Source organism: Secundilactobacillus yichangensis, assembly GCF_016861565.1.
Lineage (GTDB): Bacteria > Bacillota > Bacilli > Lactobacillales > Lactobacillaceae > Secundilactobacillus > Secundilactobacillus yichangensis.
The window spans coordinates 1-57,671 of sequence record NZ_BOLK01000001.1 but is presented as its reverse complement, the minus strand read 5'-3'; the positions used below and the strand labels follow the sequence as shown (position 1 = coordinate 57,671).

The window sequence follows — 57,671 nt, the reverse complement described above, 5'->3', positions numbered from 1 at the left end:
TCCGCCCTAACCTGTACATTGCGGGTGACGGCACGACTACCGGTGCTGAAGGTCTTATGGCACCGCGAGTTATGATTGCGGCGGGTCACGAAGCAAATATGATTACCCGTTTAATTTTAGGAGAAACCAATATTTAGGAGGAAATAACATGTCAGAAGAAACCGATCTGCTCACCATTGGTGGTCACACATTTACGTCACGTTTTATTCTCGGATCCGGTAAATATTCCTATGACTTAATTGATTCGGCCATTAACCAAGCTAAGGCCCAAATTATCACCATGGCTTTACGCCGAACCGATTCAGCGGAAGAAAATATTCTCAACTACATTCCTGAAGGCATTACCATTCTGCCAAACACTTCAGGTTCAACCAACGCACAAGAGGCCATTCGGACCGCCCGTTTAGCCCGGGAGCTTAGTGGCAGTAACTTTATTAAATTGGAAGTTGTCCCGGATAAAAAGTACTTAATGCCGGATAACAATGAAACCGTCAAAGCCACCGAAGTATTGGCAAACGAGGGGTTCATCGTCATGCCCTACATTCTGCCTGACTTAAACGTTGCCCGTCAGCTGGTAGATGCTGGCGCCGCAACCGTGATGCCTTTAGCAGCCCCAATAGGCACAAACAAAGGACTGGCAACCAAAGATCTGATTCAAATTTTGATTGATGAAATTGATGTACCTGTAATCATTGATGCCGGTATTGGCCGTCCTAGTGAAGCAGCCGAAGCTATGGAAATGGGCGCCGACGCCATTATGGCCAATACGTCCATGGCGACCGCAGAGAATATTCCGCTCATGGCAGAAGCCTTCCGCCTGGGCGTGGAAGCTGGCCGAAAAGCTTATCTTGCAGGTCCTGGCCGCATTATTGAACGCGGTGCCGTTGCTTCATCACCACTCACCGGCCTAAGCAAATGATTCGCGATACCAATAAGTGGCTGATATTTCAACACCGGTTTCAGCAAATTATTCAGCTTTCTGACGATACAATCGGCCAGAATCGTTTAGTCTATTCGCCAAATTGGGTAGCAGCTCAAACAGCTCTAATTCAATTTGGTCAGCAAATCGGCCTCACCGCAATGGTCGACAACTACGGCAACGTTTATTTAGATCTGCCGGGTAAAGATGATCGAGTAATTGCGACTGGCTCGCACATAGATACCGTAATCAACGGCGGTAAATACGACGGGTTATACGGTGTCCTCGGCGGATTGCAAGCCGTTGATGAACTCAAAGAACGCTTTGGGACGCCCCAGCATACTCTGCGCCTGATCTCTTTCAGTGAGGAAGAGGGCAGCCGCTTTAAGGCCACGTTCAGCGGGTCTAAATACTATGCGCTTCATCAATCCGTAAAAGATCTGACTGATTCTGAAGGTGTCAGTTTTGAACATGCCCGGAGCACTGCCGTTTCGCATCTGCAGTCACTGAATGATGTCATCGTTAAGCGACCAGTGATTCCAGATAGTTTTACCGAACTGCATATTGAGCAAGGTCCTAGACTGGTCACCAGTCATGATCAAATTGGCTTAGTTTCCGGTATCGTTGGTCAGCGACGATATACCATAACGGTTCAGGGTCAATCAAATCACGCTGGCACGACACCCATGAATAACCGGCACGACGCCCTCCAAACTGCGGTCATCCTGATTGCAGCACTTGAACGGCGTGCTCACGAACTAAGTGATAGTCTAACCTTTACCGTTGGTCAGTTAACGGTTACTCCGAATGTTTCTAACGTAATTCCGGGAACCGTTCACTTTACCGTTGATATTCGCCACGCTGATGATAGTGTTCTAAACCACTTTGAACAAATAATCAACGAACGTTTAACTCAAGTAGCGGACCCACTCACTAAAGTGACTGCCAAGCGGTACGTCAAAGACTTACCCGCAACGTTTGATTCAACCCTGCTTTCACAAAATCAGCAACTTGCAGAGCAATTAGGACTCAGCGCACGGGTCATGGTTTCGGGTGCTGGTCACGACAGTTACGTGATGAGTCAAGTATCACCCACTACGATGATCTTTGTCCCCAGTGAAGGTGGCATCAGTCACGCGCCTAACGAACTGACTCATCCGGCCGATTTAAAAGCCGGTATTAACTTATTAATGGCTAGTTTGCATGCCCAGGCATACTAGTGATTAAACACTTTCCCACTAACCAAAAAGAACTGAGTGATTGCTATACGCAATCACTCAGTTCTTTATTTGGTTAAACTTATTTACTTAATAATGACTTAACGGTCTTATTAACTAAACTACCGTCTGCCTTACCTTTAAGTTTAGGCATCACTGCACCCATGACTTTACCGAAGTCGGCCATTGAGCTGGCACCAACCCCGCTAACCGTTTTGGTAACGATGTCTTTAACTTCATCGTCGCTCAGTTGCTTAGGTGCGTATTTCTCTACCAATTTGATTTCGGCATCCAAACCGTCAACTAAATCTTGACGGCCAGCATCTGCGAATTCTTCACGAGATTCTTTACGCTGCTTAAGTTCACGAGAAAGCACCGTTAATTCTTCATCATCGCTTAAATCGTGCCCAACCTTGATTTTTTCGTTGGTCAAAGCTGCCTTAATCATCCGAATAACACTTAAAGCTACCTTATCGCGAGCCTTCATGGCCGTTTTTAAATCCTCTGTAAGCGTGTCTGATAATGACATGTCAAAAACCTCCTAATAGTAATTAATTGGTTTGCCATCTTGGTGTCGCCAATCCTCAAAAAAAGACTCCTGCTAAACAGGAGCCTCGGTGCAACTAGAAGCGCTTCTTATTCTTGCGTTTTCTTGCTGCTTCTGATTTTAATTTCTTTTTAACGCTTGGCTTTTCATAAAACTCACGTTTACGGTATTCTTGTAAAGTACCGCTTTTTGAAACGGTTCGTTTGAAGCGCCGAAGAGCATCGTCAAGAGACTCGTTTTTGCGAACGACTGTCTTTGTCATGTAAATCCCTCCCTCCGAGCTCTAGTAGTAACCGATTGAAAATGAACAACAAAAGAAGCCCTTTCCAATAGTTCCTTTTAATTATACCTACCTAATGCCAGAACGTCAATCATTTCAATTAAGTTTTAATGCAGAAATTCAAATATCGCCTGCCAGTTTCGACCTGTGCTAAAATTAGACTAACTATAAGAATAACGGAGGCTTCATTATGGCTGAAAATTCAGGTATCGATATCTTCATTATTTCAGACTCATCCGGTGAAACAGCACTAACCGTTGCGCAAACTGCAGTGGCTCAATTTCCGGATATCGAAGTTAAGTATCAGCGGTTTCCCTTTATTCAAACCGAGTCCATTCTCAGCGGCATCTTAAAAATGGCTGCTCGAAAAAAAGCTGTCTTGTATTATACACTAGTCACTCACTCTCTGAGTGAACAAGTAAAAAGTTTCACTGAGGAAAATCACTTGCAGGCTTTTGACTGCATTCAGCCAGCAATGAAAGCACTAGCTGACCGAACAGGTGTCAAACCCGCTTCTATCCCAAGTATTAACCACAGTCTCACGGATACTTATTTTGACCGAATCGGTGCCATGGAATTTGCTGTGGCTTACGACGATGGAAAGGATCCCACTGGTTTACTGAAAGCTGACATTGTCATTTTGGGTGTTTCACGGACATCTAAAACGCCACTCTCACTATTTCTGGCCAACCGAGGTATCAAAGTGGCCAACTTACCATTATCGCCAACCTCACAACTACCCGATGAATTATGGCAGGTCGACCCAAACAAAATTATTGGGCTCACTAACAGTCCTAAGGTCCTGAGAAGAATTCGGCAGCAACGAATGCTTTCTTATGGTTTACCAGCAGAAAGCGCTTATTCAGACACTGAAAAAATCAAGGCGGAGCTGAAATATGCCGACGAAATTTATAAGAAGATCGGTTGTCTAGTAATCAACGTCTCCAACAAATCAATCGAAGAAACTGCGACTTTAATTCTTGAAAGTCTCAACCTGGAACCAGCTGAAATAGACACCATTAAGGATTAGTCTCGCTTACCAATCTCACTAAATATTGCGATATACCAATCATCGGTTTAACAAGGGAGTGTTTAATTTGACTCAAATTGGAATTATTGCTGGCAGCCTGCGAAAGAACGCCTATTCCAAGAAAGTGGCCAATGAATTAGCCAACCTATTACCCTTCCAACTGAACCCCATCTTCATTGACATTGGTCAGTTACCGCTGTATAACGCCGATTTGGACGCAGACAATTTGGTCCCCGCCTGGGAAACCTTCCGGCATCAATTAGACGACGTAGCTGGCTTAATAATCGTTACCCCAGAATACAATCGAGGGACAACCGCGGCACTGAAAAACGCCTTTGATGTTGGTTCTAAACGCCATAATCATTGGAAGTATAAAACTGCTCTGGTGGTTTCCAGCTCACCGGAAGCAACTGGTGGTTTTGGAGCCAACCAGCAAGTCCGTCAAGCACTGGTAACCTTAAACGTAACACCCGTGCAACGACCCGAAGTCTACCTAGGCAATATTAGTCATTTATTTAACGGCCAAGATTTAATCACTGATCCGGCCGCGATTACCTTGCTGCAGACTGCAATCAACGCGTTCGTCAAACTCCAAGCTAGATTTGAAATCGAATCAGTAGAAAGTTCACCACTAATACGATACGAACCCGGTCATTTTTACATCGATGGCCAGGACGGTAACTTACTAGCCGAAATTATTTTCCATAACCAGCAAAATAAGCGCATCGTAATTACTAATACGCGCGTCAATGAACGAATACGAAGTCAAGGGATTGCTAACCAACTCACGTTACGCGTCATTCGCTTTGCTCAGATTCATGAACTAACCATCATTCCTGATTGCACTTACGCACAGTATTTTGTGAAAAAACATCCTGAATATCAGCAGCTATTTACTGAATAATTTAAAATTAAAATCAGCGCTACCAAGAACTAATTTCTTGATGACGCTGATTTTTTATGCCTACTATTCATCGAAACCAAGACTGGCATCAAACGATTTTTGAGCTAATACGTCTGCTTCAATATTAGGATTGAAAGTTTGTTTTTTCAGCATTTCAACTTCATAACCGTATGGTGCAAACTTATGTTTCTTATCCACTGCTACCCACGGTGTTTCCATAATTTTAGGCACATTGACCAGACTTGGATGGTGAGCAACTGCGTTTAAAGCGTCAAAACCAATCGTCCCGTTGCCCAGCAGCTCATGCCGGTCTTTATGACTGCCTCGAGGATTCTTAGAATCGTTCAAGTGAATGACCTGCAGCCGATCCAGACCAATGACATCATCAAATTGCTTCAGCACGCCATCAAAGTCATCTTTAATCGCATAGCCGGCATCACTAGTATGACAGGTATCAAAACAAACTGACAGCTTATCATTGTCTGAAACTTGATCAATGATTGAGGCCAGCTGTTCAAAGGTGATTCCCACTTCGGTTCCCTTACCAGCCATCGTTTCCAAGGCAATTTTGACTTTTTGATCGGGTTCGATAATTTCGTTTAAGCCCTTAGCAATTTGAGCAATGGCTGCTTCAGGACCGGCGCCAACGTGAGCGCCGGGATGCAGCACGATTTGAGTGGCACCAATGGCGTCCGCCCGTTTGACTTCTTCTCGCAGAAACTGAACGGCAAAGGGATAGTTTTCAGGCTTCACCGTGTTCCCCAAATTAACTACGTATGGTGCGTGCACTACGATTTGCTGTAGCCCGTGATCCTTCATAAAGGCGTGACCGGCTTCAATATTAAGTTCATCGATTGGTTTGCGGCGGGTATTTTGCGGTGCACCTGTATAAACCATAAACACATTTTCACCGTAGCTGGCCGCTTCCTTAGCCGACCCCAAAAGCATGTCCTTACCCTTCATACTAACGTGTGACCCAATTAAAAACGTCATTTTTCCATTCCCCCCATGATAACTTCAGCAACCTTCTGTGAGGCTGAACCGTCTTCCCACTCACAGTACTTCTGGTTAAAGCGAGCTAGCCGAGATTGATAATCAGTAAACGCCCCTTGTTCGCTAAACTGTTTCAAATAAGTATCAAAGGCTGACTCGGTAGTCGCCAATGGCCCCGGAATTTCAGCTTGATAATCAAAATAAAACCCCCGTAACTGATCACGGTAATGCGCCAAATCATAGGCGTAGAACAGCATTGGCCGCTTTAAGTTAGCAAAATCAAACATCACTGATGAATAGTCGGTAATCAGCAAATCAGTGACCAGGTAGAGATTAGCAATGTCTTCATCGGCAATAATTTTTACCCGGTCTTCAAACCCGCTGATATCAATATGGTCTTTCACTAAATAGTGCGGCCGTAAAACCAATATCGTCTGGTCGCTAACCTGTTCGAAAAAGTGCTGCAGGTCAAACGGTAATTCAAAGTGATACTGTCCCGTCTTAATGGCATCATCGTCTCGCCAAGTTGGCGCATAAGTGATTACCGTGGCATGCTCATTACCAACTAGCCGCTGTTTCAACTGACGGATTACTGCCGACTGATCTTGATGATACAAAACATCATTGCGCGGATAGCCAATATCTAAAAACTGATTGTGAAACTGAAACGCAGACTGGAAAATCTGCTTGGAATAGTCATTAGGCGCGATCAGATAGTCCCAACGGGCAGCTTCACGGGTAAATTGATGATAATAATCCTTGGTCTTAGTGCCTGGAATGGCAACGTGCTCAATATCCACGCCTAAATGTTTCAACGGTGTGCCATGCCAAGTCTGAATATAGACCGTCCCCTTATTCTTATGCCACCAATTTGGCAGCCTAGAATTAAGCACCCAAAAACCCGCATGTGCCATGAGCCAAACCCATTTAAATGAGAACCGCTTCACCAGCTGGACGTTGGGGTACTTTTCGTGGAGTTCGTGATAACGCCGTGGCTTCACACCAAAGTATGCCGTTTGCTTAAGCTCTGGTCGGTCAGCAACCAGCTGACGGTAAATTGCGGCTGGATTGTCATTAACGTCATTTCCGTTAAAACTCTCAAACATGATAAGATCTTTTTTTGCCGGGATACAAATAAACCCATCGTTTAACACGATGAGTCCATAGCGAATCACGATTTTCAGACCTTTGATGACTTGGTTTTTAAGTCCAGTCATTTTCATCGTAATTCCTCCTTGTTTATTTACTAAATTAAATCAACGAAACGTGAACGGAACTTGTAATGCAGGTGTGAACCGACTAATAAGAAGAACAGCACGATCAACCAGAATTCAATGGTTAACGTTGGCCGTTGCCAAAACCAGCCCTGCCCCATCATTGATTCCCGGAAACCAGAAACCACGTAGAAGAATGGGTTCAATTGCAGAAGCCGAATGGCCATCGGCGGGAAACCCCCGGTTTCAAAGTTAAACAGGACGCCGGAAATGTAGAATAACATCCGCATCATTGATTGCAATAAGATGTGATAATCACGAATCAAAATTGACACCGCGGAATTAAAAATCCCAAAGGCAATCAAAAACATGATCATGCAGAAAAAGTAGTAAATCGATTCAAGCCAGTAAATGCTTGGGTGTATACCATAGATTAAACCGACCATCACTGAAACAACCAGCATTGTCCAAAATGAACTTAGATTAGAAACGATCTTAATGGAAGGCAACGCAGATACTGGAAACTTCATCTTAGAAACCATGCTGACACGCTGGTAGATACTCTTAGACGCATCCAGTGTTGCCCGGTTCATGAAGAACCAAGGTGTGATCCCAATCACCATCCAAGGCAGGTAATCAATACCGCTGCTTGCACCGTGCTTAAGCCCAACACCGAACACTAACCAGTAAATACAGATTTGAATTAAGGGGTATAAATACTCCCAAATTAAGCCCAAATAATGACTTTGATAACTGGCACGGTCTTCGTACTTAGAAATTCTAAAAATCATGCCTAAACTCTCAAATTGTTCCTTAAATAAGGTTACGACCTCTTTCAAAGGTTAACACTCCTTTACGCTATTTACTTTTCTAAATAGCGGCAGTAATATTCCACAACCCGTTGGGTCGCATGCCCATCATTGTACGTATTCCAGTGATGGTTAAACTTAGTAAAGTCCGTTTTGCTGTCAGTGGAAATGGCAGCTTTCAGCTCTGACGGTGTCCGTAATGGTGCTGACGGTAACCACTTTAGAAAGTGGGGTTGAATACCAGGATTTTGCTGATATTCTTCTAAGTCAGACATGTAGAAAAGCAGACTATGTGCATGTGGCAGCAAACTATAATCAAACGCAATCGACGAATAATCGGTAATTAACGTTTCGGTGACCATCAGCAGATCTGTCGTTGACAGCTGCGGATAGAACCGGACTTGATGCGTGGTTGATTGACTAAACTGCTGCTCGTACTTTTGAAGCAGCGGATGCAGCTTAACGACAACAACTGCGTTTGGATCTGCTACCAGTGCCTTCTTCAACTCTGACGTCAACTCGAAAGTCATTGAATCACGGTAAGTTGGTGCATACAAAATCACTCGATGATTTGCTAAACCGGGCGCTAAACGGTTAATGCGATTCAAAGCCCCTTTTTGCCATTTGGCCGAAAAGAAGCGGTCAGATCGCGGATAACCCATAAGCTTCATTCTGGAACGCGGAACGTGATAACTATCTTGAAAAACGGTTCCCATAGCATCGGATGCCACCACGTAATCATCAAACTGATCATAAACTCGCTGGAAACGACGCTGGTCTGCTTTCGAACGCCGACTGGTGGTAGGATCACCCCAGCCGAAGCGCTTGATTGCGCCGTTAGCATGCCAAAGCTGAACAATTTTGGCATGTCGCGGATGTAATAACCCGCCAAGAAACGCATAGTAATTATCACAGAAAATCAACCGCGATGACATGATCACCGGAATTCCCGTGAAGACAAAGTGCAGATTATCGCGAAACGGTACGACTTTAACACCGTAAGCGGCGAGTTGTGTTGCTTCTACCTCAACGTCAGGTCGGTAAAACACGACCAGTTGCTGACCTTCAGGTAATTTATCAGCCAGAGCTAGTATAAACTTCAAATTATTGCCGAAACTCATCAGGTAAATAACTGAATGAACCTTGCTTCGCTTAAAGAAGTTCAGCGCAGATATTAACCGGACCAGCCAAATATAAATTACTTTCACAGCAAACCACCAATTCTATTTTTCTCCTGTGTTACGCCACCAAACTACAGGTGCCGCAACGCACAACATGGTATTATACCACATTCATATTTTAAGTAGCTGGCTTTTATAAGAATTTAAGAATTTGTCATAATGAAAACCGCTATGCCCTTGATATCAGGAACATAGCGGTTAGAATTTCATAATTTAGGTTCGTAAAAATGACCCAGAACTTTATAAATTTCTGAAACACTGACAAAGGCACTAGAATCTGCTTCATCCATTGCTTCTTCTAAATCGGGCATTTCATAACGCGAAATCACGGTAAACAAAATTGTTTTCGTATCATGATGATAAGCACCTTCTGCATCGTGAACAATGGTAATCCCCCGGCGAATGTGATTTTGAATCGAATCAATCACCGTTTTCGGCCGATCAGTGATGATCATAACCTGCATCAGTTGCTGCCTGGTATAAGTCATATCCATGACCCGGGCATTCACTACTAGCCCGATTGCGGAATAAAACGCGTGGGGCCAGCCGTACAGAAAACCAGCAGCCAAAATAATCAGGGAATTAAAAGCAATGTTGATGGTCCCTATGGAGCGGCCCGTCTTGCGCCGAATAACGATCCCCAAAATATCAAGACCACCAGTCGAAATCCCGTTTTTAAGGGCTAACCCGGTACCAAACCCGTTAACTGCCCCACCAAACAAAGCACAGATGATGGGATCAGTGGTCAAATGCACCGGATGCAGCAGCTTGATCATTAAACTGGCAAGGAAAACCGCAATCACTGTATAAACGGTGAAATTGTGACCAATCTGACGCCAAGCCAGTACGAATAACGGCACGTTCAGCAAGAACAGACCCAGAGCAGTTGAAACGACAAACGTCATGTGCCGTTCTGTCACAGTAGTTACAATTTGAGCTAATCCAGTGATTCCAGACGAATAAATGTGTCCCGGCGTCCAAAAAAAGTTCATGGCAATCGAGACTAAAATACCATATATAAATGCAGTAGAAATTTTTCCAATTGATTGATGGCGTTTCACTAAACGCTGTACATCATCCATAACAAACCCTCTCAATCCAATCGTTCGAATACCAACAGTACCCTAGCATAGCATACCTTTTCCTACTGCACACCAATCTTTTTACTTTCTAAAGAGAACTTCATTTATTCTGTGAATCTTGCCAGTGTTCGTTAACAAACTTCTCCCGGCCGCCAGCTTCTTGCATCGCGTAACGGGCCGGATTCTTCCGGTAAAATTCTTGGTGCTCCTCTTCCGCTTCATAAAACGGTTTAGCATCTTCGATTTTGGTCACGATTGGCTGATCAAATTTACCGCTGTCAATCAGCGCCTGACGGGATGCCGAAGCAATCTTTCGCTGATAATCATCCTTCACAAAAATCACCGGCCGGTAATTATCCCCACGGTCCTGAAACTGCCCCATAGCATCCGTTGGATCCGTCTGTTGCCAATAGATCTGAACCAGTTTTTTATATGGCATAATCTCTGGATCAAAGGTAATTTTAACGGCCTCTGTGTGCCCCGTCGTATGACTGCTAACCTGTTCGTAAGTTGGGTTAGCAACGTGCCCGCCGGTATACCCGGAAACAACTTTTTCAATGCCTGGCTGTGTATCAAACGGCTTGACCATGCACCAGAAACAGCCACCAGCAAAAATTGCAGTTTCACGTTTATCACTCATTTTAGTCACCCCTAAATTTAATAATAACAAGTATATGGCTTTTAAGCCAATGACACAAGCCGATAGCATTGTGGTGGTAAATCAATGCGGTATTGGATATCTTCTTTCAGAATAAAATTTAGCAACCACTATTTTGATACCAAACAAAAAAGGATAGCTAGTCAAAACTAGTTATCCCTTTTGGCTGATTTAACAGCTATTATTTATCTTCTTTATCGTCATCCTTAGTCACAAACAGGCTCAAGTCTTGCAATTGCTTGTCTGAAACCGTGGTTGGTGCGGAAGTTAATGGCTCAACTGCCTTCGAGTTCTTAGGGAAGGCAATGACATCTCGGATGTTGCCACGTTTAGCTAACAGCCGGGCAAAGCGATCCAGGCCGATAGCCAGACCACCATGAGGCGGAAAACCGTAATCCAAAGCCGTTAGGAGGTAACCAAATTGCTTTTCAGCTCTTTCTTTGGTGAATCCTAATGCTTTGAACATCTTCATTTGCAGGTCACGGGTGTGAATACGGATTGAACCGCCACCTAATTCCAGACCGTTTAAAATGATGTCGTAACTTTGAGCATAAGCCTTGTGAGGGTCTTCGCCTTCGTTCAAGTAATGCTCGTCGCCAGCCTTTGGCATGGTGAATGGGTGATGGGCTGGAACCCAACGCTTCAAATCAACATCGTAGTCAAACAATGGCCAGTTAACGATCCAGAGGAAGGCAAACTTCGATTCGTCGATTAAACCTAATTCTTCGGCAATGGTCCGACGTAAGTAATCCAAGGTTTGAGCCACGACCCGCTTAGAATCACAGGCAAACAGCAATAAGTCGCCAGGCTTGGCGCCGGTCCGTTCGGTAATGGCCTTGTAAAGTTCGGCGTTATCCTTGAAGAACTTAGCGATTGGACCAGTAAAGTTATCTTCGGTAACCTTCAACCAAGGTAAACCTTTGGCACCGAAGCGGTCGATATGGTCAACAAATTTATCGATATCTTTGCGTGAGTACTTATCAGCACCGCCAGGAACGGCAATGGCTTTAATCTGCCCGCCATCTTTCAACACGTTATTGAAGACGTTGAAGCCGAGGTCGTCCACCAGGTCGCCTAAGTCTTTCAATTCCATGCCGAACCGGACATCAGGTTGGTCAGTTCCGAACCGAGCCATAGATTCATCCCAGTCCATCCGCTTGAATGGTAATTTAACGTCAATATCCAAAGTTTCTTTCATGACTTTAGCGATTAAGCCTTCAGTCAGATCTTGAATTTCTTCAGCATCCAAGAAAGAAGTTTCCATATCGATTTGGGTAAATTCTGGCTGACGGTCGCCACGTAAATCTTCGTCACGGAAGCAACGGGCAATTTGGTAGTAACGGTCAAAACCGGCGCCCATCAGTAACTGCTTAAACAGTTGCGGTGATTGTGGTAAAGCGTAGAAATGGCCTGGGTAAACCCGTGAAGGAACCAAGTAGTCCCGGGCACCTTCTGGTGTTGACTTGGTCAAATCAGGTGTTTCAATATCAATGAATCCTTGTGAATCAAAGTAGCTGTGAACAGCTTGAGTAATGCGGTTACGAATCATCAGACCGCGTTGCATTTCTGGCCGGCGCAGATCCAAATAACGGTACTTCAAGCGCAGTTCATCCGAAACGTTGATATTATCTTGAATGTAAAATGGCGGGTTTTTCGCCTTGTTTAATAAGTTAATTTCGGATACCCGAACTTCAATCTTACCCGTCCGCATATTCTCGTTAACTTCGTGTTCGGCACGAGGAACCACGTGACCCTTAACTTCGATCACGTATTCGTTCCGTAATTGATCGGCAACGGCCAGTGCATCCTTATCAAATTCCTCACTGAAAACCAGTTGAACGATGCCTTCACGGTCGCGTAAATCAATGAAAATTAAGCCGCCTAAATCACGACGCTTTTGAACCCAGCCCTTGAGGACGACATCTTGATCAAGATATTTTTCGTCCACCAGACCGGCGTATGTTGTTCGCTTCATCTTTTTCTCCCCTTAATCAATATTCGTTAATCAATGTTTGAAATCACATCAGCAAAATTCGTCATCACATCTGCCAATGGTGCTGAAATTTCATTACCAGAGTCCATGTTCTTCACGTGGATCGTCTTGGCAGCCAGCTCGGCTTCACCAACGGTCAGCGTGTAAGCAGCACTCAAACGGTCAGCCGTCTTGAACTGCGCCTTTGGCTTGCGGGCCAGGTAATCCCGATCAGCTGAGTAATCTTGCGAACGCAGTGCTTGAACCACCTTCAGCGTTGTCGCATTAGCTTCATCACCAATACCCACTACGTAAGCGTCCAAATGGTGTTCTTCAGGGAATTGAACCCCTTCGGCTTCCATCAATAAGATCAAGCGCTCCATTCCCAGGCCGAAACCGACACCGGAAACTTCCGGACCGCCTAATTCTTGAACTAAACCGTTGTAACGGCCACCGGCACAAACCGTGGTGTAGCCGTGACCCAGCGCCTTAGAATCAACCATGAATTCAAAAATGGTGTGGTTGTAGTAATCCAATCCACGAACCATGGTTGGATCGACAACGTAATCGATACCCAAAGCGGTCAACAGGCTTTTGACTTGGTCAAAGTGAGCTTGAGCATCCGGTGTTAGATAATCCAGAATCGATGGCGCGTCAGCCACGAACTTTTTATCCTTTTCATCTTTGCTGTCCAATACCCGTAATGGATTCTTATGCAACCGCACTTGGGAATCCTCACTTAATTCATCGTAGTGCGGTTCCAGGTAATCAATCAGTGCTTGCCGATAGTTATCACGGGTCTCCTTATCGCCTAACGTATTGATTGCCAGACGCAATTTGGAGATGCCGAAATGTTCAAACAGATCCTTACCCATGGCAATCACTTCAACGTCTAAAGCTGGTTCGTCAGAGCCGAAAGCCTCGACCCCGATTTGATGGAACTCCCGTTGGCGACCAGATTGCGGCCGTTCATAACGGTACATCTGGCCCATGTAATAAGTCTTAAACGGCTTTTGGACTTCTGGTCCGTAGAGCTTGTTTTCTACGAACGCCCGAACAACCCCAGCGGTGCCTTCTGGCCGTAAACTAATGTGCCGGTCGCCCTTATCCTTAAAGTCGTACATTTCCTTGGTCACAATATCTGATGTATCCCCAGAGGTTCTGGAAAATACTTCAAAATTTTCAAACAACGGCGTCCGAATTTCTTCGAACCGATACTTACTGAATACTTGACGCGCAACTGCTTCAACATACTGCCAGTGCTGACTCTCACCAGGCAAAATGTCCGCAGTGCCTTTTGGTCGCTGATAACGCATAGTATCTTCCTTTCCGATTTTCGCGCGGTGCGTAAAAAAAATAAAAAGCACCCTTGTTTTCACAAGGGTGCTTCGCACGGTACCACCTTAATTTTACTCATCCATAACGTTGGACACGAATAATCGCTTATTCACCTCAAAAGTGTCTTCAACTTCCCGCCTGCTGTATCTTTCCATCAACCAGATACTTTCTGAAAGTCACGGGTCATTTACTCATCTTTTTCATCGGTGTTTCATTTATTTAACTACCAATAAGACTACTCAGTTACTCGCTAAAAGTCAAGACCGTTTTCAGCTGCGACTGTATCTTTGCCGGAAAATCATCTATAATTATTATAAAAACTAATCGAGGAAATTAATTTGAACTACGTTAAACAACACTGGCAGCAGATCACCATTTCGCTTGTGATCCTGTTGACACTTGGCATTGCCGTCTTTCAAACCGTTCGTCAAGACCGGTTGACTACACCGATCGCTAACATCAACGTGCGAACCGGCCCTAACATTAACTATCAAACCAAAGCTATTTTGAAAAAGGGCCAAGCCGTTTACATCGTTCAGAAAACGGATAACTGGTACAAGGTCCGTTACGACGATCACCACTTTGGCTGGGTTGCCAGTTGGCTGATCAATCAGTCGCCCAAAATCAAGACCGCCACTAATCTTTCTGAAGCAACGATTGTCTTAGACCCTGGTCACGGCGGCAGTGATTCCGGCGCCCTCTCCATTGATAAAAAACACGATGAAAAAACCTATACGCTGCAATTAGCTAAACGGGTTCGTAACCAGCTGGTTGCTCGCGGTGCCCACGTCATCATGACCAGAACGGGTAACCAAACCGTCTCACTGGGGGCTCGGCCAGAAATGGCAACCGACAATCACGCCGATGCCTTCATCAGCTTTCACTACGACTCCAGCCCAAGTGATAATTTAGGTTCTGGCTTTACCACCTACTACTACCATGCTAATACGTCGCTAAAACTAGCCCGGACGATCAATCAGCATTTAGTGGGACTGCCACTTGAAAATAAGGGCGTTGAAGTGGGTGATTTCGAAGTTATTCGCGACAATCTTCGACCAGCGTTATTGTTAGAAATGGGTTATATCAATACTGCAAGGGACTTCAAAGCAATTGAAAATCCTACTTATCAAAACAAGGTGGCCAAAGATATCACTAATGGTTTAGCTACCTACTTTGAGGATAAATAATTTTCAGAAAGGATTGGTTAAAATATGAATGATAAATGGCTTAAGCAGCTGCCAATTAAGGCAATCACAAACGTCACCCCAGTTTCCGGCGGCGATATCAATCAGGCTTACCGGCTGGAAACGGCGTCTAAAACCTATTTCTTACTGGTGCAACCTAACCGTGAGCAAACTTTTTATCAGCACGAAATTGAAGGACTTAAACTGCTGTCTCAAGCAGCGTTAGTTCCAGAAGTCATTGCTTCTGGTCAGATTAACGGTGACGCCTATCTGATTCTGTCATGGCTGGAAGCTGGCACTGGCAGCCAGTATGATCTTGGTAAACTTGTAGCTAACGTTCATCAAATTCATAACGACCGGTTCGGCTTTGAACACAACGTTGATGGTAAACTGCCAAAAATCAACACTTGGCAGGACAACTGGGGCAACTTTTACGTCCATCAACGCTTGGAAGTGCTTGCCAAAAGGGCTAGTGAACACGGCCTTTGGAACCAAAAAAGACAGGACCACCTTCAGCGGCTCTGCCAGATTATTTTAGATTATTATCAAACACATGAAACGGTTCCCAGTTTGCTGCACGGCGACTTGTGGTTTGGCAACGTCATGTTTACTGCTGACGGCAAACCAGCTCTGATCGATCCCGACGTCCTCTATGGTGACCGAGAATTCGATCTCGCCATGACCACCGTTTTCGGTGGCTTCGATGACCAGTTCTACCAGGGCTATAACGATACCTACCCGATTCAACCCGGATTTCAGGACCGTCTGCCGTGGTATCAGCTTTACTACCTGATGGCGCATCTGAATCTATTCGGTGAAAGCTATGGCGGCTCAGTCGACCGGATTCTCAGTAACTACTGAAGCAGCGCGTCTTTTAAACCCACCACGTTGGTGACATTAATCTCAGGATGGCTGGCACGGCTATCAATTAGCCGGCCGGGGTCAAACAAAGCACCGGCAATACCGGCGTTGTGCCCCGCGTCAATGTCTAATGTTCGATCACCAATCATGATGGCTGAAGCACGCTGGACTTTGTTCCTTTCAATTAAAGCATTTAGGGAAGCTGGATTCGGTTTCCTTGGGAATGGCTGTTCGCTGGTGACTTCATCGATGAACAGCTTTTTGATGCCCGCAGCCTGTAATAGCTGCATTGCACTTTGATTTCGGTGAGTCAGCAGATAATGGTGACCACCCGAGTCTGCCAGCTGCTGGATCAGTTCCAAAATGCCAGGAAACGGTTGGGCTTGGGCAATCCGCTGACGTTCGATCTGACGGTAATCCTTTTCTAGTCGATCCGCGTCAATACTGAATTCAGCGCTAAATTTTTGCAGTGCCGTCCCCATGGAATGCTGACGCATGGTTTCGTAAATTTCCTGTTCATCTAACTCGATTTCAGAAACCCGCTGCTGGGTCAGTGCCTGCATGAAAGCTTGTACCATAATGGGATAAGTATCAAAAATAGTCCCATCAAAGTCCCAGAAAAATGATTGGTATTTCATCATAATCTCCTTATAGATCCGCACTATCGAAAATAATCGTCACGGGCCCGTCGTTCACTAAACTAACTTGCATATCTGCGCCAAACTCACCGGTTTCAACGTGAATACCGGCATTACGCAGCTTTTGGTTGAACCGTTCGTAAATTTCTTTAGCGTGATCCGGTGCTCCTGCTTTAGTAAAGCTGGGGCGATTGCCCTTCTTGGTATCTGCGTACAGGGTAAACTGTGAAATCGACAGAATAGCCCCACCAATATCTTCAATCGACAGGTTCATCTTTCCCGCGTCATCAGAAAACACGCGTAATTTAGAAATTTTGTGGACGTAATAATCGATTTCGTCTTCACCGTCTGAATCTGAAGCACCGAATAGTAATAAGTACCCCTGTTTAATTTTACCCACTACCTGGTCGTCAATCGCGACCTGGGCTGAAGTTACCCGTTGCAATACAATACGCAAAATAAATCCTCCTTATGGATATCAAAACGACACGGCTCACCGTGTCGTTTTTAATTTATTATCTAAATGGCCGCTTTACAACGTAGACGTCCTGAACGTTTTTCAGGTTATCCATTAACCGTTCCAGTTGCTCAGCGTTTCTGATCCCAAGCGAAATGGAAATGGTGACCATCTTATTATGGTCTACCCGGCCGTTAACCACGTTAAGCTGCTTAGTGGTACCGTTAATGATCCGCAATACGTCGTTCAATAAACCATCCCTGTTATAGCCTTGAATCTCCAGATCAGCGTTATACATCGTTGTGGTTTCACTAGGATTATCCCAGTAAACCTCAACGATTCGTTCGCCATTGGCTTCAGCGTGCGCCACGTTAGGACAATCTGAACGGTGAACTGAAACACCGCGGCCCTTAGTGATATACCCGACGATTTTATCTCCAGGAACTGGTGCACAGCAATGACTCAAACGAACCAGCAGGTTATCGACACCTTCGATGATGACCCCTTCTGACGGTTTCAGTTTCCGCTTCCGCTGTGAATCAGATTCTGACTCGGTATTATCAATGGTCTGGTGCTCTTCCAGCAGTTCGCGTTCTTCTTGGCGCTGACGCTCTTCTTCACGTTCGTGACGGACATCTTCAGTCAGCCGGTTAGCAACACCCACCGGTTGAAGGTCACCAAAACCAACCGCCGCAAACAAATCATCAATGTGCTGATAATGCAGCTTATCAACGACTTTTTGCAGCTTATCCTTGGTCATCAGTTCCTTAGGATCGAACTTGAAGTCCCGCAGCTGCTGTTCAATAGTCGCCCGACCCGTTTCAATGTTCTTTTCGCGGTCTTTTTGCCGGAAGAACTGCTTGATTTTATTGCGTGCCCGTCGCGTTGAAACCAGCTTCAGCCAGTCACGGTTAGGTCCCGCTGAGTTAGAGGACGTCTTAATATCGACAATATCACCGTTTTTAACTTCATAATCCAGCGGCACAATTTTACCATTAACCGTCGCTCCCGTGGTGTGGTTGCCAACTTCAGTATGAATCTGGTAAGCCATATCCAGCGGTCCCGCACCCTTTGGTAATTCCAATACATCGCCCTTTGGGGTAAACGCATAGACGTGATCACCGAATAGTTCACCCTTAACGCTATCCATGAAATCAGCAGCGTCATCAGTGTCTTCCTGCAGTTCAATGATCTGCTTAAACCAGTTTAACTTGTTACCGGTATTGGTTGCCTGAACCTTATCCGTCTTACCTTCCTTGTATGCCCAGTGGGCCGCCACACCAAATTCAGCCACCCGGTGCATCTCTTCAGTCCGAATTTGAACTTCAAGCGGCCGGCCTTCAGGGCCAATAACCGTGGTATGTAAGGATTGATACATGTTGGCCTTAGGCATGGCAATGTAATCTTTAAACCGCCCAGGCATTGGCTTCCACTTAGTGTGAATAGCGCCCAAAACAGCGTAGCAGTCACGAATGTTATCCACGATCACCCGAATGGCCAGCAGATCATAGATCTGACTGAACTGCTTATGCTGGTCACGCATTTTCCGGTAAATCGAATAAATGTGTTTTGGCCGGCCATAGATTTCAGGATCAATGTGCAGGTCGCTGATAGCGTGCTTAATATCTTGAATAGCTTCAGCAATGTAACTCTCCCGCTGATCACGGCGAGAATTCATGAGGTGAACGATCCGGTAATACTGCTGCGGGTTCAAGTAACGCAGCGAAATATCTTCCAGTTCCCACTTAATGGCACTGATCCCTAACCGATCAGCCAGAGGCGCATAGATTTCCAGCGTTTCATTCGCAATCCGGCGCTGCTTATCGGGACGTAAATGCTGCAGGGTCCGCATATTGTGCAGCCGGTCGGCCAACTTGACGATCATGACCCGAATATCCTTAGACATGGCCAACAGCAGTTTCCGGTGGTTTTCAGCCAGCCGCTGCTTATTGGATTTATACTTGATTTTACCAAGCTTAGTGACACCGTCAACGATCATGGCAACATCATCGCCAAATAATTCGCGAACGTCATCTAACGTCACACCAGTATCCTCAACAATGTCGTGCAGAAAACCCGACGCGACAGTAGTCGGATCCATTTTCAGGTTGGCTAAAATCCCCGCAACCTGAATTGGGTGCATAATATAGGGCTCGCCTGACTGACGAACCTGATCTTTGTGGGCAATTGCAGCGAACTTATACGCCCGCTTAACGATTGCTACATGATCCTTGTTCATATATGCTGATACGGCATCAATCACACCCTGAGCTGTCCAAGTTTGATCTCTAGACATCCGATCACATCCCCTCCGTGGCACTGAGGCCATAGGCTAAATAACTAATACAGAGATACACTGGGGCGAAATATAGTCCGTACTTTGGCCCCGACAATAAAATTCCTAACGCAAACAATACGGGTAAGACAAATAACAGCCACCAGCTGTCGCCGCGGCGCTTAAGAACATGGCCGATTAAACCAGCGGTAACGGAATAAACCAAACCGTAAATCACGCCTGAGCGCCAGAGTCCTCCAATTGAAATACTGTTTAAAAGAACGGGGACAACCATTCCCAATACTATGCTGAGTACCCAATAAGGCCAGCCAATGCGTTTTAAAACTGTCATTTCTGCTCACTCTCTTATTTAATGAATGGTTTATATTTTAGCATTATTTTACACGAATGAATAGCATTCAATCATTGTAATTCCAGCATCGTAGAAGTTGCTGCTAAAAAGTACAGCGGCGCCGTTTCCGTTCGTAAGATCCGTGGTCCAAGCCCAGCAACTGTCGCCTGATTATCTTCCAGCAGCTGCATTTCTTTAGGTGAAATACCGCCTTCTGGACCAAATACGGCCGTAATGCGCTCACCTGACTTCGTACGGTTCAGTAATTTTACCAATTGCGCCTGTTCACCCTGTTTGGCAGCTTCCTCATATGCTACCAGCAGATGATCACTTTCCAGTTCAGCAACGGCCTGCTTGAGGGAGTTGAAATAGTGCACCGTCGGAATGTGTGTCCGGTGGGCCTGTTCGGCAGCCCCCTGAGCAATTTTTTGCAGCCGCGTAATTTTTTTATTCAGTTTATTGGGCTGCCATTTAGCAACGGACCAGTCCGCGCTGAAAAAGCAAATGGTATCAGCACCCATTTCAGTTGACTTTTGAACGATCCACTCGGCCTTATCCTGCTTTGGCAGGCCCGATAAAATAGTCACCTTCACCGGCAGCTCCACGTAAGTCTCCAAAGCTTTTACTACCGTTACTGAATGGTCTTCGTTGAGCTGGCCCAAATACAGATCTTCCTGACCATCAACGAATTCCGCTTGATCACCGGGAACCCCGCGCATGACCTGCAGCCAGTGCTTCGAAACGTTGCTATCCAGTTCAAAACGGTCACCGGATTTTAAAATTGGTTTGATAAAATACCGTTGCATCTATTCGTCATCCCCTGGTTTTTGAGCGATAACGCCGTACCAATCACCCATTTTTAGTGTTTGCCGAATTTTAAAGCCCTGCTTGCGCTGAGCATCAAGGATTTCGTCAACTTTATCGTCAATAATTCCCGATGTGACAAAGTAGCCGTGCACGGGTAATAACCCCCAAGCTTGCGGGATTAACGGAATAATCACTTCAGCTAAAATGTTTGCCACAATAATATCCGCTTCCCCGCTGATACCCGTCAGTAAATTATTGGCAGCAACTTTAACGTCCGCTGCCACGGGATTCAGCGCCAGGTTTTTCTTGGCAGAATCAACGGCTACCTGATCCAGGTCATAGGCCCGAACGTCACCGGCGCCTAAGTGCTTAGCTGCGATACTCAAAACACCCGAACCCGTCCCCACGTCGATCAGCCGTTCACCGCCATGAATAACCATTTCCAGTGCTTGCAGGGATAACTTGGTGGTTGGATGGGTACCAGTACCAAAAGCCATTCCCGGATCCAGTTTAATGATCCGCTCGTCCTGATTTTTCGGCTGGTAGTCTTCCCAGCTGGGAACTACCGTCAAAAATCGGGTCACCTGCACGGGATGATAATATTTCTGCCACTCGGTTGCCCAGTTAGCCTCGTCTACTTTATCAGTCGTCACTTCAGCGGGTTCAACATTAAGGTCAAAGTTTTTTAAATCATCCACCTGGTGCTTGATTTCCGGCACAATTTCCGGTACGTAAATCGTTGCTGGAAAATAAGCGGTCACTTTGGCACCGCTTTTAACGTGAGGGATCTCATCCACGTTAACGATTTCACCCTTTTTAGCCCAATCAATTTGATCAAGCTGTTCATAATCCTTTTCGTCATCAATTTGAACCCCAGAAGCACCGTGTTCCATTAAAATATTGCTAACCGCTTCCACTGCTTCATTGGTTGTTGCTACCGTCACTGCAGTCCAATCCATACTGTATTCCTCCATTTTTTGGGGTAAAGTTTTCAAAAAAAGAACGCCAAAGTTACTTAGCGTTCTCCTCATCAGTCTGATGTTCCTGTTCTTTTTGCGCTTCTTGTTCACGCTTTGGTAACCGCGATTCAAGATAGTCTAATAACTCTTTTTCAGTTCGGAAGATCCGGGGATGCTTTTGCTTATGCAGTCTCAAATCAATTTCATTGATCTTTCGACGACCAGTCCACGTGTGACTGTATCGGATGATTACCCGATTATTCAACGCCTCCCGGCCAAACTTGAATACGTATACACTTTCGGGAGTCATCAGTGGCCGGATGTACGATTTTTCATACCGATAATGGCGGCTCTTTAAGTACTGTTTAGTTAGATTTAACACGGTAATCACCTCCCAACGATTTTTTTATAACCCGCTTACTTACTATTAGATATATCATATCATATTTCCCCTGTAAGCAACAGACGACTGGGTTATTCCGCTCTTTAAAAAGAATATACTACCGGACATTTATAAAAAAGTCAACATCCTTATTAAATTATTCTCATTAAATATTTGGCCATTTTTTATCGTTGGCAGCCCTTATCCCTGACGCTTGCTTTTAACCATGGAAATAGTATTCTGGAACCATAAACGCTTTTAAATTAGAAACTAACGAGGAAATTTACTTATGATTGAGCCAACCAAACATTTAAACGGCTTTGATTGGGTTGAAACAACGGCCTTAACGGAAGCCGAACAGCAAGAACTCATGGCTGAATACGGCATTACCGACGATATTATTACTTATGTTACTGATAAAGATGAAACCGCCAATTACGTTTATGATCCGGCCAACAACCAGCAGCTGATGATCGTTCTGGTACCCTATCAGCTTAAAAATACCCAGGCACCACGCTATATTACACGGCCTGTTGGTTTCTTAATCCATCAGGGTGTCCTTTTTACCTTTAATGAAAGCCGCTTAAACTTTGTGAAAGCCGCCTTCCAAAAATCAGCGAATGACGCGGACATCACAACCACTTCCGCCTTTATTTTGGAATCAATGTTTGACCTGGTAGATAGCTATATTCCGATTGTTAAATTTGTGACTAAGCAACGTAATCAACTGGATAAAATGCTGAATAAGGACGCGAAGAACTCCAATTTAGTGGCCCTGTCTTACTTGGGGCAAACACTGACTTTCTTCAATAGCGGCGTTGAGTCTAATAACGACCTGTTCGCCCGGATTCCACGGACTTACTTTGGCGTGAATAATTCCAGTATTGAAAACGATTTGCTGGAGGACGTTTCCATTGAATCAGACCAGGTGCTGCACATGATTGAAAATGAAGAACAGGTGGTCAACCGCATTACCGATACCTTTGATAGTATCATCAATAACAATTTGAACGATACGATGAAGTTCTTGACTATCTGGTCGCTGACCATGGCGGTACCGACCATTGTAACTGGATTCTTCGGCATGAACGTGAAGCTGCCCTTTGAACGTTTCAGCAGTGCCTGGATCATGGTCATCGGCTTATCCATTGGCCTAATTATCTGGCTGCTGCTGGTTTTCAAAATGCACCACCGGTTATAATCTTTTAAAATTTTCTCTGATGCGATTGCGAACCGCACACGTCTTTGATATGCTCTTAAAGATTTAACTCTCTCAAACCATAAAGGAGCCTAAGTAATGAAAATTGCCGTTGTGACTGACTCAGCTAGTTATTTAACACCAAAACAGATAACGGATAACAACATTCACGTGGTTCCGATAACCGTCATTTTCGGCCATCAAACTTATCTAGATAACGTCGAAATCACAACCAGTGAATTTTACCAGCGTTTAAAAACTGACTCGCAGATGCCAACCACCACTCAGGTGACACTCGGTCAGATGCAGACCATGTATGATCAGCTGGCTGATGAGGGCTACGATGCTGTCATCAGTATTCACTTGTCATCTGGAATCACCACTTTTTATAGTAATTTAGTGAATTACTTACCTAACGTCACCAACATCAAGGTCTATCCCTTTGATTCACGGATTGCTTCAGCCGGTGAGGCCGATCTAGTCATGCTGGCAGCCAAACTGGTGCAGGCTGGCCGCACGCCGGAAGAAATCATTTCGGCATTAACTCGGTTACGTGACACTATCGATGCCTACTTCGTGGTGGATGACCTGTCCCACCTTGTCCGCACTGGCCGCTTATCCAACGCATCAAGCATGGTTGGCAGTCTGCTGCGAATCAAACCGATCCTGACGTTTAACGACCAGGCACAAATTGTGGCCATTGAAAAGGAACGCACTATGCGCCGTGCTTACCAGCGCATTAAACAGAAGTTCCAAGCAGCGTACGAGCAAGCCGATTACCCGCTGCGTTTAACCATCATCGACGCCAATAATGCCGAACTGCAGCAGGAATGGTCCGCGGATTTAGATCAGCAGTACCCCGATGTCAACATTGCACATAGTGAAATTGGCCCGGTAATTGGCGTTCACGTTGGTGCCGGCACCATGGCACTGCTTTGGGACTATGATTGGGAACGGTGGCCGGAAACCGCAACTCACGGAAAGAAGGCTTAACAATGAACTTTTTCTCCGTTGGGTCCAAGGGAGACACGAATTACCTTTCCCGACACGACTTTGTGGTGGCACTCAACCATGATTTAAATCATCCAGACTTCGACTTTTCACAATTACCAACACCGAAAAATGAGGCAGAGTACCAGCAATTATTAAAATTTATTCAAAAACAGATTCTGCCGCGTTTAAAACATTAACCTGTACGTTAAATAGAAGCTAGCTTGCCCGCTTTGGCAGTTAGCTTCTATTTGTTTGCCTTAAATTAAAGATGCTTGATAATCAGCGTCTCAAATTCAGTCAATGAGCGAGCACCAATGACGGCGTCCACAATCTGACCGTTTTTCTTCAGGATCACCGTTGGCGTACTTTGAACGCCTAACGCCCGTGCAATCAGTGGCTGTCGGTTCACCGTCAGCGAAGTAAATTTTACTTGCAGAGCAAATCTTGTATCAGATGCTAAATGCACTAAAACGCGGTCCACTGCCGTACAGGGCGGACACCAGTCGGAGCGAAAATCAATGAGTACCAACCCATTTTGGGTTTCCTGCTCATAGGTAATATCTTGAATTGGTTTGATTAGTTCCATCCGAGTCCGCCTCCTTTAAACCCATTATAATGCAAATTACTCCTACCGTTGCCATTAGCGTTTTTGAGATAAATCTGTCTAATTAACAAGGGATATCATTTAAACCTTTAAAACAGTACCCATCCTTTCCCTCGTAATACATGAAATGATATAAATTAATATTGGTAAAGGGCCGATAGACTTGCTATATTGGAATAGTAATCATTTATTGCTTATTCTGTTATTTCTATTTTAGGAGGGTACATACCATGTCTTCATTAGGTGGTTTCTTACTGCTTATCAGTATCATTTTATTTGCGTACTGGGCAATCCGCCGTTTTAAGCACCGGCCAATTAAACATTTGGGCTTAAGCGTACTAATCTTATTTATTATTAGTTTGGTGATGGTCGGTTCTTCTGGCAATCATTCAACTAGTAAATCGGCAAACGATCAATCCAATAGCCGAACTGAGCTCAAAGATACTGGTTCTGAATCTAGCCACCACACTAAGGCGGTTCATCACAATACTAAGCCGAAAGCACACCAATCAAAGCGCCAAAGCCACGCCAGCGTTTTAGACAAGCTGGTCAGCTACACGGATAAAAAATCAGCCGGTCCAACTGGTAATTACTACTGGCACGTGGGTAAAGCTCATCTCACCGGCTTCAGTACCATTTCTGCCGGTCACTACCGTTTTTCCACAGATTCACAGCAACGGCCAGCCATTGCCCGGGCTAAACTCACCTATCAGGAATATGCGTCCTCTAGGGGCGGTCGCCAAGGTGATCCGTTAGAACCATACGCCTGGCCAAGTTATAATCCAATTGTGGCGATTTCTTACGCTTCAACTGGTCGGACCTATCACGGTTATCTTTGGAACCGCAGCCACTCCATCGGTGATAGTTTACTAGGAACCAAGTCATACACCTCCGTCAACAACTTTACTACCGGTACCCGGCCGCAAAATGTCGGTGCCGACCAAGACGGCGGCATGCGTTACGGTGAAGAAACCGTTGAAAACTACTGGACCAGCCATCCTGGCACCCATCAAACCGTTGCGTATCAAACCACGCCCATTTACAAGGGCAACGAGAGTATTCCCCGCGGCTCACTGGTTGATATTAAGTCTTCTGATGGCACGATCAACACTGAGATTGCCGTTATTAACGATGCTGAAGGCATCAAGATCAACTACAATACTGGTGCTAATAATGCCAAACCATACCGCCGTAACACGACGACCACGTACAAGCGCCATTACAATACAGGTTCGACCGGCTCAACTAAACACTCAACTACAAGCCATCAGACCACCACTTCCAGTAAATGGCACGTGGCCAAATCAGGCTACGTCTTTGTCTCTGAAAGTCATAAGTACTACACCCGGGTAACCAACCCTGGTAATTATACTTATGAACCTAGAACCCAAGCACAGGCAAATGGTGCTACTGAAGCCATTCGCGGTAACGAATACGCCCAGCCTTAACAGTTAAAATAAGTTCAACTGAAACCGTCAGCATTTCGCTGGCGGCTTTTTTGTACCACGTAAAAAGCACCTAGATCCAACCGCGCCTAGCTGCTTTTTTACTTTGCTATCAAAATTACTTACTATTATTTTCTTCTTCGTCCGTTTGCAGTACCGCCATGAAGGCTTCTTGCGGAATATCAACCGTTCCCACGGACTTCATCCGCTCCTTACCACGCTTTTGCTTCTCCAGCAACTTCGCACGCCGGTCAGGATCCCCGGTATGAATCCGCGCAGTAACGTCTTTCCGGTAAGCTTTAATGGTCGTTCGAGCGATGATCTTAGCACCAATCGCCGCTTGAATCGGAATTTCAAAGTTTTGCCGCGGAATAATTTTCTTTAACTTAGTGGCAATGTCACGGCCACGCTTCTCGGCGAACTGGCGGTGAGAAATGAAACTCAGCGCATCAACTTTGTCGCCGTTCAGCAAAATATCAATTTTAACCAAATCACTTTCACGATAACCGTCTAGTTCGTAGTCCAACGAAGCATAACCCTTAGTAGAAGATTTCAGTTTATCGAAGAAATCAAAGATAATTTCGGAAAGCGGCATCTTATAGATCACATTGACCCGGTAATCGTCCAAATATTCCATTGTAACGAACTGGCCACGCTTCCGTTGGCAAAGTTCCATGACCGCGCCAACATAGTCGTTAGGCGTCATAATGGTCGCTTTAACAAAGGGCTCCTCAATCGTTTTAATGGCCGCAACATCCGGCATCTCAGACGGGTTTTCAACTTCTTTAACGGTCCCGTCAGTGAGGTTGGCCCGATAAGTAACGGATGGTGCTGTGGTGATCAGGTCAAGGTTAAATTCACGTTCCAGTCGCTCCTGAACGACATCCATATGCAGCATACCTAAGAAACCGCAACGAAAACCAAAACCCAAAGCCTGTGATGATTCTGGTTCAAATCGAAGCGCGGCGTCGTTTAGCTTTAACTTTTCCAAAGCTTCTCGCAGATCTTCATATTTGGCATTATCAGTGGGATAAAGTCCAGCATACACCATCGGTTCCATTTCCCGGTAACCTGGCAGCGGCTTGTCTGCTGGATCTGCTGCGTTAGTCACCGTGTCACCCACTCGGGTATCTTCAATATCCTTTATGCTGGCAGTGATATAACCGACTTCACCGGCAATCAATTGATCACGTTTAAGCGGTTTAGGTGAGTTAACCCCAACTTCAGTGACTTCATACTCAGCACCAGAGTTCATCAGCCGAATCTTATCGCCAGGCTTAACGGTGCCTTCAAATAAGCGGACACTTAAAACCACACCGCGATAATCATCGTAAATTGAGTCGAAGACTAATGCCCGCAATGGTGCTTCCAAATCACCATCTGGCGCCGGGACTTTATGGACGATCTGTTCCAGCAAATCTTCGATGCCAATCCCCTTTTTGGCACTGGCCATGACAGCATCCGAAGCATCGATACCGATCACGTCTTCAATTTCTTTACGGACCTTTTCAGGTTCTGCTGACGGCAAATCAATTTTGTTGATTACCGGCAGGATTTCCAGATTATCATCGATTGCCAAATAAACGTTGGCCAACGTCTGGGCTTCCACACCTTGGGCAGCGTCCACTACTAACACCGCGCCTTCACAGGCCGCTAAGCTCCGTGAAACCTCATACGAAAAGTCCACGTGTCCCGGAGTGTCAATCAGGTGAAACTCATAAGTATGGCCGTCTTTAGCATCATAAGTCAGTTCAACGGCGTTTAATTTGATCGTAATCCCACGTTCCCGTTCAAGGTCCATATTATCTAGGATTTGGTCTTGCATATCACGCTTGGCAACGGTATCCGTCATTTCCAAAATGCGATCAGCTAGCGTCGACTTACCGTGATCGATATGAGCGACAATTGAAAAATTCCGGATATCCCGTTGGTGTGCCTTCATTTGTTCAAGATCCATTTGCAATTCTCCTACCTTTTAATTTCAAACATATTAGCTATTATAACAGAAACAGGGCAATCCCACCTACGCTGGTAAAAATTTACGCCGAAACATCAAAAAGTCGCCTGGTTAATGATCAACCATGCGGCTTTTTACTGTCCGTTAGAGGATGTGGTCATCACTCTGCTGAACTAATTATCAAATGCATCTTTCATCTTGTCAAAGAAATGTCCTTTGCCATTGCCAACTTTTTCACCACTGGCCTCAGCATATGCCTTTAAGGCCATCTTTTGACCCTTGTTCAGGTTCTTCGGCGTCACGATGTTAACGGTCACTCGTTGGTCACCGTTACCGTTACCACGAAGACGCGGTGCACCTTTACCCTTCAAACGAAAGACAGAACCAGTTTGCGTTCCAGCTGGAATCTTTAGTTTGACGTTACCATGAACTGTCTGAACGTTAATCTCGTCACCAAGGGCAGCTTGAGTAAAGCTAATGTCTTTATCCAAGTAAATATCGGAACCATCACGCTTGAACACCTTGCTTGGCTTGACGTTAAACAGAATGAACAAATCGCCGTAAGGGCCACCGTTCTCGCCCGCTTCACCCTGATTTTGAAGCCGCATTTGCTGACCGTCATCCACCCCAGCTGGGATGTTGACTTCAACTTCATGCCGCTCTTCCTCGTGACCTGAACCGCCACAAGTTGGGCACTTTTCCTTAATTTCTTTACCGGTCCCATGACATACGGGGCAGACTTGCTGACTGCGCATCCGACCCAGTGGGGTATTGGTTTCAGTAGTCACATAGCCAGAACCGCCACAGTTATGGCAGGTCTCTGGGCTAGTACCTGGTTTAGCACCACTACCGTGACAGGTATGACATTGTGCTTGACGACTGTACTTGATCTTGGTCTTCTTACCAAAAATCGCTTCTTCAAATGTCAACGTCATTTCGTACTGCAAATCACGTCCTGGCTGTGGCGCGTTAGGGTTACGGCTGCGACCGCCGCCACCAAAGAAGGAATTGAAAATGTCTTCGAAACCGCCACCGCCGAAACCACCGGCGTCACCGAAACCGCCGAAACCACCGGCTCCGCCAGCACCAGCGCCGCCAAAGCCTTGCGGACCATCAGCCGAACCGTATTGATCGTAGTTTGAGCGCTTTTGTTCGTCACTTAAGACTTCATAAGCCTCAGTGATCTCCTTAAATTTCTCTTCAGCACCAGGCGCCTTGTTAATATCTGGATGGTACTTCTTTGATAATTGGCGGTAGGCCTTTTTAATTTCAGCTTGGGATGCATCTTTAGAGACCCCAAGCACTTCATAATAATCTTTACCAGCCATGTTAACCTCCTAAAAGTAAGCATTGCCTGCGTCTGTTTTTAAATCAGTTGCAATGCACTTGGCCTATTAAATGATTGTATTTATTTTAAATAATCATTTATACCAATAATCGTTCACTCAAGTAGAATAGCATAATTCCACCAAAACAAAAAGCCAAAGCCCGCGTTTGAGCCTTGACTTCCTGTTTGCTATCTAGTTAATCATTACTTTTTGTCGTCATCATTAACTTCTGAGAAGTCACCGTCAAAGGTCTTGCCGTCGCCCTTGCCATCATCAGTCTTGCCTGATTGGCCATCGGCTTTAGCACCATCAGCACCCTTAGCATCGGCACCACCGGCAGCACCCTTTTGGTCTTGAGCTTGTTGATAAAGTTTAACTGAAAGGTCTTGGACGATCTTGTTCAAGTCATCCTTCTTAGTCTTCATTTCTTCAACGTTGTTATCATCTTGGGCCTTCTTCAGAGCATCACGTGCATCCTTAGCCTTCTTGATTTCGTCATCGGAAACCTTACCCTTAACTTCATCCAAAGTCTTGTCAACAGTGAAGAGTAATTGGTCAACTTCGTTCTTCAAGTCGGCTTCTTCTTTACGCTTCTTGTCGGCCTCTTCGTTTTCTTTGGCTTCCTTCATCATCTTGTCGACTTCTTCGTCTGACAAGCCACCGGAACTCTTGATGGTAATCTTTTGTTCCTTGCCAGTTCCCTTATCCTTGGCCGAAACGTTAACGATACCGTTACGGTCAATATCAAAGGTGACTTCGATCTGAGGAACACCACGAGGTGCAGCTGGAATGTCAGTCAGCTGGAAGTTACCCAAAGTCTTGTTGTCAGCAGCCATTGGCCGTTCACCTTGCAGCACGTGAATATCAACGGCTGGTTGGTTATCAGCAGCGGTACTGAAGACTTGTGACTTGCTGGTTGGAATCGTCGTGTTACGGTCGATCAGCTTAGTGAAGACCCCACCCATGGTTTCAATACCAAGTGACAATGGCGTAACATCAAGCAAAACAACGTCCTTAACATCACCAGTCAAGACACCGCCTTGAATAGCAGCACCTAAAGCAACGGCTTCATCAGGGTTGATTGAGTGGTTAGGTTCCTTACCAGTCCACTTCTTAACGGCTTCTTGAACGGCCGGAATCCGAGTTGAACCACCGTTTAAGATAACCACATCAACGTCGTCGGCTGATAATTTGGCATCCTTCAAGGCGTTTTCAACTGGTACCCGGGTCTTTTCAACTAAGTCGGAAGTCAATTCGTTGAACTTAGCACGGGTCAAAGTGGTCTCCAAGTGAAGTGGGCCATTGTCACCAGCTGAGATAAATGGCAGGCTGATCTGCGTTTCAGTAACACCTGACAAGTCCTTCTTGGCCTTTTCAGAAGCTTCCTTCAGACGTTGCATAGCCATCTTATCTTTGGAAAGATCAATGCCGTTATCATCTTTGAACTGTTTGATTAACCAATCCATAATACGCTTATCGAAGTCATCACCACCAAGGTGGGTATCACCGTTGGTAGAAAGCACATCGAACACGCCATCACCTAAATCAAGGATGGAAACATCAAATGTCCCACCACCAAGGTCATAAACCAAGATCTTTTCATCAGCATCTTTCTTATCAAGACCATAGGCTAATGAAGAAGCGGTCGGTTCGTTAATGATCCGCTTAACATCCAAGCCAGCAATCTTACCGGCATCCTTAGTGGCTTGACGCTGAGAATCGTTAAAGTAAGCTGGCACAGTGATAACAGCTTGAGTTACCTTGTCGCCAATATAATCTTCAGCAAAGTCTTTGATGTACTGCAAAATGTAAGCAGAAATTTGTTCTGGCGTGTAATCCTTGCCTTCGATGTTAACCTTGTAACCTGCTTCACCCATATGGCTCTTAATTGAAGAAACCGTGTTAGGGTTAGTGATTGCCTGACGCTTAGCGACGGCACCAACGGATGGCTTGCCATCTTTGAACGCTACAACAGAAGGTGTTGTACGGCCACCCTCTGGGTTAGGAATAATTTTAGGTTCTTTACCTTCAAGAACAGCGACTGCTGAGTTTGTAGTACCTAAGTCAATACCAATAATTTTATTACTTGCCATGAATAATTTACCCTCTTTATTTTAAGTTTGATTCAAGCGATTGCGTTATTGCGCAACCATTACCATTGCCGGACGGAGAACCCGATCCTTCAAGCGGTAACCCTTTTGCAGAACCTTAGCAACGTGATCTTTTTGATCATCCGACTCTGCCGGAACCGTTTGGACAGCTTGGTGAATATTCGGATCGAACTTTTCGCCTTCAGCCTTGATTTCAGTCACACCATTACTGGTCAGTGCATCCATCAAATGCTTTTGAACCATTTCAATTCCCTTTTTTAGGGATTCGGCTTGCTCACCTTCAACTGGCGTGCTCAGCGCACGCTCCAGATTATCCAGTGCTGGTAAAATATCGTGTGCCAATTGCTGACCATCATACTTTATCAATGCAGCTTGATCCTTTTTGTTACGATTTTGAATATTTTGAATCTCAGCTTCAGCGCGCAGATATTGATCAGAAGTCTTGTCTAACTGCTTTTGCAAGCTATCGACCTGTGCGAGAGCCTTTGCCAAAGCATCCTTACCTGCGGACTTCTTATCTCCCGCTGGGGCTGATTGATCAGCTGACTTAGAAGCGTCAGCCTTTGGTTGTTGCTTGTTAGCCTTTGCGCCTTGCTCAGCGGACTTTCGCGTGTCTTTTTGCTTGTCCGCTGCGCTTTTTGCTGCTTGGTTTGTCTTATCTTCAGCCACTATAACACCCCTTTACTACTGATCAAAATAGCGATAATAATCGATGAGCCGTTGCGCTAGCTCCTGCCGGAAAGCACCAACTAAGCCAATCATCCGCGAATATGGCATCCGGGTCGGCCCCAGCAGTGCAATCACACCTTTGCCATGGTCACCAGCTTCGTAGGTGGCAGTAATTAAACTGTAGTCCTTCAAAATATCGTTGGTAATCTCGCTGCCAATCTTCACCTGAATGTGATCGGTAGGCTGACCTAAAACGTCAGCCATATCATCATTATGATCCATTAAGGTATACAACGACTTCAATTCATCTACGTCATTATTGTCTGAGAAATTCAGCAGGTTCAAACGACCGCCAACGTAGAACCGCTCCTGAGCAGCCTTTGTCAAAACGTCGCCAAACACTTTCAAAAATCCTTCAGGCTGCTGCAAATAATGTGCAACCTGCATTGGAATATCAGACTTCAGCGCACTCAGCACTTCGTCCAAGGGCTTACCGATCAACTGATCGTTAATCAGACGTACCACAGCCTCAAGCTGGTCACCGGTGATCTTCGTAGTAATGTTGAACGTTTGCGATTCAACATCGCCATTATCAGTCACCAAGACGGCCATCACTTGCCGCTTACCCAACGGGACTAACCGAAATCCACTCAACCGGCTTTGTTTATGTTCCGGTTTGAGTGAGAAAGCGGTATATGACGTTAAATTCGATAAAATTTTCGCCGATGTTTCAATAATCTCGTCAATTTTTAAAAATTGACCTTCAAGTGAAGACTTGATGATATCAATGTCGTTGGCTTTGATTGGATCCGGCTGAACCAAATGATCCACGTAATAACGATAGCCCTTTACCGAAGGAATTCGGCCAGAGGAAGAATGGGTCTTAGCAATCAAACCCAGCTCTTCCAAAGCGGCCATTTCGTTACGCACGGTTGCTGAACTGACATGCATCGGTAACTGTGCTGCTAGCGCCTTAGAACCCACAGGAACGCCACTGCTCGTATAATCGCGAACAATCGCTTTTAAAATCATATTCTGTCTGTCCGTTAACGTGATCATCACCTCTTTTTAGCACTCAAGTTACTCAAGTGCTAAGACACATATATAATGTATCAAACGCTGTTTTTTAAGTCAAGCATTCAGCTAACTTTTTTAGCAATTAATTCATTCGAGTGCTAATTTGGTGATTGGATGCGTTTTAAAATAGTCTTTTGTATCTTCAGCATCCTGTTTTAACTGTTGAACTAACCCATCAACGGAATCAAACTTTACTTCGCCACGCAGCCGGTAATCCCACTCAACGGTCACAATTTCGCCGTAAATGGCTTCCTTAAAGTCTAATAGGTAAGCCTCCACGGTCACTGGCCGGCCCTCACCAAAGGTAATATTACGTCCTATTGAGGTCATAGCTGGGTACCACTTGCCGTTCACTTTGACACGGGTTACATAGACACCGATACCGGGTAACCAGTATTTCGCATCGTGACTAATATTAGCCGTTGGAAAACCCAGAGTCCGACCACGGGCTTCGCCGTGCATCACCGTACCAGTGGTTTGATACCGGTAACCCAGCAAAGAATTGACGGTTCTAATATCACCCTGATCCAGGTTACGGCGAATACGGGAAGACCCAATTTTTTGCGCCTGCAGCTCTTTTTCCCTCACGGTGACGATTTCAAACCGGCCCTTGGCATATTCCGGCAACCGATCCATAGTTGCCACATCTTTCGGCCCGTACGTGTGATCATAACCGGCCACCACCACTTGAGCGTGAAAGGCAATCAGATAGTGATCGACAAATTCCTGCGGTGTTTGGGCAGCAAACTGGCTGGCGAAGTTGATTTGATAAACAATGTCGACACCCAACTGCTCAAAAAGTGCCATTTTCCTGGCGTTGACCGTCAAATAACGGTTTCGTTCCGGACTTAATTTTTGGTAAACCAGTGCGGGATGGTGGTCGTAGGTTAGCACCGCTAGTGCCAGCCCTCGCTCATCCGCAATGGCGCGAGCACGGTTGATCACCGCCTGATGGCCCAGATGGACACCATCAAAAAAGCCCATTGCCAAAACAACCGGCTGATCGATGACGTCAGCCGCTTTTAATGGATGATGAATTTGAATGACTCGCATATTATCGTCCCAACTTTCTACTTAGTACTAAACATTTTTAATGGTTTATAACGATTTTTAACACGCTGATACAAACACTTGATCTGGCCCTGATATTTCAGCGAAATGATCGTTGCATCCGTATTCACTTCATCTGGCAATAACCAGACGCCGTTTTTCACAACCGACCAAATTTCATCTGAAATCTCAATTGTTGGATACTGACTTAACACCCGGTCAATTGGATAAAGAAAGTCAACGTCATCGTTAGCGATTTGCTCCCGCAGTGTGTCTAATGACACGGTTTCGTCGATGGTAAAACCACCAGATTCAACCCGGGTCAGCGACGACATTACAGCTGGCAAACCTAAATCCGTCCCAATTTGAACGGCTAACGTCCGCACGTAAGTCCCCTTAGTGCAGGCAACTTCAAAATCAAACCGCTGTGTGCCAGCTGCGGCATCAAACTGACTGTCACTAGTCCGCTTAAAGGCCTTGATCGTAACGGTTCGAACGGGGCGCTCGACGCTTTGGCCGGAACGCGCGTACTCGTAAAGTTTGCGACCGTTCACCTTCACCGCCGAGTACATTGGCGGTACCTGTGACAGCTCACCGACCATCCCTGCCATAATCGTGTCAATTTGCTTGTCTGGAACCGGTTCGGTCATGGCAACTCGCTTCACTTCAGCGCCATCCAAATCCTCCGTTTCAGTCGCAAAGCCTAACGTGACACTGCCGCGGTAAACCTTTTTGTGGGTCATTAAATAATCCACAACCTTCGTTGCGCTGCCCACACAGATAGGCAAGACACCATCCACGTTAGGATCCAACGTGCCGGAATGACCAACCTTTTTCATATGAAGAATCTTTCGTACATGGTTCACGCAGTCATGACTCGTCATGCCGCGCTCTTTATATAGTGGAATAATGCCATCCATTACGACCGCTCCGTTTCGTATAAACTGTCTAACTTTGCTATTATATCACGTGAGGACCCCATAACGACACGAAAAAAGCCGGCCGCAGAAATTTCTGCGGCCGGCTTTTTGATTTAAAGATTAGAGTCTTCCCGATGTAATTTGTTGAGTAATTCATCGATGTGACTCCCATATTGGACGGATTCATCACGTTCAAATGTGAGTTCCGGTACCTTGAAGATATTCAAACGGGAACCTAATTCACTACGGATCAATCCAGTTGCTTTAGTTAATCCCTGAGCGGTTTTTTCACCATCAGAAGCTTTATCAGACAAGATACTGTAATAAATCGTTGCTTGTTGATAATCACCAGTAACGGTGACACCCGTAACGGTAACATCCTGTACTCGCGGATCGCGAACTCGTTTCAGCAAGATATCGTTAACTTCCCGCTGAATTTCTTGTTCAAGCCGTCCTACACGATAATGTGCCATATATCTAACACCTCGTTAGCTCTCTATTCTATTGGAACTTCCTTCATCACGTAAGCTTCAATGACATCACCGACTTTAATGTCGTTGTAGTTTTCAATGGTCAATCCTAATTCATGACCTTGCTTAACGTCATTAACGTCATCCTTAAAGCGCTTCAGACTGCCCAATTCACCTTCGTAAACAACCACTGAATCACGGAGCAAGCGAACCTTGCTGTCCCTTGAAATATGACCATCAGTGACCATTCCACCGGCAATCGTCCCAACTTTAGAGGCTTTGAAGATATCACGGACTTCAACTTCGCCGATGACTTCTTCTTTATAAGTTGGTTCAAGCTTACCCTTCATGGCGTGTTCGATTTCATCGATAGCGTTATAGATAACCCGGTGCAAACGAATGTCCACGTTGTCTTGGTCAGCTTGTGATTTAGCTTGTGGTGTTGGCCGAACATTGAACCCGATGATGATCGCGTTACTTGCTTCAGCCAAGGTAACATCACTTTCGTTAATGGCACCAACAGCTGTATGGATGATGTTAACACGCACACCCTCAACTTCGATCTTCTTCAGACTGTTAGCCAATGCTTCAACGGAACCTTGAACGTCAGCTTTAATAATGACATCAACTTCCTTCATTTCCCCTTCTTTCATCGTATCAAAGAGGTTATCAAGGGTCACTGTGTTCTTAGTGCGACGTTCTTCCATCAAGGCGTTCTTGGCCCGCTCTTCACCAGCTGCACGAGCGGTCTTTTCATCGTCGAAGACAACGAATCGATCACCGGCTTCTGGCACGTCGCTCAGACCAGTAATTTCAACTGGAGTGGAAGGCAAGGCTTTTTTAATTTCCTTACCATTTTCGTTTTCCATGGTCCGAACTTTACCAAAGGTATTACCAACCACGATTGGATCACCAGTATGCATGGTACCTTGCTGAATCAGCAAGGTTGCAACGGAACCCTTACCTTGGTCCAGCTTAGCTTCAATCACTGAGCCAGCAGCGTGCTGCTGTGGGTTAGCCTTTAATTCCATCACTTCAGATTGTAAGAGGATCATATCCAAAAGTTCATCAATGTTCTTACCGAACTTGGCTGAAATTTGGACAAAGATCGTGTCGCCGCCCCAGTCTTCAGGAATCAAACCGTATTCGGTCAGCTGTTCCATGACGTGGTTCGGGTTAGCGCCCGGTTTATCAATCTTGTTAACGGCCACAATAATTGGCGTCTTAGCAGCCTGTGCATGGTGAATGGCTTCAATGGTTTGAGGCATCACACCATCATCGGCAGCAACCACCAAAATGGTGATATCAGTAATATCAGCACCACGAGCCCGCATTTCTGTAAAGGCCGCGTGTCCTGGGGTATCCAGGAAGGTAATCGTCTTACCCTTATGCTTGACTTGGTAAGCACCGATGGCTTGCGTGATCCCGCCGGCTTCGCCAGCAGTGATATGAGAATGCCGTAAGTGGTCAAGCAGCGTTGTCTTACCATGGTCAACGTGACCCATGATGGTAACAACTGGTGGCCGGGATTCAAGGTGGTCGGTATTCTTAGACTCTTCTTCAAAAGTCTTATCAATATCGGCAACGTCGACTTCAACCTTTTCTTTGGCATCAATCCCGTAATCAGTTGCTAAGATCTCAATCGTATCCTTATCCAGTGACTGGTTTTGGTTAGCCATTACGCCCAGCATGAACAGCTTCTTAACGATTTCAGCTGGTTCACGGTGAAGAATCTTACCAAGATCTTGAGCATTCATCCCAACTTGGTAGACCAACGTTTCTGGTAACGCTTTGTTCTTCCGTTCAGGAGCACCCTTTTGGTGATTGGTTTCCTTGATCCGTTGGTTCTTCTTGCTGTACTTCTTAGCAAAGTTATTGCGACGTCGGTTATTGTTCCGGTTGTTGCGGTTATTCCGGCTGTTACGGCCATTACCGCTGTTTAAACTGCCGCCAAAACGCCCTGATCCGCCACGGTTAGAATTGTTGCTGCTACCGTTGCTTTGCGAGTGGTTGCTGTTTTGACTGCGGTTATTGTTGTTCGACTGTGACCGGTTGCTGTTACTAGATTGCGACCGGTTGTTAGACTGACCGCGATTAGTCGATTGACTATGGTTAGTCGACTGATTCCGGTTACTGGACTGACTGCGGTTAGCATTGGAATGGTTCTGACCATTTGAATGGTTGCTGCTGTTAGACTGCGACCGGTTATGTGCGGTTTGGCTGCTACTAGTACTTTGATGATGATCACGGTTCTGAGCTGGCTTGGCAGACTGTGCTGAATGAGCTGGCTTAGTCTGAGCTGACTGGCTCTTATTACTGGTAGTCGTTTTGCTACCCTTGTTTGAAAAAGTTTCTCGCAATTGGCGTTCCTCGTTACTTCCTAATGATGACATATGATTTTTAACGTCGAAGCCCTTTTCTTGTGCTTTATCAAGAATGGCTTTACTTGAGACGTTGAGTTCTTTAGCTAATTCGTAAATTCGCTTTTTGCCCATATCTTCACTCTCCTTTGGTATTAACTAGTTCAATTAACTTCCTAGCAAATCCAGGATCTTTTACGCCGTAAGCTGACCGGTTCATGCCGGTTGCCTGGCTAAGTTGTTCCTTTGTAAATGCGGTAATTAAGTCAACGTGGTAAAACGTGGCCTTATCACTTAACTTTTTCATGCTGCTGGGACCGGCATCACTGGCTAAAATCACCACTGAAATGCTCTGGTTCCGAATCGCTTTTAAAACAAACCCTTCACCCGTCACTAACTGGTTAGCTCGGCGAACTAGTCCTAAAAGCTGTAGAAAAGGGTTAGGCTTTTCCATTTTCAAAGAGTTCACGACGAGCTTGTTGATGGTCCACGTAGTCCACCAGGTCATCGTAAAACTGTGAGTCGACTTTAGTTTCAAAGACTTTGTCAAAAGTCCGTTCCTTCTGAGCGCGTTTAGCGATCTCAACGTTTAAGGAAATGTAGGCACCGCGGCCCGATTTCTTACCCGTTGGATCAACGGAAACGTTGTTATCCTTATCGCGGACGATTCGAACCAAGTCTTTTTTCGGCGCCATTTCACCGGTCACAATGTCTTTTCTCATTGGTACCTTACGTTTCTTCATGTACGCTTACCTCCTTAGTCTTCAGTACCGTCATCCTCAGAAGTCTCTGGGGCGTCTTCAGTTTCTGAATCCGTTGCGGAATCAACGGTCTCATCAGTTGCCTGATCAGCTGTTTCATCCGCATCTTGATCACTTGACTGTTCAGTCTGTGAATCATCACTATCATCACTGCCGGACTTATCAAAAAGCGTTTCAGCCTCAGTTTCAGACTTGATATCAATCTTGTAACCAGTCAGCTTAGCGGCTAAGCGGGCATTTTGCCCCCGCTTACCAATGGCCAATGATAATTGATAATCTGGCACGATAACGGTACAAGCCCGTTCGTTGTTTTCGTCAAAAATGACATCGATTACTTCGGCTGGGTTCAATGCGTTAGCAATAAACTTAGCTTCGTCATCCGTCCATTCAACGATATCCATGTTTTCGCCGTCCAGTTCAGAAACGATTGCCTGAACCCGTTGCCCACGAGGACCAACGGAGGTTCCAACTGGGTCAACGTCAGGGTTATTCGAACGAACAGCCACCTTAGCACGGTCACCCGCTTCTCTGGCAATCGACATGATTTCAACGGTGCCATCGTAGATTTCCGGAATTTCTTCTTCAAACAAGCGCTTCAGCAAACCGGAGTCAGTTCGGCTGACGAACACTTGCGGTCCCTTAGCGGCGTTTTCTACCCGGGTAACGTAAACTTTAATCCGATCGTGCATCCGGTATGTTTCGTTAGGCATTTGATCCTGACGGCTCATAACGGCTTCCACATTACCTAGATTAACATAAACGAACCGGTTGTCCTGACGTTCGACTTCACCAGTAATAATTTCGTTTTCGTACTGGCTATATTGGTCAAAAATCAGTGACCGTTCTGCTTCACGAACCCGTTGCATGATAACTTGCTTGGCAGTTTGCGCAGCAATCCGGCCAAAGTTTTTAGGGGTAACTTCAAACTTAATGTCATCGCCTAATTCATACCCGCGACTGACCTGTAAGGCATCGTCTAGGCTAACTTCCAAACGGGAATCATAGACTTGATCGACAACCTTCTTAACTGCATAGACGTGAACATCGCCCTTTTTTTGGTCGAAGTTTACTTCAACGTTTTGCGCTTGACCGTAGTTGCGCTTGTAAGCAGAAGTCAGTGCGGCTTCAATGGCCTCAATCACAATTTCCTTTTTGATACCCTTTTCAGTTTCTAGTTGATCCAGAGCACCTATTAGTTCTTTACTCATTACGTATAGTCTCCTTTAGCTGTTAAAACTTAATTGCTAATCTTGCTTTGGCAACGTTTTTTCTTGGGATGACCAATTCTTTCATCCGACCCTTTAGGTTGATTTTCAAACCTAATTCGTCGTCATTAACAGAGGTCAACGTGCCTTCAAATGCTTTTTCACCGTTCATTTTCTGATAGAGCGAAATATGAACATAGTGATCCACCGCCCGTTCATAGTCAGCTTCTTTTTTCAGCGGCCGTTCAGCACCTGGAGAGGATACCTCCAAGAAATACGCTTGGGGAATTGGATCGGGATCGATATTATCCAGCTTATCACTTAACTCATCACTCACTAATGCGCATTCATCAATCGTAATGCCACCAGGTTTATCGATGTAGAGCCGCAAATACCAACTTTTACCCTCGCGAACAAACTCAACGTCCACCAGTTCAAAGTGATGGGCATCCACAATCGGTTTCGCCAGTGCCGAAACAATGTCTACGACGTTATCCAATCTTTTACCTCCAATACCATTTTTCCAATAAAAAGAGCGAGCATCGCTGCTCACTCCTTTCCGAAATATCTACAACTCGTATGATAGCACAAAGGTGACATAATAGCAAACTTGAAAGCGCGCCGTTATGCCAACTCTGCCGAGTTCTGGCTACATCATATCAAAGAGGCTCAGCTGATTTTCATCCGGTAAGCCATCTAAGACCCCGTTATCAGTCATAAATTCAATCAGGGTTTTAGAAACCTTCCCACGTTTAGCCAAGTCTTCCTTCGACAGAAACGGTTTATCTTCACGGGCAGCAACAATTTGCTTGGCCACGTTCAGGCCTAAACCAGGTGCTGCGTTAAAGGGCGCAATCAACGAATCACCGTCAATCAGCCACTCGCTGGCAGCCGATTTATTAATGTCGATCATCTTAAAGTTAAAACCGCGTTCCAGCATCTCGTTAGCCAGTTCCAAGACCGTCAGCAAGTTTTTCTCCTTGGCTGAAGCGTCCATTCCCTCGTCATTGAGTTCCTTCATTTTGGTCTTTACGGAATCCTTGCCGCGAGACATAGCAACCACGTCAAAATCATCCGCCCGAACTGAGAAGTAAGCAGCGTAGTAAACCAATGGGAAGTAAACCTTAAAGTAAGCCACCCGCAACGCCATCAAGATATAGGCGGCAGCATGGGCCCGCGGGAACATGTACTTGATTTTCAAACAAGAATCAATGTACCAATCCGGTACGTCAGCTTCCCTCATCTTGTCCTGCCATTCATCTGGGATCCCACGGCCGTGTCGCACGGATTCCATGATCTGAAATGACGTCTCAGAATCCATTCCCCAGTTAATCAAGTCGGTCATGATGTTATCACGGCACCCAATAACGTTCGCAATGGTGGCGGTCCCGTTTTTAATGAGTTCCTCTGCGTTACCCAGCCACACGTCAGTCCCGTGAGACAGCCCAGAAATTTGCAGCAGCTGTGAATAATTCTTCGGGTGGGTTTCTTCCAGCATTCCGCGAACAAACCGGGTCCCAAATTCAGGCACACCTAACGTCCCAGTCTTAGATTGGATCTGTTCTGGTGTGACGTGTAACGAATCGGTACCCGAAAACAGTGCCATCACACCTGGATCGTCCATTGGGATCGTTTTCGGATCGACCCCGCTGAGATCTTGGAGCGTCCGAATCATGGTTGGATCATCATGGCCCAGAATATCGATTTTCAAAATGTTGTCATGGATCGAATGGAAATCAAAGTGGGTCGTTTGCCAAGCAGCGTTCTGGTCGTCGGCTGGATACTGGATAGGTGTGAAATCATAAATGTCCATGTAATCTGGAACAACAATGATCCCCGCCGGATGTTGCCCGGTAGTCCGCTTGACTCCAGTGGCTCCCTTAGCTAATCGGTCGATTTCAGCGTTTCGGAAGTGCAATTCCTTATCACGTTCATAGGCCTTAACGTAACCATAAGCGGTTTTATCCGCCACGGTACCAATCGTGCCGGCACGATAAACGTTCTTTTCACCGAACAAAACCTTCGTATAGTTATGGGCAATGGGCTGATAGTCCCCGGAGAAGTTCAAATCAATATCGGGCACCTTATTCCCCGTAAATCCTAAGAAAGTTTCAAAGGGAATGTTATGACCATCGCCAATCATTAGCGTACCGCACTTCGGGCAGTTCTTCTCGGGTAAATCAAACCCGGAACTATATTCACCCTTGGTATAGAAGTGCGAATACTGACAGTTCGGGCAACGATAATGCGGTGGCAAGGGGTTAACTTCAGTGATCCCCGTCATGGTAGCCACCAGACTGGAACCAACGGACCCACGGGAACCAACCAAGTACCCGTCTTTATTACTCTTAGCTACCAGCCGTTGAGCAATCAAATAAATCACGGAGAACCCGTTACCAATGATACTTTTCAGCTCCCGGTCAAGCCGGTGCTGAACCAGTTCCGGGAGCGGGTCACCATACCATTCGTGAGCGGTATTCATGGTCCGTTCGCGAATTTCGTCTTCAGCGCCTTCCATCCGCGGTGTATAAAGTTTATCTTTCAACGGGTGAACATCGTCAATTTTATCCGCAATGGCGTTAGTGTTCGTCACCACAATTTCTTTGGCTTTATCCTCACCCAAGAAACTGTAATCGTCTAATAATTCATCCGTGGTCCTAAAGTGCACGTCCGGTAATTCTTGCCGGTTTAGTGGATTAGCGCCACCCTGTGAATTGATCAGGATTTTCCGGTAAATGGCGTCTTCCGGATTCAGATAATGGGCATCACCAGTCACAGCAACGGGCTTACCTAATTCTTCACCCAGCTTAACCATGTTGGTCAAGATTTCCTCGAGATTCTTCCGGTTTTGAATCAAACCAGAATCAATCAGCGGTTTGTAAGCCGCCAGAGGCTGAACTTCAAGGTAATCGTAAAACTTGGCCTTACTGCGCGCTTCAGCATACCCTTTTTGCATCATCGCCGTGAAGACTTCACCGGAATCACAAGCGGAACCGATCATTAAACCGTCCCGTAATTTCTCGATTTGACTTCTTGGCATCCGCGGCACCCGATAAAAGTAATCCACGTTTGACTTAGAAACCAACTTGAACAAATTCTTCAAACCAGCCTGTGTCTGCGCCAAAATAATGGCGTGAGACGGCCGAGCATGCTTATAGGCGTCATTTTCACTCATATGATCATTCAGCTGATCATGATACTGAATATTATAGCGGTCTTCAGCATCTTTTAAGAACAGGTAGTTCAAATGCCCGGTTGACTCGGCATCATAAATCGCCCGGTGATGGTGTTCCAAAGAAACATGGAACTTCTTAGCCAGTGTGTTTAACCGGTAACCCTTTAGATTCGGGTACAAAAACCGCGCCAAGGTCAACGTGTCGATAATGGGGTTGGTAATCTCTGGCAAATCATGTCGCTGATAGCCGGCGTTCATAAACCCGATATCGAAGGTAACGTTATGGCCAACCACAATTGCATCACCATAAAATTCTCTGAAGAGTTCGAAAACTTCCTTTTCAGACTTTGAACCATGAACCATATCGTCTGTAATACTGGTTAAATTAGTGGTTTGATCGGACAAATGAAAGCCGGGATCAATGAACTCTTCAAACTGATCGATGACTTCCTTTCCCCGCATCTTAACGGCAGAAAGCTCAATCACTCGGTCATAAATTGCTGACAATCCAGTAGTTTCAGTATCAAAAACAACGTAAGTGGCATCTTTAAGCGGCCGATGCTCATTGTTATAACCGATCGGCACACCGTCATCAACGAGGTTGGCTTCTACCCCGTAGATCATTTTAATGTCGTTTTTAGAAGCCGCACGGAAAGCTTCAGGAAAGCCCTGAACACCAGCGTGGTCAGTAATGGCAATGGCTTTATGACCCCATTTTTTAGCCTGTTTAACGTAATCGGTAATCGAATTAGTGGCATCCATGGTACTCATATTGGTGTGCAGGTGTAATTCCACCCGCTTTTCACCTTCTGGTGCCTTATCCTTCCGGCCGGGAACCGTTACTTGGTTGATGTCATAGGCATTCAACACCAGATCACGCATGAAGTTATCTTCCTGAACGCTACCGCGGACTTTGATCCAGTCACCCTCGTTTAACCCAGCAAACTGTGCTTCATCACCTTCGTCACGGGAGAACTTTTTCACCGCGATTGAAGAACTGTAATCCGTAATTTCCAAGATCATCAGTTTACGTCCGGAACGCAGGTCACGGATTTCCTTATTAAACACGTACCCCTGCACGATCACCGATTTTTCTTCATCTTCAATTGACGATAATTGAACGGGATCTTCATCAGCCTTGATTTTCCGACCGATCACCGTTGGCCCGCTAGCAGCTTCAACGCCCTGCTTTTCACGTTTTTGATTAGCAACTTTAATCGCGGCCACGGCTTTTTGAGCCAGTTCAGCGTCCGACTGGGCTTTTTTCTGCTTAAATTCTTGAATCTTGGCCTGCGAAGCCGATTCGTCGATCATAGTATGGATTGCGAACTTCGGGAACCCCACGGTTTCATAGCAGTTTTCAATCGGCCCTAATGCTTGGTCAACCAAGAAATTTTTTACGACTTCATTTTCAGCCATAAAGATCACCCGGTCATCTTCTACCTTGGGCACCTGATCGCGACAGAGTTCTTGCAGTAGTGGTGAGGTCACACCGCTATGCTGTACCACCCAGTTCCAGTAATCACCGATCAGCCGATTATCTAAATCTTTCTGATCAGTGTGAATTTCAAAATCAACCTTAGCGATTGCTTGAAACGCTTTTTCAAGCTGCCCCTGAAACGTGGTAAATGCTTCAAACGGTATCACGGTTGGTAACTTGAAGTTAAAGTGCCACCGTTTGGACTTTTCGTGCACGGTAAGTTTTTCCAGTGCTGCCCCCTTAAAGAATGGCTGGTCAGCCAGATCTGATAATTGCAGCTGCTGTAATAGTTTTTCAAATAATGCCTGATGATCTAAGGCCACACCAAACTGCCCCCTTCATTTTTGCTTAATGCCATTATTTTAACGTAAAACGGGCTCGAGACAAAACAAAATTTGTTTTGTTTTCTCGAGCCCGTCCCACACTTAAATTTATTCGTTAGTCGATTCTGAATCTTCCGGGTTGGCATCCGTTTCTTTTAACAGAATACCCACCGTGTTGCCAACTTCATCTGCTTTGACTTCAACGGTTTCGCCAGTCTTACGAATCTTGATTTCAACGATCCCGTCACTGGCTTTTTTACCAACTGTGATCCGAATTGGTAACCCAATTAAATCAGAATCAGCAAATTTAACACCAGCCCGTTCCTTACGGTCATCGATCAGGACCCGGTAACCAGCGTCCGTCAAACTAGCCGTTAGCTTATTAGCCAAGTCCACCTGAGTATCATTTTTCATGTTTACTGGAATAACGTGCAGATCATATGGTGCAATGGCACGTGGCCATACCAGCCCGTGTTCATCTGACTGCTGCTCACTGATAGCTGACAGCAAACGGCTGACACCAATCCCGTATGAACCCATGATAACGGGTACGGAACGACCGTTTTCGTCCAGTACTTTAGCATCAAGTGCTTCTGAGTAACGGGTTCCCAGCTTAAAGATGTGGCCGATTTCAATTCCGCGGGTAAACTTCAGCTTACCTGCACCGTCAGGCGAAATGTCGCCCTCCTTAACGGTTCGAATATCGGTAAATTCATCCACCCGGAAGTCACGTTCGACGTTAGCGTTAACGTAGTGATAGCCGTCTTCATCAGCACCCACTACGGCATTGACCATATCCTGAACATAACGGTCAGCCACAATGGTCACGTCTTCACTGACACCCACTGGACCCAGGGCACCAAACGATGCACCAAGGAACTTTTCAGCGTCATCATTGGTTGCTGGTGCCAAAAAGTCAGCGTGCAAGAAATTCTTCAGCTTAGTTTCATTGAGTTCATCGTCACCGCGTAGCAATGCCAGTACGGGCTTTTCATCCGCAATATAGAGCATGCTCTTGATCAGATCATTAACGTTTACACCTAGTTTGGCAGCTACATCATCAATGGTCTTAGCGTCGCCAGTGGCAACTTTTTCCAAATCTTTTTGAGCAGCGTGCGACTTCTTAGGCGTATACAAGTTAGTAGCCATTTCGAGGTTAGCGGCGTAATCAGATTCGTCAACGTAAACGATCGTATCTTCACCAATTGGCGCAATAGCGGAGAATTCCTTAGAATCTTTACCGCCCATGGCACCAGCATCACCGATAATCGTCCGGTATTTTAATCCGATTCGGTCAAAGACTCGCTTGTAAGCACCTTCCATTTGACGATAGACCTTATCCAAGTCATCGTAATTAGTTGAAAATGAATAGGCGTCTTTCATAATGAATTCCCGGCCACGTAGCAAACCGTAACGGGGACGCTCTTCATCACGGTACTTAGCCTGAATTTGGTAAAGGGTCAGTGGTAATCGTTTATATGATTTAATGCTGTCACGAATTAAAGTCGTGAAGGTTTCTTCATGAGTTGGCCCGAGAATAAAGTCCGTATTATGACGGTTCTTAAACTTGAATAACGTCGGGCCGTATGTATCGTAACGACCTGAATCCTTCCAGAGTTGTGCTGGTAAAACAGTTGGGACGACCATTTCAACAGCATCAATCTTAGCCATTTCCTCCCGAATGATTTTTTCAATGTTGGTCAGAACTTGGAATGCCAGAGGTAAATAAGCATACATTCCAGCTGTCACTTGGCGAATGTAGCCGGCTCTAAGCATCATTTGATGACTTAGTGCTTCAGCATCACTCGGCACCTCTTTCAGTGTTGGAATAAGCAATTTTGACTGTTTCATACTCAATTGAACTCCTTTTTAACCGAATTTATTTGATCTATTTAATAAAGTAACGCTCAATATCATTCCACGTTACCAGCAACATCAAAACAACTAAAAAGACTACCCCAACTAGGGTAATGGCTGTTTCAACGTTTTCTGAGAGTGGCTTACGTCGAATCCCCTCAATGACGTTAAGTAATATTTTACCACCATCAAGTGCTGGAATTGGCAACAAATTCACAATTCCTAAGTTAAGTGACAAAAAGGCCAGAAAACTCAGCACCCCTAGCACGCCTTCAGAGGCCGCGGTAGACGTAGTGGCAAAGATTGCCACGGGACCGCCTAAATCATTAAGGCTAAAGTGGCCGGAAACCATTGACCAGATGGCCGCCAAAAGCTGGACCGTCATCTGCCAGGTTTGCGTGAATCCTGACACCAGCATGGCGCCAATATCATGATTGCGATACTGGGTAATGCCAATCACACCAATGGTCTTATTATTTACCTTAGAAGCGGCGGGTGTCATCTTGACCGTCTTGATTTGGTCACCGCGCTTGACCTTAAACGTGGTCTGTTTGTGAGCACGGTCTTGAATTTGGATGGCGATTTGATTCCAGTCACTGACCTTTTTATCATTCACGGCAGTGATGTAGTCGCCATTCTTAATTCCGGCTGAACGTGCAACCGTCACATCAGAAGTTGTCGGACTGACCCGGTTACTATTATTGGTCACCCCGCCGGCTACAAACGTTAGAATCGTGTAAACAATGATTGCCAGGAAAAAGTTGTTCATCGGTCCAGCAAAATTGGTCATCAGCCGATGGCCTAAACTGGCAGACTGAAACTGAACGTCTCGAGGAGCAATCCGCACTTCGGTTCCATCCGTTTCAATGATGGTTGCATCATGAGCCACGTAATAGCGTTTAACTTCACTCTCATCACCGTTTTCATACCCCTCGATCCAGAGTTCATCCTCCAGATCAGTGGCAGTCACAGCCATGGGAATCCCGTTAAACAACGTAGATTTCTTACTGGTATTGATCCGGGTCACCTGATTGTTATCCCCTACATAAAGACTCACAGGCGTTCCCGGTTTTAATTCATCTTCATCGTCTTCAGCCCCTGCCATCCGAACGTAACCACCAACCGGCAGCAGCCGAATCGTGTAAGTTGTATCGGTCGTACGGTAATTAAACAGTTTGGGACCCATTCCGATTGAGAATTCACGCACGAGGATCCCCGCCCGTTTGGCAAAGAAGAAGTGGCCAAACTCGTGAATAAAAACAATCAGGCCAAACACGATAATGAAGGTAATAATGGTCGTAATCACAGACGTCGATCCTTTCGTAATAGACTAAATCTGCTGGCTCATCAAATGAAGCCAAGCAAATGTAACGCTGGTAATACTAGCAACAGGCTATCAAAACGGTCTAAGATACCACCATGTCCCGGTAGGATACGACCCGAATCTTTGACACCGTAATAACGCTTTAAAGCTGATTCTACCAGATCGCCAAGCTGACCAAAAACGGACAGAACAATGGTCAACAGAACCGTTACCAACCAGCTATAATCGCCTTGCGGGTAGAAATAAACGTAAATTGCGACAATCAGTGTTGCGACTACAGTACCGCCAATCGATCCTTCCCAAGTCTTATTGGGACTGATGTGCGGTGCCAGTTTATGACGGCCAAGCTTACGGCCAATCATGTAGGCCCCACTATCAGTGATCCAGACAATGAAGAGAGCGAAGAAAAGCGTATAGACACTTGCGCTACGTGCCAAAATAAAGTAGTGGAAACCCGCCCCAATATAAATAGCACCAGTAGTTAAAACCGCAGCATCATCAAAGGAAAAACGGTTTTTTGAAAACACAGTATACATTAAAAGCAGTATCACCACAGCGTACGCTACGAAGGTAACATCTAAGTGACCAGGCAAAAAATCGTGCCAAAAATCCGGTAGTATGATTAATAACACGGCAATACCGGACAATAAAGCTTCCCATGAAACAATTAATTTCTTCCGCATTACCAATATTTCAGAAAGCGCAATTAGACCGAGTACTGAAGCAGCAATATCAATCCAAACGCCCCCGGCAATAACAATTGGAATGAAGATGATTAAGGCGATCACCGCCGTAATAACCCTTTGTCTCATTTATAAACTCCTTTTCCCCTAAACTATTTCGTTAATCCGCCAAAGCGGCGTTTACGATGTTGATATTCATAAACTGCTTGATCCAATAGGTCAGCTGTAAATTCAGGCCAATGCGGTGCCATAAACACAAACTCCGAATAGGCAATCTGCCACAGTAAAAAGTTAGAGATCCGTTCTTCACCTGAAGTTCTAATGACAACGTCAGGATCTTGATACTGTCCTAGCGACGCTGTCATCAGATGTGCGCTGATCATTTCAGGCGTAATCTCCTCAGGTTTCACTTCACCCTGTTGAACTGACTGAGCAATTTCTTGCACCGCCGTCGTTATTTCAGCACGGCTGCCATAATTCAAGGCAAAGTTTAAGATCATTCCGTCACAGCCTTTGGTGTCCTCAATGGCATCATTCACGGCTTTTTGCGTTTTTTGAGGCAATTGATCCGTATAACCCATGACGTTAACCCGGACATTATTTTCAATCAATTCCGGCACAAATGTATCAAAGAAATCTACCGGTAACTTCATGAGATAGTTAACTTCATCAGTAGGCCGTTTCCAATTTTCGGTGGAAAAGGCATAAAGCGTTAATACTTTAATACCCAAATCACTGGCAGCTTTAGTAATCGTCTTCACGGTATTCATCCCCTGCTTATGACCGGCAACCCTTGGTAAATGACGCTTTTGCGCCCAGCGGCCATTACCGTCCATAATGATGGCGACATGTGCTGGAATATTATTAGGATCTAGTTCTATTTTGTCAGGCATTTCTGACTGATTGTTATTTTTGAGCCAAGAAAACAAAGCGGCACCTCCAAATTAGCTTTCAAACCCTAATCATACCAAAAAACAGAGTTGTCGACTATCCCAACTCTGCTTAAAGCGATTATTTAACAGAATCTAAATAAGCTACTGAAGTAAACGCCACTCACCGCGATTAGCGTCAGATAACGTATTAAAATACTGAAGTAAATTATTAGCATCATCCGGACTCACTTCGCCAAGTTTATTTAAACCTTCACCAGTAGGGATAGGTTCACTTAAATCCGTGATCTCAGAGCCGTTTTCAATGGTCGCTTTTGAAAAGGCAATAATCCAGTCTTCCTCAATCAACTGAGTGATTACGAAAAATAAATTAAAATCGTCGTTTACAAAAGCTGGTTGAGCGTATACGCCATCGTCAATTTGAGTTAATTCATTGCCGTTATAATTTAAAACCGCTAAGTTTTCGTCAGTAACCGCTTCGTTCAGTTTGAAAACCATTTTGGCAAATTGTGGTGTGCCAGGCGTGATTTCAACTGTTTCGTCGTCATTTGCCATGCGTAATTTCCTTTCATTCAGCTAAGACTAGCCGGAAATAATTTCCTGCTCCTTGCTTTCAGTCAATTTATCAATTTGTTTTACAGCTTCATCGGTAACGTTTTGAACCTGCTTTTCAAGATCATGCACGTCATCATCAGTGAAATCACCGTTCTTGTGGCCTTTTTTCAAGGCGTCCATTGCTTCGCGCCGGACGTTACGAACCGCAACTTTACCCTGTTCAGCAACTGCTTTAACCTGCTTAGCAAGTTCCTTACGCCGTTCTTCAGTTAATTGGGGAACCACTAACCGCAGTGCAGAACCGTCGTTAGCTGGTGTAATTCCGAGATCGGATTCCAGGATTCCCTTTTCAACGTCTTCCAAAGAAGATTTGTCAAACGGGGTCACTAAAATAACTCGTGGTTCTGGGACAGTAATAGCTGCCACTTGGTTAATGGGTGTTTCAACACCGTAATACTGAACGGTGACCCGGCTTAATAGACTGGCGTTAGCACGGCCGGCACGAATGGTACCGAATTCCCGGCTTAACACGTCTTCAGCCTTTTTCATCTTATCCTTTGCTTCATCAATAATTGGGTTTGCCAATACTATTTCCCCCTTACCGTTGTCCCGATGTCTTCACCGAGTACAACCTTCTTAATGTTTCCTGGATGATTCAAGTTAAATACGACCAACGGAATGTCATTGTCCATTGATAACGTGCTGGCTGTCGAATCCATCACGTGAAGACCCTTGTTAATAATATCCATGTGGGTCAGGTGATCGAACTTAACAGCTTTAGGATCAACGTTAGGATCAGCAGAATAAACACCGTCAACCCCGTTCTTAGCCATTAAGATAGCGTCAGCACTGATTTCAGCTGCCCGTAAAGCAGCCGTGGTATCAGTTGAAAAGTATGGGCTGCCAGTCCCACCAGCGAAAATAACGACCCGGTCCTTCTCTAAGTGCCGAATTGCTTTCCGTCGAATATAAGGCTCTGCAATGGCCCGCATTTCGATGGAAGTCTGTACCCGGGTTGGTACGCCAATATCTTCAAGGTTATCTTGAAGCGCAAGACCGTTCATAATGGTTGCTAGCATCCCAATGTAGTCAGCCTGTGCACGTTCCATGCCCATCTGAGCACCTGATTCGCCTCGCCACATGTTACCGCCGCCAACGACGATCCCAATCTGAAGACCCAAATCATATACTTCTTTAACTTCTTTTGCTACCGTTTTAATGACTGGCGGGTGGATACCAAATCCCTGATCGCCTGCCAGGGCTTCACCACTCAGCTTCAAAACGACGCGCTTATACTTTAAATCCGACATCATGAGCCTCCTATTAGTTTCCTTGTGTAATTCTATCATAAACCGCTATCGACCAACAGTCGTATCCTTGTTAAATTGCATAAAAAAAGATGTACGTTACACGTACATCCTTTTTTAAAGTCAGTTTAGCCGTTGATTTGACTATTTACTTCATCTTCAAAGTTCTTAGTTTCAACTTCGATACCTTCACCGACTTCATAACGGACGAAGCTCTTCAGCTTGCCGCCCTTTGAGGCAACGTATTGGCTAACTGTTTGGTCTGAATCCATAACGAATTCTTGGTCAGCAAGGCTAATTTCTGACAAGAATTTACGGAGACGGCCTTCGACCATTTTTTCAACGATCTTTTCAGGCTTGCCTTCGTTCAAAGCTTCCTTCTTCAATACTTCGCGTTCGTGATCCAAACGCTCTGCAGGAATTTCTTCACGGGAAGTAAATTCTGGGTTAACAGCTGCAACGTGCATTGCAACGTTCTTGGCAACACTGGCATCAGCGCCTTCCAGAACAACTAAGGAAGCAATTTGACCGCCGTTATGCAAGTAAGCACCAAATACTTCGTTATCAGACTTTTCAACAACTTTGAAACGACGCAGGGTCGTATGTTCTGAAGTTACTTGAGTCTGTTCAATAATCAGATCTTTAATGGTCTGGCCGTCAGCGTTCTTTAATGCCAAGGCAGCATCCATATCAGCTGGCTTGTTAGCAGCGATTAAATCAGTGATGGTCTTAACCAAGTTTTTGAAACGATCGTTAGAAGCAACGAAATCAGTTTCAGAGTTAACTTCAGCGATTGCAGCTGTATTACCATTTTCAGTAATGTGAGCTAAACCGTTAGCAGCAACGTTGCTGCTCTTCTTTTCAGCCTTGGCAATTCCCTTTTCACGCAGAAAATCGATTGCTTTGTCCATGTCGCCTTCAGTAGCAACGAGGGCTTTCTTTGCGTCCATCATACCAACGCTAGTCTTATCACGAAGTTCTTTAACCATTTTTGCAGTAATGCTTGCCATTTTATGGCCTCCTTAATGTAAATAAAAATGAGTCGCATAACACCAACACAAAAGGCTGGCCCGAAAATAATCAGGCCTCGCGGGTCCACATTTTCAAGCCAGCCTTAGCACTGATGGTTTTTAACTAATATTATAAACTATTCAGCAGCGTTTTCTGAAGCATCCTTGCTGTCAGCATCTTTTGCGTCTGCTTTAGCAGCTTCTGCTTCGTCTTCACCTTGACGGCCTTCGATAACAGCATCGGCCATTTTGCTTGTAATCAAGCGAACGGCACGAATAGCATCATCGTTAGAAGGAATGATAACGTCAACGTCGTCTGGGTCGGTGTTGGTATCAACCATAGCAACGATCGGAATGTTCAGCTTTTGAGCTTCCTTAACGGCAATCTGTTCCTTACGAGGATCGACAACAAACATAACGTCAGGCAGCTTAGGCATATCTTCGATACCGCCTAAGAAACGTTCCAACTTATCAGTCTGCTTCTTCAGTAAAGAAACTTCCTTCTTTGGCAAACGGTCAAAAGTACCATCGGTTGCCATCTTCTTAAGATCCTTCAAACGCTTGATACGAGTTTGAATGGTGTTCCAGTTGGTTAAAGTTCCGCCCAACCAACGGTGGTTAACGTAAAATTGACCAGCGCGGGTAGCTTCTTCTTCAATAGAATCTTGGGCTTGCTTCTTTGTACCAACGAAAAGCACTACGGCACCCTTAGATGCTTCATCCTTAACGAAGTTGTAGGCAACGTCGATCAACTTAACCGTCTTTTGTAAGTCAATAATGTAGATCCCGTTACGTTCGGTGAAGATATAATCCTTCATCTTAGGGTTCCAGCGACGAGTTTGGTGACCGAAGTGGACACCTGCTTCAAGTAATTGTTTCATTGTAATAACAGCCATGAAATAGCCTCCATCAAAGTTTTTTCCTCCCCTGAGATCACTTACGCTAAGAACTCTCCCGAGCACTGCTTAGCATATCACCCAGAGTGTGAATTGTGGCAATTAGCCAAGAATTAGTATACTCGTTTTATTCACTCATAGCAACCCTGAGAAGCTTGAAAAGTAAAAAATATTTGAAATGAATGTTACATTCGTGTTACACTACTTGTCGCAGAACTTCGAGGAGGAATCGATTATGCTTAAAGCCATCGTTTTTGATCTCGATGATACACTTTATGATCAACAGCGACCATTCCAGCAAGCACTATTTTCTGTCTGGAACGACCCCGCGGTTTCCGGTCACGTGTTAACCGACCTGTTTAAGGTATTTAAACACATGAATGACCGAGTCGCAAAGTTAGAAACATTGACGATGAACCACGTCTTCAACCGTCTAAACGACGTTTTGGCAGATCATGATTTGCCAACTTTGACCAATTCAGTTTGGCTCGCTTTTTGCGACCGTTACCGCGCAGAAGCAGAAAAGATCAGTTTATTTTCAGACATTCAGGCGCAATTGCCACTATTAAAGGATCACTACGAATTAGGTGTCATTACCAATGGTGAAAGTAACACGCAGTCCGAAAAATTATCACGCCTTGACCTGCAGCGGTGGTTTAAGGGAGATAACGTCGTCATTTCTGACGAAGTCGGTTTGCGCAAACCGGACCCAAGAATTTTCACCCACTTTAGCCGCCATATGAATCTTCAAGCCAATGAAGTTGTCTATATCGGCGATAATTTTGAAAAAGACATGGTGGGCGCTAAAAAAGCTGGTTGGCATGCTTTCTGGTTCAACCACCGACAATTAGAGATGCCAAAGTCAGATTTTATTCCCGATCAAACGGTTGAATCTCCAACTGAACTGGCAGAACTTTTACAAGCAATGTCCGTTACCAACTATTAATAGTAAACTGATTTTATAAAGAGAGCAGCACGGTAAACCTTAACTGGTTTGCTGTGCTGCCTTTTTGTTTACAATTATTTAACTAACCACTGTTATTTTCGATAAACGGCAACTAATGAACCTACTGAATCAAGCAACATTATAATTGCCATCATCCACATTGCAGCCATGTTGTTCATACTGAGCAAAAAACCGATCAAAATCACGTTCAAAATTAACAGTAACCATAAAAACCCCTTTGACATTGCACCCATCTAATCATCTCTCCTTCCTTTCTTATTATAGTACAAATTATTTAGGCATTCCTTAAAAATTATTATAATTTTAAAAATCAGTGGTATATAATAGAAGTGAACATGAGAGGAGAAGTTCTAATGTCTAAAGAAATCTATCATGATTATTTTTTTGATGAACCTGCTTTTAACACCCATGACGGCGGCTACATTCCCTTAAAAGTCGCTGATGCACCCGAAAAGCCATTGGCCATTCCGGCGCTATTAAAACCCGATAAAGAAACTGATACTGATATCTGGTATACAGTGACAGCTCAAACCGGTGAAACACCAATCTTGCCCGGCGCAAAAACCAAAACCTGGGGCTATAATGCTAGCATTCTTGGTCAAACCATCGTTTACCCGGTTGGCAAGCACATTCACGTTACCTTGGAAAATCACCTGTCAGAAATCACCACTTTTCACTGGCACGGTCTGATTGTTTCCGGTCCTTACATTGACGGTGGCTGCCACGCTCCCGTATACCCGGGCGAAACTAAGCACATTGATTTCACGCTGAATCAGCCTGCCGCAACGACTTGGCTGCACGCTCACCCGTGCCCATCAACTGCTGAACAGGTTTGGCACGGCCTGGCAACCATGGTGCTGGTCACCGACGACCACATCAACAGTTTGCCGCTACCGCATCACTATGGTGTGGATGACATTCCGCTAGTGCTTCAAGACCGCCGCTTCCACGAAGATAATCAATTAGACTATCACGCCGACTATGACCCTGATGGCGTCCAAGGACCAACAGCCCTCATTAACGGCACCGTCAACCCCTTCTTTAATGTCACCACTCAAAAAGTCCGCTTACGCATTCTAGACGGTGCTAACCGCAGGGAATGGCGCCTGCACTTCTCAGACAACCTGAAATTTACTCAGGTAGCAGGTGATTCCAGCCTCTTACCTGAACCAGTTTACATGGATCACTTAATGCTCACCTGTGCTGAACGGGCCGAAATTGTGGTTGACTTCTCTGGTTATCATGAAGGTCAGATCGTCACGCTGTTTAGCGATGACGTTCCAATCGTTGAATTCAGAATTCATCAGTTTGCGTCTGATAAGACCACTTTGCCGGATCACCTATTCACCATTAAGAAGCCTGAAGTTGATCCTAAAACACCCGTTCGTAAGATCGTGATGAGCGGGATGGACGAAAGTGTCATGATGGATAACAAGAAATTTAGCATGCAGCGGATCGATGCTACCCAGCCAGTCGGCCAAAGCCAGTATTGGGACGTTACTAATTCCAATACGAAAGATTCTGGGATGGTGCATCCCTTCCACGTGCACGGAACCGAATTCCTGGTCATTTCACGAAACGGCCACGCACCCTATCCTAACGAACACGGCTTCAAAGACACTGTCGGAGTCAATCCCGGTGAAACCGTTCGGCTGCTGGTCCGTTTCGACTTGCCCGGTGTTTATATGTACCACTGCCATATCATTGAACACGAAGACGGCGGTATGATGGCCCAGATTCAAACCTACGATCCAAGCAAACCAATGCCAAAATACAAGTTAATGGATATGGATACTTTAATGAACGCGTTTGCTAAGGAACGCGGCATTGATCCTAAAGACCTGTGGATGGCGGGAATGGATTCCTACCGTAAAATGGGAATGAAAATGTAACACACCATTCAATAAAAATTGAAACTAGTCCAATTTAAAGGGCTCTCAATCACACGATTGAGAGCCCTTTTTGCTTGCGGAACTTTACTTAATTTTCGACCAATCGATTTCACGTCCTCGGTGGTAATACTTCCGATCGCTCGCATTAATTTTTCGCAGGACGCGGCAAGGATTACCAACTGCAACAACGTTGGCCGGTACGTCTTTGGTAACTACGGCGCCCGCACCAATCACCGTGTTATCGCCAATCGTAATTCCCGGCAGCACAATTGCCCCCGCGCCTAACCAGCAGTTGCGGCCAATTCTAATCGGCAGATTATACTGATATTCCTTTTCACGCAGCTCTGGTATAACGGGATGGGTTGCGGAAGCTAAGGTGACGTTAGGACCGAACATCGTATGGTCGCCAACGTAGATATGCGTATCGTCAACCGCAGTCAAATTATAGTTCGCATAAATATGGCTGCCAAAATGTAAATGACGGCCGCCAAAGTTAGCGTGCAGCGGCGGCTCAATATAAGTACCCTCGCCAATTTCAGCAAACATCCGCTTGAGCAGGCTTTGCCGTCCTTCATGGTCACCCGGCCGCGTTTGGTTGAAGTCATACAGTAATTCCTGCGCTGCTTCCTGTTCCTTTAAAATTGCTTTATCCATTGGCAAATAAAGATTGCCATTGTGCATATCTTCTGTCATATGTAATCCTGCTACTGATAACTTATAAAAAGTTATAGATTATTCTTGCTTCTCTCTATCCTGCCTCGTATAAAAATCACTAATACAGTTGATATGATAGTCCACAAGCGTTAATTCCCGGCTAGCCACCGGTACATGCTTTGAAGCCTGTGTTAGTAGGCTAGTTCAAAGTTTTCAGTATCCCTGATATTCAGGGCCGCATTAATATCACGATCTGCGGTATAACTACATTTAGGACATTGATAGGTTCGCTCACTTAGTTTTAAATCAACTTTTTTATGGCCACACCGGTGACACACTTTAGAAGTTGGTTCAAAACGGTTAATCAAGTGTACGGGAATGCCTAAATGCTGGCACTTAGCAATCAATTTAAGCCGAAAATTATAGAAACCTTGATAACTGATTACCTTAG

57 protein-coding genes (1 of these 57 running past the window's edge) are annotated in these 57,671 nt (G+C 45.3%); 13 read left to right on the top strand and 44 right to left on the bottom strand.

From position 1 onward, the window contains the following. The 3 genes in view from thiF to JUE95_RS00275 are tightly spaced (at most 11 nt apart) and all read left to right on the top strand, a layout consistent with a single transcriptional unit that may run on beyond the window. On the top strand, positions 1-137 hold the 3' portion of the coding sequence (gene thiF / locus JUE95_RS00285) for a sulfur carrier protein ThiS adenylyltransferase ThiF (protein WP_373305644.1). It extends 508 nt beyond the left edge of the window; only the last 137 of its 645 coding nucleotides appear in the window; its start codon lies off the left edge, out of view; it ends in the stop codon at positions 135-137. 11 nt (positions 138-148) lie between these two features. Then, on the top strand, positions 149-919 hold the full coding sequence (locus JUE95_RS00280) for a thiazole synthase (protein WP_203648313.1): 771 nt from the start codon (positions 149-151) through the stop codon (positions 917-919). Beyond that, the gene (locus JUE95_RS00275) at positions 916-2,139 is read left to right on the top strand and encodes a M20 family metallo-hydrolase (RefSeq protein ID WP_203648311.1); all 1,224 of its coding nucleotides are present in this window, start codon (positions 916-918) and stop codon (positions 2,137-2,139) included. The genes JUE95_RS00280 and JUE95_RS00275 overlap by 4 nt, the downstream gene beginning before the upstream one ends. A 79-nt stretch (positions 2,140-2,218) precedes the next feature. On the opposite strand, the gene JUE95_RS00270 is transcribed toward JUE95_RS00275, so the two are convergent. Then, on the bottom strand, positions 2,219-2,665 hold the full coding sequence (locus tag JUE95_RS00270; RefSeq protein WP_203648309.1) for a GatB/YqeY domain-containing protein: 447 nt from the start codon (positions 2,663-2,665) through the stop codon (positions 2,219-2,221). Between the two features lie 94 nt (positions 2,666-2,759). Further along, a complete protein-coding gene (rpsU, locus tag JUE95_RS00265; RefSeq protein ID WP_054655423.1) occupies positions 2,760-2,945 on the bottom strand; it encodes a 30S ribosomal protein S21 in 186 nt (61 codons plus the stop codon). Between the two features lie 208 nt (positions 2,946-3,153). Here rpsU and JUE95_RS00260 point away from each other — a divergent pair, with 208 nt between their 5' ends. After that, positions 3,154-3,993: a pyruvate, water dikinase regulatory protein gene (locus tag JUE95_RS00260; RefSeq protein ID WP_203648307.1), complete on the top strand. Its 840-nt coding sequence runs from the start codon at positions 3,154-3,156 to the stop codon at positions 3,991-3,993. A gap of 67 nt (positions 3,994-4,060) precedes the next feature. Further along, positions 4,061-4,897 (top strand): GNAT family N-acetyltransferase, encoded by an 837-nt coding sequence (locus JUE95_RS00255; protein WP_203648306.1) that lies wholly within the window; start codon positions 4,061-4,063, stop codon positions 4,895-4,897. Between the two features lie 63 nt (positions 4,898-4,960). Here the strand turns inward: JUE95_RS00255 and JUE95_RS00250 are convergent, their stop codons facing one another. The 8 genes from JUE95_RS00250 to hisS form a co-directional block, all read right to left on the bottom strand. Continuing rightward, positions 4,961-5,890 (bottom strand): deoxyribonuclease IV, encoded by a 930-nt coding sequence (locus JUE95_RS00250; protein WP_203648305.1) that lies wholly within the window; start codon positions 5,888-5,890, stop codon positions 4,961-4,963. After that, entirely contained in the window at positions 5,887-7,107 is a 1,221-nt protein-coding gene (locus JUE95_RS00245; RefSeq protein ID WP_203648733.1) for a CDP-glycerol glycerophosphotransferase family protein, read from the bottom strand. Before JUE95_RS00245 ends, JUE95_RS00250 begins: the two co-directional genes overlap by 4 nt. A gap of 29 nt (positions 7,108-7,136) precedes the next feature. Continuing rightward, the gene (locus tag JUE95_RS00240; RefSeq protein WP_203648304.1) at positions 7,137-7,943 is read right to left on the bottom strand and encodes an ABC transporter permease; all 807 of its coding nucleotides are present in this window, start codon (positions 7,941-7,943) and stop codon (positions 7,137-7,139) included. A gap of 23 nt (positions 7,944-7,966) precedes the next feature. Further along, entirely contained in the window at positions 7,967-9,121 is a 1,155-nt protein-coding gene (locus JUE95_RS00235) for a CDP-glycerol glycerophosphotransferase family protein (RefSeq protein ID WP_235995046.1), read from the bottom strand. A 179-nt stretch (positions 9,122-9,300) separates the two neighbouring features. Beyond that, positions 9,301-10,176, bottom strand: a complete 876-nt coding sequence (locus JUE95_RS00230) for a YitT family protein (RefSeq protein WP_203648303.1) — start codon at positions 10,174-10,176, stop codon at positions 9,301-9,303. Positions 10,177-10,276: 100 nt separating this feature from the next. After that, positions 10,277-10,816, bottom strand: coding sequence for a peptide-methionine (S)-S-oxide reductase MsrA (gene msrA, locus JUE95_RS00225; RefSeq protein WP_203648302.1), 540 nt, complete (start codon positions 10,814-10,816; stop codon positions 10,277-10,279). 199 nt (positions 10,817-11,015) lie between these two features. Continuing rightward, positions 11,016-12,809, bottom strand: a complete 1,794-nt coding sequence (gene aspS, locus JUE95_RS00220) for an aspartate--tRNA ligase (RefSeq protein WP_203648301.1) — start codon at positions 12,807-12,809, stop codon at positions 11,016-11,018. Positions 12,810-12,835: 26 nt separating this feature from the next. Then, a complete protein-coding gene (hisS, locus tag JUE95_RS00215) occupies positions 12,836-14,122 on the bottom strand; it encodes a histidine--tRNA ligase (RefSeq protein WP_203648299.1) in 1,287 nt (428 codons plus the stop codon). Positions 14,123-14,482: 360 nt separating this feature from the next. Between hisS and JUE95_RS00210 the strand changes: the two genes are divergently transcribed. Both JUE95_RS00210 and JUE95_RS00205 read left to right on the top strand, forming a co-directional pair. Beyond that, on the top strand, positions 14,483-15,331 hold the full coding sequence (locus JUE95_RS00210; protein WP_203648297.1) for an N-acetylmuramoyl-L-alanine amidase family protein: 849 nt from the start codon (positions 14,483-14,485) through the stop codon (positions 15,329-15,331). Between the two features lie 24 nt (positions 15,332-15,355). Beyond that, on the top strand, positions 15,356-16,189 hold the full coding sequence (locus JUE95_RS00205; protein WP_203648295.1) for a fructosamine kinase family protein: 834 nt from the start codon (positions 15,356-15,358) through the stop codon (positions 16,187-16,189). Here JUE95_RS00205 and JUE95_RS00200 read toward each other — a convergent pair. From JUE95_RS00200 to JUE95_RS00170, 7 genes are all read right to left on the bottom strand, one after another. Beyond that, complete coding sequence (locus JUE95_RS00200) at positions 16,183-16,827, bottom strand: HAD-IA family hydrolase (protein WP_203648293.1); 645 nt, start codon at positions 16,825-16,827, stop codon at positions 16,183-16,185. The genes JUE95_RS00205 and JUE95_RS00200 overlap by 7 nt on opposite strands. 10 nt (positions 16,828-16,837) lie before the next feature. After that, on the bottom strand, positions 16,838-17,284 hold the full coding sequence (gene dtd, locus JUE95_RS00195; RefSeq protein ID WP_203648291.1) for a D-aminoacyl-tRNA deacylase: 447 nt from the start codon (positions 17,282-17,284) through the stop codon (positions 16,838-16,840). Between the two features lie 58 nt (positions 17,285-17,342). Next, positions 17,343-19,580: a RelA/SpoT family protein gene (locus tag JUE95_RS00190; RefSeq protein WP_203648289.1), complete on the bottom strand. Its 2,238-nt coding sequence runs from the start codon at positions 19,578-19,580 to the stop codon at positions 17,343-17,345. 4 nt (positions 19,581-19,584) lie between these two features. Then, entirely contained in the window at positions 19,585-19,911 is a 327-nt protein-coding gene (locus JUE95_RS00185; protein WP_203648288.1) for a hypothetical protein, read from the bottom strand. Positions 19,912-19,982: 71 nt separating this feature from the next. Further along, positions 19,983-20,717, bottom strand: a complete 735-nt coding sequence (locus tag JUE95_RS00180; protein WP_203648286.1) for a 16S rRNA (uracil(1498)-N(3))-methyltransferase — start codon at positions 20,715-20,717, stop codon at positions 19,983-19,985. Then, entirely contained in the window at positions 20,718-21,677 is a 960-nt protein-coding gene (gene prmA / locus JUE95_RS00175) for a 50S ribosomal protein L11 methyltransferase (RefSeq protein ID WP_203648284.1), read from the bottom strand. It lies immediately after the preceding gene. Between the two features lie 52 nt (positions 21,678-21,729). After that, positions 21,730-22,068: a hypothetical protein gene (locus JUE95_RS00170; protein WP_203648282.1), complete on the bottom strand. Its 339-nt coding sequence runs from the start codon at positions 22,066-22,068 to the stop codon at positions 21,730-21,732. Between the two features lie 280 nt (positions 22,069-22,348). On the opposite strand from JUE95_RS00170, the gene JUE95_RS00165 reads away from it, so the two are divergent. The 3 genes from JUE95_RS00165 to JUE95_RS00155 all read left to right on the top strand — a co-directional run bounded on the left by JUE95_RS00165 (position 22,349) and on the right by JUE95_RS00155 (position 24,447). Then, positions 22,349-23,260 (top strand): magnesium transporter CorA family protein, encoded by a 912-nt coding sequence (locus tag JUE95_RS00165; RefSeq protein ID WP_203648280.1) that lies wholly within the window; start codon positions 22,349-22,351, stop codon positions 23,258-23,260. Positions 23,261-23,356: 96 nt separating this feature from the next. Next, a complete protein-coding gene (gene fakB, locus JUE95_RS00160) occupies positions 23,357-24,250 on the top strand; it encodes a DegV family protein (RefSeq protein ID WP_203648278.1) in 894 nt (297 codons plus the stop codon). 2 nt (positions 24,251-24,252) lie between these two features. Continuing rightward, a complete protein-coding gene (locus JUE95_RS00155) occupies positions 24,253-24,447 on the top strand; it encodes a hypothetical protein (RefSeq protein ID WP_203648276.1) in 195 nt (64 codons plus the stop codon). A gap of 65 nt (positions 24,448-24,512) precedes the next feature. Here JUE95_RS00155 and JUE95_RS00150 read toward each other — a convergent pair whose 3' ends face one another. After that, positions 24,513-24,836 carry a thioredoxin family protein gene (locus JUE95_RS00150; RefSeq protein WP_203648275.1) on the bottom strand — a complete coding sequence of 108 codons (324 nt, stop codon included), beginning with the start codon at positions 24,834-24,836 and terminating at the stop codon, positions 24,513-24,515. Positions 24,837-25,084: 248 nt separating this feature from the next. On the opposite strand from JUE95_RS00150, the gene JUE95_RS00145 reads away from it, so the two are divergent. Further along, on the top strand, positions 25,085-26,302 hold the full coding sequence (locus JUE95_RS00145) for a DNA/RNA non-specific endonuclease (RefSeq protein ID WP_203648273.1): 1,218 nt from the start codon (positions 25,085-25,087) through the stop codon (positions 26,300-26,302). A gap of 115 nt (positions 26,303-26,417) precedes the next feature. Here JUE95_RS00145 and lepA read toward each other — a convergent pair whose 3' ends face one another. From lepA to rpsB, 23 genes are all read right to left on the bottom strand, one after another. Next, positions 26,418-28,256, bottom strand: coding sequence for a translation elongation factor 4 (gene lepA / locus JUE95_RS00140; protein WP_203648272.1), 1,839 nt, complete (start codon positions 28,254-28,256; stop codon positions 26,418-26,420). Between the two features lie 173 nt (positions 28,257-28,429). Then, positions 28,430-29,584: a molecular chaperone DnaJ gene (dnaJ, locus tag JUE95_RS00135; RefSeq protein ID WP_203648270.1), complete on the bottom strand. Its 1,155-nt coding sequence runs from the start codon at positions 29,582-29,584 to the stop codon at positions 28,430-28,432. A 203-nt stretch (positions 29,585-29,787) separates the two neighbouring features. Further along, complete coding sequence (gene dnaK, locus JUE95_RS00130) at positions 29,788-31,677, bottom strand: molecular chaperone DnaK (protein ID WP_203648268.1); 1,890 nt, start codon at positions 31,675-31,677, stop codon at positions 29,788-29,790. A 45-nt stretch (positions 31,678-31,722) separates the two neighbouring features. Beyond that, positions 31,723-32,364: a nucleotide exchange factor GrpE gene (gene grpE, locus JUE95_RS00125; RefSeq protein WP_203648266.1), complete on the bottom strand. Its 642-nt coding sequence runs from the start codon at positions 32,362-32,364 to the stop codon at positions 31,723-31,725. 15 nt (positions 32,365-32,379) lie between these two features. Then, positions 32,380-33,423 (bottom strand): heat-inducible transcriptional repressor HrcA, encoded by a 1,044-nt coding sequence (gene hrcA, locus JUE95_RS00120; protein WP_203648264.1) that lies wholly within the window; start codon positions 33,421-33,423, stop codon positions 32,380-32,382. Between the two features lie 105 nt (positions 33,424-33,528). Continuing rightward, positions 33,529-34,494, bottom strand: coding sequence for a riboflavin biosynthesis protein RibF (ribF, locus tag JUE95_RS00115; protein WP_203648262.1), 966 nt, complete (start codon positions 34,492-34,494; stop codon positions 33,529-33,531). A gap of 17 nt (positions 34,495-34,511) precedes the next feature. After that, on the bottom strand, positions 34,512-35,411 hold the full coding sequence (gene truB, locus JUE95_RS00110) for a tRNA pseudouridine(55) synthase TruB (RefSeq protein WP_203648261.1): 900 nt from the start codon (positions 35,409-35,411) through the stop codon (positions 34,512-34,514). A 113-nt stretch (positions 35,412-35,524) separates the two neighbouring features. After that, the gene (gene rbfA / locus JUE95_RS00105; protein WP_203648260.1) at positions 35,525-35,884 is read right to left on the bottom strand and encodes a 30S ribosome-binding factor RbfA; all 360 of its coding nucleotides are present in this window, start codon (positions 35,882-35,884) and stop codon (positions 35,525-35,527) included. A 23-nt stretch (positions 35,885-35,907) separates the two neighbouring features. Continuing rightward, positions 35,908-38,376 carry a translation initiation factor IF-2 gene (infB, locus tag JUE95_RS00100; RefSeq protein WP_203648259.1) on the bottom strand — a complete coding sequence of 823 codons (2,469 nt, stop codon included), beginning with the start codon at positions 38,374-38,376 and terminating at the stop codon, positions 35,908-35,910. A 4-nt stretch (positions 38,377-38,380) separates the two neighbouring features. Continuing rightward, positions 38,381-38,695, bottom strand: coding sequence for a L7Ae/L30e/S12e/Gadd45 family ribosomal protein (locus JUE95_RS00095; protein ID WP_089087961.1), 315 nt, complete (start codon positions 38,693-38,695; stop codon positions 38,381-38,383). Continuing rightward, on the bottom strand, positions 38,682-38,984 hold the full coding sequence (gene rnpM, locus JUE95_RS00090) for an RNase P modulator RnpM (RefSeq protein ID WP_203648258.1): 303 nt from the start codon (positions 38,982-38,984) through the stop codon (positions 38,682-38,684). Before rnpM ends, JUE95_RS00095 begins: the two co-directional genes overlap by 14 nt. Before the next feature lie 14 nt (positions 38,985-38,998). Next, the gene (nusA, locus tag JUE95_RS00085) at positions 38,999-40,210 is read right to left on the bottom strand and encodes a transcription termination factor NusA (protein WP_203648257.1); all 1,212 of its coding nucleotides are present in this window, start codon (positions 40,208-40,210) and stop codon (positions 38,999-39,001) included. A 22-nt stretch (positions 40,211-40,232) separates the two neighbouring features. Next, positions 40,233-40,706 (bottom strand): ribosome maturation factor RimP, encoded by a 474-nt coding sequence (rimP, locus tag JUE95_RS00080; protein ID WP_203648256.1) that lies wholly within the window; start codon positions 40,704-40,706, stop codon positions 40,233-40,235. Between the two features lie 150 nt (positions 40,707-40,856). Then, the gene (locus JUE95_RS00075; RefSeq protein ID WP_203648255.1) at positions 40,857-45,185 is read right to left on the bottom strand and encodes a PolC-type DNA polymerase III; all 4,329 of its coding nucleotides are present in this window, start codon (positions 45,183-45,185) and stop codon (positions 40,857-40,859) included. A gap of 108 nt (positions 45,186-45,293) precedes the next feature. Further along, positions 45,294-47,036, bottom strand: coding sequence for a proline--tRNA ligase (locus tag JUE95_RS00070; RefSeq protein ID WP_203648253.1), 1,743 nt, complete (start codon positions 47,034-47,036; stop codon positions 45,294-45,296). Between the two features lie 37 nt (positions 47,037-47,073). Then, complete coding sequence (rseP, locus tag JUE95_RS00065) at positions 47,074-48,348, bottom strand: RIP metalloprotease RseP (RefSeq protein ID WP_203648252.1); 1,275 nt, start codon at positions 48,346-48,348, stop codon at positions 47,074-47,076. Positions 48,349-48,389: 41 nt separating this feature from the next. Beyond that, complete coding sequence (locus JUE95_RS00060) at positions 48,390-49,178, bottom strand: phosphatidate cytidylyltransferase (RefSeq protein WP_203648250.1); 789 nt, start codon at positions 49,176-49,178, stop codon at positions 48,390-48,392. 23 nt (positions 49,179-49,201) lie between these two features. Further along, positions 49,202-49,978, bottom strand: coding sequence for an undecaprenyl pyrophosphate synthase (gene uppS, locus JUE95_RS00055; RefSeq protein WP_268920895.1), 777 nt, complete (start codon positions 49,976-49,978; stop codon positions 49,202-49,204). Positions 49,979-50,083: 105 nt separating this feature from the next. After that, entirely contained in the window at positions 50,084-50,494 is a 411-nt protein-coding gene (locus JUE95_RS00050) for a hypothetical protein (protein WP_203648249.1), read from the bottom strand. Positions 50,495-50,521: 27 nt separating this feature from the next. Continuing rightward, the gene (gene frr, locus JUE95_RS00045) at positions 50,522-51,043 is read right to left on the bottom strand and encodes a ribosome recycling factor (protein WP_373305656.1); all 522 of its coding nucleotides are present in this window, start codon (positions 51,041-51,043) and stop codon (positions 50,522-50,524) included. A 38-nt stretch (positions 51,044-51,081) separates the two neighbouring features. Then, on the bottom strand, positions 51,082-51,804 hold the full coding sequence (gene pyrH, locus JUE95_RS00040) for a UMP kinase (RefSeq protein WP_203648247.1): 723 nt from the start codon (positions 51,802-51,804) through the stop codon (positions 51,082-51,084). A gap of 125 nt (positions 51,805-51,929) precedes the next feature. Continuing rightward, the gene (tsf, locus tag JUE95_RS00035) at positions 51,930-52,811 is read right to left on the bottom strand and encodes a translation elongation factor Ts (protein ID WP_203648245.1); all 882 of its coding nucleotides are present in this window, start codon (positions 52,809-52,811) and stop codon (positions 51,930-51,932) included. Between the two features lie 137 nt (positions 52,812-52,948). After that, positions 52,949-53,707 (bottom strand): 30S ribosomal protein S2, encoded by a 759-nt coding sequence (rpsB, locus tag JUE95_RS00030; RefSeq protein ID WP_203648243.1) that lies wholly within the window; start codon positions 53,705-53,707, stop codon positions 52,949-52,951. A 235-nt stretch (positions 53,708-53,942) separates the two neighbouring features. Here rpsB and JUE95_RS00025 point away from each other — a divergent pair, with 235 nt between their 5' ends. Then, positions 53,943-54,653 carry an HAD family hydrolase gene (locus JUE95_RS00025; RefSeq protein WP_203648241.1) on the top strand — a complete coding sequence of 237 codons (711 nt, stop codon included), beginning with the start codon at positions 53,943-53,945 and terminating at the stop codon, positions 54,651-54,653. Between the two features lie 92 nt (positions 54,654-54,745). Here the strand turns inward: JUE95_RS00025 and JUE95_RS00020 are convergent, their stop codons facing one another. After that, positions 54,746-54,907, bottom strand: coding sequence for a hypothetical protein (locus tag JUE95_RS00020; protein ID WP_203648239.1), 162 nt, complete (start codon positions 54,905-54,907; stop codon positions 54,746-54,748). Between the two features lie 120 nt (positions 54,908-55,027). Here JUE95_RS00020 and JUE95_RS00015 point away from each other — a divergent pair, with 120 nt between their 5' ends. After that, complete coding sequence (locus JUE95_RS00015; protein WP_203648237.1) at positions 55,028-56,566, top strand: multicopper oxidase family protein; 1,539 nt, start codon at positions 55,028-55,030, stop codon at positions 56,564-56,566. 84 nt (positions 56,567-56,650) lie between these two features. On the opposite strand, the gene JUE95_RS00010 is transcribed toward JUE95_RS00015, so the two are convergent. Together JUE95_RS00010 and JUE95_RS00005 are read right to left on the bottom strand one after the other, a co-directional pair. Next, entirely contained in the window at positions 56,651-57,259 is a 609-nt protein-coding gene (locus JUE95_RS00010; protein WP_203648229.1) for a sugar O-acetyltransferase, read from the bottom strand. Positions 57,260-57,411: 152 nt separating this feature from the next. After that, positions 57,412-57,671, bottom strand: a 260-nt coding sequence (locus JUE95_RS00005) for a zinc ribbon domain-containing protein (protein ID WP_203648227.1), incomplete at its 5' end; no start/stop codon positions are given.

Excerpts from the sequence above, each read along its gene's own strand:
- JUE95_RS00280 (WP_203648313.1), top strand. The coding sequence starts at position 149 with ATGTCAGAAGAAACCGATCTGCTCACCATTGGTGGTCACACATTTACG.
- JUE95_RS00275 (WP_203648311.1), top strand. The coding sequence starts at position 916 with ATGATTCGCGATACCAATAAGTGGCTGATATTTCAACACCGGTTTCAG.
- JUE95_RS00270 (WP_203648309.1), bottom strand. The coding sequence starts at position 2,665 with ATGTCATTATCAGACACGCTTACAGAGGATTTAAAAACGGCCATGAAG.
- rpsU (WP_054655423.1), bottom strand. The coding sequence starts at position 2,945 with ATGACAAAGACAGTCGTTCGCAAAAACGAGTCTCTTGACGATGCTCTT.
- JUE95_RS00260 (WP_203648307.1), top strand. The coding sequence starts at position 3,154 with ATGGCTGAAAATTCAGGTATCGATATCTTCATTATTTCAGACTCATCC.
- JUE95_RS00250 (WP_203648305.1), bottom strand. The coding sequence starts at position 5,890 with ATGACGTTTTTAATTGGGTCACACGTTAGTATGAAGGGTAAGGACATG.
- JUE95_RS00245 (WP_203648733.1), bottom strand. The coding sequence starts at position 7,107 with ATGACTGGACTTAAAAACCAAGTCATCAAAGGTCTGAAAATCGTGATT.
- JUE95_RS00230 (WP_203648303.1), bottom strand. The coding sequence starts at position 10,176 with ATGGATGATGTACAGCGTTTAGTGAAACGCCATCAATCAATTGGAAAA.
- msrA (WP_203648302.1), bottom strand. The coding sequence starts at position 10,816 with ATGAGTGATAAACGTGAAACTGCAATTTTTGCTGGTGGCTGTTTCTGG.
- aspS (WP_203648301.1), bottom strand. The coding sequence starts at position 12,809 with ATGAAGCGAACAACATACGCCGGTCTGGTGGACGAAAAATATCTTGAT.
- hisS (WP_203648299.1), bottom strand. The coding sequence starts at position 14,122 with ATGCGTTATCAGCGACCAAAAGGCACTGCGGACATTTTGCCTGGTGAG.
- JUE95_RS00205 (WP_203648295.1), top strand. The coding sequence starts at position 15,356 with ATGAATGATAAATGGCTTAAGCAGCTGCCAATTAAGGCAATCACAAAC.
- JUE95_RS00200 (WP_203648293.1), bottom strand. The coding sequence starts at position 16,827 with ATGAAATACCAATCATTTTTCTGGGACTTTGATGGGACTATTTTTGAT.
- JUE95_RS00190 (WP_203648289.1), bottom strand. The coding sequence starts at position 19,580 with ATGTCTAGAGATCAAACTTGGACAGCTCAGGGTGTGATTGATGCCGTA.
- JUE95_RS00185 (WP_203648288.1), bottom strand. The coding sequence starts at position 19,911 with ATGACAGTTTTAAAACGCATTGGCTGGCCTTATTGGGTACTCAGCATA.
- JUE95_RS00180 (WP_203648286.1), bottom strand. The coding sequence starts at position 20,717 with ATGCAACGGTATTTTATCAAACCAATTTTAAAATCCGGTGACCGTTTT.
- prmA (WP_203648284.1), bottom strand. The coding sequence starts at position 21,677 with ATGGATTGGACTGCAGTGACGGTAGCAACAACCAATGAAGCAGTGGAA.
- JUE95_RS00165 (WP_203648280.1), top strand. The coding sequence starts at position 22,349 with ATGATTGAGCCAACCAAACATTTAAACGGCTTTGATTGGGTTGAAACA.
- fakB (WP_203648278.1), top strand. The coding sequence starts at position 23,357 with ATGAAAATTGCCGTTGTGACTGACTCAGCTAGTTATTTAACACCAAAA.
- JUE95_RS00155 (WP_203648276.1), top strand. The coding sequence starts at position 24,253 with ATGAACTTTTTCTCCGTTGGGTCCAAGGGAGACACGAATTACCTTTCC.
- JUE95_RS00150 (WP_203648275.1), bottom strand. The coding sequence starts at position 24,836 with ATGGAACTAATCAAACCAATTCAAGATATTACCTATGAGCAGGAAACC.
- JUE95_RS00145 (WP_203648273.1), top strand. The coding sequence starts at position 25,085 with ATGTCTTCATTAGGTGGTTTCTTACTGCTTATCAGTATCATTTTATTT.
- lepA (WP_203648272.1), bottom strand. The coding sequence starts at position 28,256 with ATGGATCTTGAACAAATGAAGGCACACCAACGGGATATCCGGAATTTT.
- dnaJ (WP_203648270.1), bottom strand. The coding sequence starts at position 29,584 with ATGGCTGGTAAAGATTATTATGAAGTGCTTGGGGTCTCTAAAGATGCA.
- dnaK (WP_203648268.1), bottom strand. The coding sequence starts at position 31,677 with ATGGCAAGTAATAAAATTATTGGTATTGACTTAGGTACTACAAACTCA.
- hrcA (WP_203648264.1), bottom strand. The coding sequence starts at position 33,423 with ATGATCACGTTAACGGACAGACAGAATATGATTTTAAAAGCGATTGTT.
- ribF (WP_203648262.1), bottom strand. The coding sequence starts at position 34,494 with ATGCGAGTCATTCAAATTCATCATCCATTAAAAGCGGCTGACGTCATC.
- truB (WP_203648261.1), bottom strand. The coding sequence starts at position 35,411 with ATGGATGGCATTATTCCACTATATAAAGAGCGCGGCATGACGAGTCAT.
- rbfA (WP_203648260.1), bottom strand. The coding sequence starts at position 35,884 with ATGGCACATTATCGTGTAGGACGGCTTGAACAAGAAATTCAGCGGGAA.
- infB (WP_203648259.1), bottom strand. The coding sequence starts at position 38,376 with ATGGGCAAAAAGCGAATTTACGAATTAGCTAAAGAACTCAACGTCTCA.
- JUE95_RS00095 (WP_089087961.1), bottom strand. The coding sequence starts at position 38,695 with ATGGAAAAGCCTAACCCTTTTCTACAGCTTTTAGGACTAGTTCGCCGA.
- rnpM (WP_203648258.1), bottom strand. The coding sequence starts at position 38,984 with ATGAAGAAACGTAAGGTACCAATGAGAAAAGACATTGTGACCGGTGAA.
- nusA (WP_203648257.1), bottom strand. The coding sequence starts at position 40,210 with ATGAGTAAAGAACTAATAGGTGCTCTGGATCAACTAGAAACTGAAAAG.
- JUE95_RS00070 (WP_203648253.1), bottom strand. The coding sequence starts at position 47,036 with ATGAAACAGTCAAAATTGCTTATTCCAACACTGAAAGAGGTGCCGAGT.
- JUE95_RS00060 (WP_203648250.1), bottom strand. The coding sequence starts at position 49,178 with ATGAGACAAAGGGTTATTACGGCGGTGATCGCCTTAATCATCTTCATT.
- JUE95_RS00050 (WP_203648249.1), bottom strand. The coding sequence starts at position 50,494 with ATGGCAAATGACGACGAAACAGTTGAAATCACGCCTGGCACACCACAA.
- frr (WP_373305656.1), bottom strand. The coding sequence starts at position 51,043 with ATGAAAAAGGCTGAAGACGTGTTAAGCCGGGAATTCGGTACCATTCGT.
- pyrH (WP_203648247.1), bottom strand. The coding sequence starts at position 51,804 with ATGTCGGATTTAAAGTATAAGCGCGTCGTTTTGAAGCTGAGTGGTGAA.
- tsf (WP_203648245.1), bottom strand. The coding sequence starts at position 52,811 with ATGGCAAGCATTACTGCAAAAATGGTTAAAGAACTTCGTGATAAGACT.
- rpsB (WP_203648243.1), bottom strand. The coding sequence starts at position 53,707 with ATGGCTGTTATTACAATGAAACAATTACTTGAAGCAGGTGTCCACTTC.
- JUE95_RS00025 (WP_203648241.1), top strand. The coding sequence starts at position 53,943 with ATGCTTAAAGCCATCGTTTTTGATCTCGATGATACACTTTATGATCAA.
- JUE95_RS00020 (WP_203648239.1), bottom strand. The coding sequence starts at position 54,907 with ATGGGTGCAATGTCAAAGGGGTTTTTATGGTTACTGTTAATTTTGAAC.
- JUE95_RS00015 (WP_203648237.1), top strand. The coding sequence starts at position 55,028 with ATGTCTAAAGAAATCTATCATGATTATTTTTTTGATGAACCTGCTTTT.
- JUE95_RS00010 (WP_203648229.1), bottom strand. The coding sequence starts at position 57,259 with ATGACAGAAGATATGCACAATGGCAATCTTTATTTGCCAATGGATAAA.